The sequence below is a fragment of the Bradyrhizobium sp. PUT101 genome (assembly GCF_052043945.1).
Lineage (GTDB): Bacteria > Pseudomonadota > Alphaproteobacteria > Rhizobiales > Xanthobacteraceae > Bradyrhizobium.
This window is the reverse complement of sequence record NZ_CP197207.1, coordinates 5832291-5889783: the sequence shown is the minus strand read 5'-3', so window position 1 is coordinate 5889783 and position 57493 is coordinate 5832291. Positions and strand designations below refer to the sequence as shown.

The following is a 57493-nucleotide window of genomic DNA, read 5'->3' as shown; positions in this document are numbered from 1 at the left end:
GATCCGGCACCGCTCGCCACCGAAGCCCTGCGTGGCGAAGGCGCTACGCTGATCAACGGCAGCGGCGAGCGATTCATGAGGGCGCGCCACCCGCTTGCCGAGCTCGCACCACGCGACATCGTGGCCCGCGGCGTGTTCACCGAGATCGCGGCCGGGCGCGGCGCCTTCCTCGATGCGCGGCAGGCGCTGGGCGCGCGCTTTGCCGAGAAGTTTCCGACCGTGCATGCGAGCTGCATCGCCGCCGGCATCGATCCCGCAGCGCAGCCGATTCCGATTGCGCCGGCCGCACACTACCACATGGGCGGCATCGCGGTGGACACGCGCGGCCGCAGCTCGATCGACGGGCTCTGGGCCGGCGGCGAGGTGTCCTCGACCGGCGCGCATGGCGCCAATCGGCTCGCCTCCAACTCGCTACTCGAAGCCGTGGTCTATGCCGCGCGCATCGCTGACGACATCGCCGGCCATGCGATCCCCGCGCGCGCCCGCCTGCCCGATGCGGTGACGGCGCGAGGCGGCGCGGCGGATAGCGCAGCCGTGAAGCGGCTGCGCACGATGATGAGCGCGCATGTCGGCGTGATCCGCGACGGTGACGGGCTTGCGGACGCCGTGCGCCACTTCGCCATGCTCGAACGCGAAGCCGGAAACATGGTCATTCGCAACATGGCGATTTCGGCCCTGCTCGTCGCCGCTGCGGCCTGGACGCGGCGCGAGAGCCGCGGTGCGCATTTCCGTTCCGACCATCCGGCTGACGCTCCCGGGCGGGCTCAGAGAACGATGACGACGCTCGTCGCGATGCGCGAGGTCGCGGAGAGCCTCAACGAGCGTGCGCTGCCACGCATTGCGCAATCCATGATCGGCTGAAGGAGGCCCCATGATCACCCCGACCTCACTGCTCTATCCCGACGCCTTTCTCTCTCCGCTCGCGATCGACGCGGCCGTGCAGCGCGCGCTCGACGAGGACCTCGGCCGCGCCGGCGACATCACCTCGCTTGCGACGATCCCGGAAGCAACGAGGGCGCAAGCGGTCCTCGTCGCGCGCCAGTCCGGCGTGATCGCCGGATTGCCGCTGGCGCTCGCGACCCTGCAGAAGCTGTCGCCCGACATCGAGCTGCGTGCACATGTCCGCGACGCCGCGCGGGTTGCGCGCGGCCAGCATGTGCTGACGATCTCGGGCCCCGCGCGCGTCATTCTTACGGCCGAGCGAACCGCGCTGAACTTCGTCGGCCGCTTGTCGGGCGTCGCCACGCTCACGGCGGACTATGTCGCGCGCACCGAAGGCACGAAGATGCGCATCTGCTGCACGCGAAAAACCACGCCGGGATTGCGCGCACTGGAGAAATACGCGGTGCGCTGCGGCGGCGGCTTCAACCATCGCTTCGGGCTCGACGACGCCATCCTGATCAAGGACAATCACATCGCGGTGGCCGGCGGCATCCGTCCGGTGCTGGAGCGCGCCCGTGCCCACGCGGGCCATCTCGTCAAGATCGAGATCGAGGTCGACACGCTGGTGCAACTGCGCGAAGTGCTCGACAGCGGGATGGCCGACGCGGTGCTGCTCGACAACATGGACCTTGCGATGCTGCGCGAGGCCGTAGGAATCAACGAGGGCCGTCTCAAGCTGGAGGCGTCCGGCGGCGTCACGCTGGACTCGATCGCCGCGATCGCGGCGACCGGTGTCGATTATGCGTCGGCGGGCGCACTGACGCATTCGGCGCCCAATTTCGATTGTGCGCTGGATATCGAGGCGTAGTTCAAGCGCCTGAGCTTCCACAACGTCTTGGCCGGGCTTGTCCCGGCCATCCACGTCTTGCCATGTGGAACGAAGAACGTGGATGCCCGGAACAAGCCCGGGCATGACGACCATCTCCAGATCCTACCGCCGCTCGCCCATCTCGGCGGAGCTCTTGGCTTCCTGCGCGAGTTCAGCGGACAGCGCGGCGGTCTGGGCCGGGGTGCCCCAGCTCGGCTCCTCGCTGCCGTCGCCCCAGTTGCGCGGCCGATAGAAGGTGTGCACGCCGGTCTTGTACATCTTCTTCATCTCGGCGACCCAGGACGGGCGGACCCAATAGGCGTGGTAGTGCGTCGACTTGCCGACCTCGGGCAGCCAGATCTGGCCGTCGAGCATCGCCTTGGAGATCTTCCTGGCCCGCTCCCACATTTCGGGCTCGCGGATCACGTCCGGATTGTTGTCGCAGGCAAAGGTGAACTGGCAGGCGAAATGGCGGTACTTGTTCTGGTAGACCACGCCGCACACGGTCTCGGGATATTTGCCGGAGAACACGCGGTTCATCACCACCTGCGCCACCGCGATCTGGCCGCGCACGGCCTCGCCGCGGGATTCGAAATAGACGGCTTCGGCGAGGCACTTCTCCGATTTCGCGCGCGACTTGTCGTCGAGCGCGAGCCGCTCCGCCGGCGATCTGGAACGCTGGCTGTCGGCGTTGACCTCGCCCTTCGGCGCAACGCTCTCGCCGCCTTCGATCTCCTTGTCAATCTCCGCCGATGAAGGCGACAGCGAAGCCGTCACCTTCATGTCGGGATCGGGCATCACGATCAGCGGCTCGGCGCCCGGCTGCCAGCTCTCGATGGGCTCGAGATTGCCGCCGAGCGAGGAGCTGCCGAAGAACAGGCTCGAGGTCTTGACTGCGAAGGGATCGCGTGCCGGCGCGGCGGGAGCCTGCTTCAACGCCTCCAGCGGCGCGGTCGCGAGCGCGCGCGCAGCGTCGCTGGCCTGCGGCGGATTGGAATATTGCGGCAGCGGCGGCGCGCGCAGCGCTTCCTGGAGCTCGGGATCGAGCACGGCTGCGGATTCCGGCGACATCGCCTGCGGCAACGCGACGGTCTTGGCGCCGAACACCGAGCGGTTCGACGTCGCGGGATCTTCCTGTGCCGGTTCTGCAGCCGGAGCGACCGTCTCGGGAGCCTGCGTCGGCGCGACGGTTGCGAGGCGATCACCCTTCAGGGAGCGATCGACCTTGGGAAAGTCGGAAGCCTGGTAGCGCGGCGGCGCCTGAAGCGCGGGATTGCGGCTGATCGCGCCGGTGACGTCGCGGCCGTCGAGGCTCGCGAGCCGAACCATCGCGCTCTGCGGAACGGAGGTGCCGATCGGCCGCGAAAAGCTGTAGGTCGCAAGCTGGATCGAGGACGCCGCGGAGAACACCTGCTTCTGCCAACGCTCGGCGACGCCGGGTTGGCGCGCCAGCAGCGAGGCAATGTCCTGATAGCCGGTCTCTCTCGGCATCAATGCGAAGATGCAGAGACCGATGCCGAAGGACGCGAAACGCGCGCCCTTCGGATGGTTACGCAACACTGACATCGATACGCTCACGCTACGCTTACGCTCGTCCGATCGAACTCAGTACATCCGTGCAATTCGATCCTTATCGTAAGTATCCAATTTAGGTTGCCGGGGCGTTAATCCGCGTTGCGCATGCGGCACACTCAAGCGAACACGGGTGTTTCCACAGGACGACGTTGCGCATTGGTAAATGCGGCCTCACGTGAAGCGGTAAACATCCGGTCAACGCGCATGGTGAAGGAACTCTTGCGCATGCGTATCATTACGGGACGTGTGATGAGATGCCGGTGTTGGGGTTCGCGCAAAGCGCCTTCCTCATCACCGGTGTCATTCGCCGCGAAGGCGGGGAATCCAGTACGCCGCAGCGTCTCGATTCAATCACTACCGTCTCGGCGTACTGGATCGCCCGGTCAAGCCGGGCGATGACAGCGGAGTGTGTGGCGAGCACGTCCCACGAACTCGTCATTGCGACCGCAGCGAAGCAATCCAGAATCCCTCCGCGGAAAGACTCTGGATTGCTTCGCTGCGCTCGCAATGACGACGTGGCGAGAACGGCGTCAAAAATGAAAGAGGCGGGGTCTTGGCCCCGCCTCTCTCATTCCAGCATCCTAGTCCTGCTTACGCCTGGCTGGCGATGGCCTTGCCGAGTGCGGCTTGCGCCGCTGCGAGCCGCGCGATCGGCACGCGGTAGGGCGAGCAGGAGACGTAGTTGAGGCCGATATGGTGACAGAAGGCAACGGACGCGGGATCGCCGCCGTGCTCGCCGCAGATGCCGACCTTGAGCTTCGGACGCGTCTTGCGGCCGCGTGCGACGCCGATCTTGACGAGCTCGCCGACGCCTTCCTGGTCGAGCGCGACGAAGGGATCGATCGGGAGGATGCCCTTGGCCACGTAGGTCCCGAGAAAGCTCGCCGCGTCGTCGCGGCTGATGCCGTAGGTGGTCTGCGTCAGGTCGTTGGTACCGAACGAGAAGAACTCGGCAGACTGTGCGATCTCGGCCGCGAGCAGGCAGGCGCGCGGCAGCTCGATCATGGTGCCGACCTGATAGGCCAGCTTGGTGTTGGTGTCGCGCATCACCGCCTGGGCGGTCGCATCGATCCGCGCCTTGACGAGATCGAGCTCGGCCTTGGTCGCGATCAGCGGCACCATCACCTCGAGGCCGACGGCCTTGCCGGTGCGCTTCTCGGCCTCGACCGCCGCCTCGAAGATCGCGCGGGCCTGCATCTCGGCGATCTCGGGGTACGCGATCGCGATGCGGCAGCCGCGGAAGCCCAGCATCGGATTGAACTCCGAGAGCTCGCGTGCGCGGTCGGCGAGGCGCCGCGGGTCGGTGTTCATGGCGCGCGCCACTTCCTCGACCTCGGCATGGGTGTGCGGCAGGAACTCGTGCAGCGGCGGGTCGAGCAGGCGAATCGTGACGGGCAGGCCCTTCATGATCTCGAACAGCTCGACGAAGTCGGCGCGCTGCATCGGCAGCAGCTTTGCGAGCGCGGCGCGGCGCGACTGCTCGTCCTCGGAGAGGATCATCTCGCGCACCGTGCGGATGCGCGTCTCCTCGAAGAACATGTGCTCGGTGCGGCAGAGGCCGATGCCTTCCGCGCCGAACTTGATGGCGGTGCGCGCGTCGTCGGGCGTGTCGGCATTGACGCGCACGCCGATCTTGCGGACCTGGTCGGCCCAGTTCATCAGCGTGCCGAACTCGCCGGACAGCTCCGGCTCGATCATCGGCATGCGGCCGGCGAGCACCTGGCCGAGCGAGCCGTCGATGGTGATGACGTCGCCGGTCTTGAAGGTGCGCGAACCGATGCTCATGGTGCCGCGGCCGTAATCGACGCGGATGGTGCCGCAGCCGGAGACGCAGGGCTTGCCCATGCCGCGCGCGACCACCGCCGCGTGCGAGGTCATACCGCCGCGGGTGGTCAGGATGCCTTCGGCAGCGTGCATGCCGTGGATGTCTTCCGGGCTGGTCTCGATGCGGACCAGGATCACCTTGCGCCCGTCGGCCTGAAGCTTGGCCGCTTCATCCGAGGAGAACACGATCTCGCCGGAGGCAGCACCAGGCGAGGCCGGCAGGCCGGTCGCGATCACGTCGCGCTTGGCGTCGGGATCGATGGCCGGGTGCAACAGCTGGTCGAGCGAGGCCGGATCGATCCGCGTCACCGCTTCCTTCTTCGAGATCAGGCCCTCATTGGCGAGCTCGACCGCGATGCGCAGCGCCGCTTTGGCGGTACGCTTGCCGCCGCGGGTCTGGAGCATCCAGAGCTTGCCCTGCTCGACCGTGAACTCCATGTCCTGCATGTCGCGGTAGTGCTTCTCGAGCAGCGTGTAGATCCGCGTCAGCTCCTTGAAGGCCTCCGGCATCGCCGATTCCATCGACGCCTTGTCGGAGCCCGACTCTCTCCGCGCCTCCTCGGTGATGTCCTGCGGCGTGCGGATGCCCGCCACCACGTCCTCGCCTTGCGCGTTGATCAGGAACTCGCCGTAGAGCTTGCTCTCGCCGGTCGAGGGATTGCGGGTGAAGGCAACGCCGGTCGCCGAGGTCTCGCCCATGTTGCCGAACACCATGGCCTGCACGTTGACCGCGGTGCCCCAGGATTCCGGAATGTCGTGCAGCTTGCGATAGGTCACCGCGCGCGCGTTCATCCAGGAGGAAAACACCGCACCGATCGCGCCCCAGAGCTGGTCGTGCGGATCCTGCGGAAACTCCTTGCCGGTCTCGCGCGCGACCGCGTCCTTGTACTTGCCGACCAATTCGACCCAGTCGTCGGCGGACAGGTCCGTGTCGAGCGTGTAGCCCTGGACGTCCTTGAAGGTGTCGAGGATTTCCTCGAAGTGATGGTGCTCGAAGCCGAGCACCACGTCCGAATACATGGTGATGAAGCGCCGATAGCTGTCATAGGCGAAGCGGCGGTCGCCCGACAATTCGGACAGCGCTTCCACGGTCTGGTCGTTCAGGCCGAGATTGAGCACGGTGTCCATCATGCCCGGCATCGAGGCGCGCGCGCCGGAGCGCACGGAGACGAGCAGCGGGTTCCTGGCATCGCCGAACACCTTGCCGGTCAACTTGCCGACATAGTCGAGCGCCTTCTCAACCTGCGACTGCAATTCCTTCGGGTAGGTCTTGTCGTGTGCGTAGAAGTAGGTGCAGACCGAGGTCGGGATGGTGAAGCCGGGAGGCACCGGCAGGCCGAGATTGGCCATCTCGGCGAGGTTGGCGCCCTTGCCGCCGAGCAGGTCGCGCATCTCCGAGCGGCCCTCGGCCTTGCCGTCACCGAATGTGAACACCCATTTGCCGGCCTTGGCCGTGGCTGGCGCCGCCTTGGCGGGCGCAGCCTTCTTCGGTGCAGGCTTCGCGGCGACCTTCGGCAGAGCCGCCTTGGTCGCAGCTTTTGCCGCCGGCTTGGCTGCGGACTTTGCAGCGGGCTTGGCGACCGGCTTCGGCGCGCTTTTAGCCAGCGTCTTGCGGGCCGGAGGCGCGGCTTTCGCGACGGCAGAGGACTTTGATTTCGCTGGCATTTTCTTAGGCTTCGAGGCGGCTTTGGCCATAGCTTGCACACAACCTGCGAGAGGAATGGGAAATCGCGGGCCTTACACCATTTTGGGCGGGCCCGCGCAAGTCGGACGGTTCCTAAAAGTGAACGCCTAGAAGCGGAGCCACTTCAGGAGCCCGAGCCCGATCGCGCCGTTGACGATGAGGAAGATCGCGACGATGAGGTTGAGAAGCCGCGGCATGATCAGGATGAGCACGCCCGCAATCAACGACAGGATCGGCGAAATGTGGGCGACGGTGATGTGCATGAACTATCTTTCTGTGGAGGTGAGGCGAATCGCGCGCGGATCATAGCCGGCCCGGTTCCGGGAGTAGAGATGCGCAAGACGCACTTAGAGTTCCCCGCTTCGCGAAAACTGCCCGAAATTGCCGCGTATGCGGCAGGCCTTTTCCCGGAACATTGCCATTAGGCACGCATTGGCAACCGGTCGCGCCAGTCGCGCGTCCGAAAAAAACGTCGAAGGAGTTGTCCATGCGGAACAGGATTCTTGCTCTTGCAGCGCTCGCGGCCGCGGTCGGCTCGCCTCTGGCGGCGCAGGCGCAAAGCGGTGTCACGGTGGGACGCGCGCCGGCCGTGGTCGACAGCGCCCCGACCATCGCGGTCGACCAGCGGCCGGCCTTCCGCGAATATGTCGTCGAACAGCGTGTGCCGCCCTTCCGGATTCCGGATCGCGTCGTGGTCGGCACCACGTTACCCGAGGCCGGCGTCACTTATTATGACGTGCCGCAACGCTTCGGCGCCACCACCTATCGCTACACCGTCGTGAACGGCGAGACCGTGCTGGTCGAGCCGCGCTCGCGCCGCATCGTCGAGGTGCTGGACTAAATTCGCGTTTGGACGCGTTTTCTTACGCGAAGCGACATCCACTTCGCTAGAGAACGCTGCCGTCCAATTCGATGTCCGGCGCGTCACATCAGGCTGGCGCGAGCAGTACTAAATCGGACATCGGCCCTGCCCGGTCCTCCCCCCGCCGGGCGGGGCTTTTTTTTACGCTCCGTCATTCCGGGGCGCGCCACCTGGCGCGAGCCCGGAATCCATTTCACTACATCACGCGCGGCATGATGGATTCCGGGTTCGCGCTTCGCGCGCCCCGGAATGACGGCGATGTTTGCTGCACGATCGCGCCTCAATCCTGGATCTTCGAGAAATCCGCCACCGCGCGCGTGGCGCTGCGGATCTCGTTCAGAAGCTTCAGGCGGTTCTCGCGCACCTTCGCGTCGTTGTCGTTGACGCGTACCTTGTCGAAGAAGGCGTCGACCGGCGGACGCAGCTTCGCCATAGCGCTCATCGCTGCCGCAAAATCCTCCTTGGCGACGGCCGCGCTTGCTTCCGCCTTCACCTCGCCGATCGCCCTGGCCAGCGCCTTCTCCTCGTCGAGGCCGTAAAGCGCAGCATCCGGCGCGCCGTCGAAGCTGCGCTTGTCCTTCTTCTCCTCGATCGAGAGGATGTTGCTGGCGCGCTTGGTGCCGGCGAGCAGGTTCTTGCCGTCGTCGGTATCGAGGAATTTACCGAGCGCCTCGACGCGGCGGACGATCATGACGAGATCATCCTGGCCGCCGAGCGCGAATACGGCGTCAACGAGATCGTGCCGCGCGCCCTGCTCGCGGAGCTGAGCTTTCAGCCGATCAGCAAAGAATGGTATCAACGTCGCCTCGACAAAGCTTGCGGCGCCATTCCAGAGGCGCGCATCGTACTTTCGAGCAGAGTAGAACTGAGTAAGTCCTTCCGACCACAGCTCATCGCTATCCAACGCAAATACGTTTGGAATAGCGTCCATACGACTAACCCTCTCTCTCAGTTCAGCAAAGGCTTTGTGGGCAGCCGCTTCCTCTTCATCTTCTACGGCCACTCCCAACTCGCCGACTCCGGCGAGTCCGCCGAATTCGTCAACAAAGCCATCGAAGTTTAAATAGGCCCTGTATGGCAACTCATGCCAAGGCCCACCCGTTACAGCTACTCGCCCGCTCTCATCCTCACGTTCTCCAATAATTTCCATGTAGCCAGCATGCGGGTGGCCGATGGGAGGACAAAAGCCCCAAATCAGGTATGCGAGGCTAGCAGTCGGCAGCAGCGAAGTAATTTTGATCCTCAACGAATTCTGAAGGATCAATCGGATCACACCAAGTGCGGCTCGCCGAAGTGCATAAGGGTCTTTGCTTCCCGTTGGCTTTTCATCAATGATCCAAAAGCCAACTAAGGTATCGATCTTGTCAGCGAGAGCAACCGCCACGCTGACCGGATCAGTCGGCACCCAGTCCGCAGGGCCCTGCGGTTTATAGTGTTCCTCACACGCCGCAGCGACTGAGGGGTCTTCGCCCTGAGCAAGCGCGTAGTACTTGCCCATAAGGCCTTGCACTTCCGGAAATTCCCCAACGACCTCGGTCAACAAATCGGCCTTAGCAAGCCGAGCCGCCCGCCGTGACTTCGCGACATCGGCGCCGACCAGCGGCGCTATTTCGGCTGCCAGACGCTCGATACGCTCGATACGCTCAGCCTGGGACCCGAGTGCCTTGTGGAACACGATCTGATCGAACTTCGGCAGCCGTTCCTCGAGCTTGGTCTTGAGATCGGTCTCGTAGAAGAACTTCGCATCGCTCAACCGCGCGCGGATGACGCGCTCATTGCCGGCGATGATGGTCTTGCCGCCATCGCTCGCCTCGATGTTGGCGACCAGAATGAACTTGTTGGCGAGCTTGCCCGTCTTGGCGTCGCTCACGACAAAGCACTTCTGGTTGTTGCGGATGGTGGCGCGGATCACCTCCGCCGGCGTCGCCAGGAACTCCGGCTCGAACGAGCCCATCAGCACGATCGGCCATTCGACGAGGCCGGCGACCTCGTCGAGCAGGTTCTGGTCCTCGACGAGCTCGAAGCCTTGCGCGAAGGCCAACTGCTTGGCGTCGGTGAGGATCGCGTCCTTGCGGCGCTCGGGGTCGAGCACGACCTTGGCGTCGAGCAGTTTTGCTTCATAGTCCTCGAACCGGCGCACGGAAATGGCCGCGGGCGCAAGGAAGCGATGGCCGTAAGTGGTCTGGCCGGCCTCGACGCCGTCCACCGAGAAATTCACGACATCAGGCTCTTCGGTCTCGAGCCCGAACGTCGCGGTGATCGCGTGCAGCGGGCGCACCCAGTTCAGCGAGCCGGGCTTTCCGGAACGCGCGCCCCAGCGCATCGATTTCGGCCAAGGGAAGGTGCGGATGATGACGGGTATGATTTCCGCGAGCACGTCGATCGCGTCGCGACCGGGCTTCTCGATCAATCCGATGTAGAAATCACCCTTGGGGTCGCGCTGGATCTTGGCCTCGTCCAGCGACTTCAGACCAGTCGCTTTCAGGAAGCCCTGCACAGCCGCATCGGGCGCGCCGATCTTGGGGCCGCGGCGTTCGGTCTTGAGGTCGGGCTGGCGCGCAGGGATGCCGTGCACGGTGAGCGCGAGGCGGCGCGGCGTCGCGAAGGCCTTCGCGCCCTCATAGACGAGGCCTTCGGCGACGAGCTTGTCGGTGACCATGCGGCGCAGATCGTCGGCCGCCTTGGCCTGCATGCGCGCGGGAATCTCTTCCGAGAACAGTTCAAGCAAAAGATCGGGCATCAGGCCGCTCCGCCCGCTTCAGTGTGGATCCAGGCCTCGCCGCAGGCCTTGGCCAGCTCGCGCACGCGAAGTATGTAGCTCTGCCGCTCGGTCACGGAGATCACGCCGCGCGCGTCGAGCAGATTGAAGACATGGCTTGCCTTGATGCACTGGTCGTAGGCCGGCAGCGCCATCAGATGCTGCTTCCGATTTCCGCCTTCGCGCCAGCCGGCGTCGAGATATTTCCGGCAGGCCGCTTCCGCCATCTTGAACTGCTCGAACAGCATCGCGGTGTCGGCATGTTCGAAATTGTGCCGCGAATATTCCTGCTCGGCCTGCAGGAAGACATCGCCATAGGTGACCTTGGCGTCACCCTCGCGGCCGTTGAAGTTGAGGTCGTAGACGCGGTCGACGCCCTGCACATACATCGCGAGGCGCTCGAGGCCATAGGTGAGCTCACCCGCGACCGGCGCGCATTCGAAGCCCGCGACCTGCTGGAAATAGGTGAACTGGCTGACCTCCATGCCGTCGCACCAGCATTCCCACCCCAAACCCCAGGCACCGAGCGTCGGGCTCTCCCAATCGTCCTCGACGAAGCGGATGTCGTGCACGGCGGAATCGATGCCGATCGCGGCGAGCGACTTCAGGTACAGCTCCTGAAGGTTCGGCGGCGACGGCTTCATGATCACCTGGAACTGGTAGTAGTGCTGCAGCCGGTTCGGGTTCTCGCCGTAACGGCCGTCCTTGGGCCGGCGCGAGGGCTGCACATAGGCCGCGTTCCAGGGCTTTGGCCCGAGCGCGCGCAGGGTGGTCGCCGGATGGAAGGTGCCCGCGCCCATCTCCATGTCGTAGGGCTGCAGGATCACGCAGCCCTGCTCGGCCCAGAATCGCTGGAGCGCGAGGATGAAGCCCTGGAACGAGCGTTCCGGGCGCATATGGGCGGGCAATGAGGCGTCCATCGTCAGATCGGGCTCTCGCGGGGGGTTTTGAATCGCGCGGGACCGTATCGACGGCGGAGTTGGGAATCAAGGCGAAGGGGGCGGAAAGCGGCGCTGTTCTCCGTCATGGCCGGGCTTGTCCCGGCCATCCACGCCTTGTGTAACCAAACGAAGAACGTGGATGTCCGGGACAAGCCCGGGCATGACGACTGTGGCAGCTAACCCGGTCGGTAAGCTCCGGTCACGGGGTCACGCTTCAGCGTCTGGATATCCCCCATATGGGCGGCTTCAGCGACGCGCGACAGACGCATCTCCTCCAGCTCCTGGTTGATCCGGACAGCGGTCTTGTAGGCCCAGCGGACCACGGCAAGCCCGCCCAGGACGCCCGCAAAAGCGACGAACGGCGGCATCGGTCGATCCTTGTCTAGTGCTCAGCCCCCACGCGTATTGTTGCGCAGATGGGCCTGCGCCGCAATCGGCGGGTCGAGGGGCCAAATGGCGCGGCAGGGCCCGGCCTAGAACCCGAATTTCGCCCAGATCGCCCGCGTCTCGACCGCCGAGATCAGCTCGTCCGGCAAGCCGGCCATCGATTCCACGGCCGAAAGCTGCCCCGCGCCGGGCGATTTCCGCCCCAAAAGGCCGGAGAGCAGCCCGGTCGGCTGCGCGATCACGGGGGTGAGAACCTTCTCGCCGAAGCGGGCACGAAGAGTTGAGCGAAGATCGCCGATGCCGTCGGCGAGCCCCAGCGCGATGGCGCTCTCGCCGGCCCAGTATTCCCCCGTGAACAGGGTATCGTCCGCTCCCTTCAGCCGTGCGCCGCGGCTTTCCTTGACCAGCGAGATGAAGATCTGGTGGATCTCGCGCTGGATCGCCTTCAGCTTGGCGACGTCACTAGGGTCTTCCGGGAGGAACGGGTCGAGCATCGCCTTGTGTTCGCCCGCTGTGTAGAGGCGCCGCTCGATGCCGAGCCGCCTGATCGCCTCCTGGAAACCAAAACTGCCGCCGACCACGCCGATCGAGCCGAGGATCGAGGACGGATCGCAGATGATCTCGTCGCCGGCGCAGGCGATCATGTAGCCACCGGACGCAGCGACATCCTCGACGAACACGAGCACCGGCAGCTTCTTCTCCGCCGCGAGTTGCTTGATGCGCAAGTAGATCTGACGCGACTGCACCGGCGAGCCGCCGGGAGAATTGATCACCAGCGCGACCGCCTTGGCGTGCCGATACGAGAACGCGCGCTCGAGCACCCGCGCGACGCCAGCAAGCGTCAAGCCGGGGCGCAGCGGCGTCACCGCACCGATCACCCCTGACAACCGCACCACCGGCACCACCGGGGTACCCGGCCGAAAGCGCGCCGGCAGATATTGCATGAGCTTGTCGGCCAAGCCGGAACTCTCACGATCGTTCAATTGTTCGGCCATGCCGTTACCTCTGATTAACCATTTCTTATCACGCGACTGTCATTGGAAGTGCCCGGAACGTGCTTTGCAGTTTTCCCGTTGGGAGGCTGCAATGAGGCAGCGGAGAACACCATGAAAATCTATCTGCTGATGCTGCTGATCGGCGCGCTGTTTATGGCGATCCGCCTCACGGCGCCGCAAGAGCAGCAGTCGGAATCGCTTCCCCGGTAAGCCCTCACGGTTCCACCAGCGGCAAGGCCGCTCTCCCTTCCAGAATCTCCGTCACCTTGCTCTTGGACAAGCGTGACTCGTCGTTGAGCATGAGGCCCGGCAGCAATCGCGTCGGGGCCCGGCCGCCTTTCACCGCACGCACCAGCACGCGGATCGCGGGCCGCCCCGCCTCGCCGTGAACCGGCAGGATCGAGAGGCTGCCGAACCCGCGTGACAGCGCTGCCAGGACATCGGCGATTCCATCTGCACGCCAGATCAAGGTCAGCACGCCATTGGATCGGAGGATACGCCGCGCTGCATGCACCCACGCATGCAGGGTCTCCTCCGTCGCCACATGCGCGGTGTGCCGCGCCCGATCCGGCGAGCCGCGATGCCGGGCCGGATCGTTGAAGGGCGGATTCATCAACACCACGTCGACGCTGTCGGGCGACAGCCCGTTTGACGCAAAGGCCTGCGCCTCGGCCGTGACGTCGAGCACGATCGTCTCGGCGGCAATCGCATTCGCCGCCGCATTGCCCCGCGCGAGCTCGGCCAGCTCCGGATCGATCTCGACCAGGCTGAGCCTGATGCCCGCGACGCGGCGGGCCAGCGCCAGTCCGGCCGTACCGACACCAGCGCCGAAATCGACCACGCGGTCCCCCGCCAGGGCGTCGGTCGCCGCTGCAAGCAGGATGGCGTCATGCCCGGCGCGATGGCCGGATCGCTTCTGCTTCAGCCGCAATTGCCCGCCGAGAAAGGCGTCCTCGGTAATATCTGCGGCCTCAATCATCGCCGCGCAGTTCGTGGCTGAGGCCGGCTTCGGTGAGGAGCGCCCTCGCCTCCTGGGCATCGTCCTCATGGACCAGGATCCGCCGCGGCAAAATGCCGAGCGAGCCCTCGATGATGCTCATGTTCTGGTCCAGCACCAGATGATGGATGTGGGCACCGTCGAGCAGCGCGCCGATCGCCGACACCAGCACCATGTCGTTGGTCCGAACCAGTTCGCGCAAAACGCAGATCTCCTGTCTGAAAGAGGGGTAAGCGGCAAATGTCAATGGTTCCGAGGTCTTGCCGCGTCCGCCGCCAGTTTCTATTGTCTTTCCATCAGAATAGCCCTTCCGGGGCAAATATTGGAGACCGGCGTGGCCGTCATCGTACCTTTCGAAACTCCCGGCGCGTCGATCGAAGAGCTGGTTGCCCTTGTCGCCCCCGATATGGAGCGCGTCAACGCCACGATTCTGTCGCGGACCGGCTCGGACGTGACCATGATCCCCGAGGTCGCCAACCATCTGATCTCCTCCGGGGGCAAACGCCTGCGCCCGATGCTGACGCTCGCCATGGCCAATCTCGCCGGCTACACCGGCGATGGCCACATCAAGCTCGCTGCCTCCGTCGAGTTCATGCATACCGCCACCCTGCTCCACGACGACGTCGTCGACGAGAGCGAGATGCGCCGCGGCAAGCTGTCGGCGCGCATGCTCTGGGGCAACGAGGCGAGCGTGCTGGTCGGTGACTTCCTGCTCGGCCAGGCCTTCCGCATGATGGTCGAGGTCGGCTCGCTGCGCGCGCTCGACATCCTCTCCGCGGCCGCCGCGACCATCGCCGAGGGCGAGGTGATGCAGCTGGCCGCCGCCAAGAACACCGCGACCACCGAGGACGAATATCTCGCCGTGATCCGCGGCAAGACCGCCGAATTGTTCGCGGCCGCCTGCGAGGTCGGTCCTGTCATCGCCAACCGGCCGAAGGCGGAGCAGACCGCCTGCCGCTCGGTCGGCATGAATCTCGGCATTGCCTTCCAGCTCGTCGACGACGTGCTCGACTATGGCGGCAAGAGCGCCAAGCTCGGCAAGAACACCGGCGACGATTTCCGCGAGGGCAAGATCACCCTGCCGGTCGTGCTTGCCTTCCGCAGGGGCAACGACACCGAGCGCGCGTTCTGGATCCGCGCACTGGAGCGCGGCGAGATCGGCGACGGCGATCTCGACCACGCCATCGGCCTGATGAACAAGCATCGCGCGCTCGAAGATACGCTGAGCCGTGCCCAGCACTACGGCGCCATGGCGGTGGACGCGCTGGCGCTGTTCCCGCCCTCGCCGATGAAGAGCGCGCTGGAGCAGGTCGTGGCGTTCTGCCTGGCACGGTCGCACTAGGGCTGCGGCCAACCGGTCTCTATCGAATCCGCACACGCTATCAGCCCCGTCATCCTGAGGCGCGCGTGGCGCGATGCCTGGCATCGCCCGGGAGCCTCAGGGTAGCGGTCATACATATGTGCTCGCTGCATCAACATCGTCATTGCGAGCGGAGCGAAGCAAGCCAGTCTGTCCCCGCGGCAAGACTCTGGATTGCTTGGCTGCGCTCGCAATGACGGAGTAGGGCGCAGGCCCATCGTTCGCAAATTCGCATCTTACATCGGAGCGATGGCTCGCTGCTCACCACCTCCTTCACCCGCTGCATTAGTTACTTGCATTTTGCAAGCTACTACCCTACCCTTCCCCCATGCAGCCCAAATTTCCCTCCATCCACGAGTGCCCCGTCGGCCGCGCCGTGGAGACCGTTGGCGAATGGTGGAGCATCCTGATCCTGCGCGATGCGTTTCAGGGCGCGACGAAATTCGACGAGTTCGCGCAAAGCCTCGGGATCGCGCCGAACATCCTGTCGCGGCGCCTCGCTCATCTCACCGAGAGCGGCATGTTCGTCCGACGCCGCTACAACGAACGCCCGCCGCGCTACGAATATGTGCTGACGGACAAGGCGCGAGATTTTTTCTCCGTCATCGTCGCGCTGCTCGCCTGGGGCAACAAGCATCTCGCGCCGAAGGGCGAATCCATCCTTTTGGCGAACCGGAGCGACGCTCGCCCGTTCGATCCGATCGTGGTCGACGCCGCCGACATGCAGCCGATCACGCTCGCCAACACCATCGCCGTTCCCGGTCCCCGCGCCAGCCGCGGAATGCGCGCGCGGCTCGCTTCGCTCAAGGCCATGAACCCGGCCGTTGCGCCGGCTGGAGACTGACATGCGTCGTATCGTCGTGACTGGCATGGGCGCAGTGTCGCCGCTCGGCTGTGGTGTCGAATTATCGTGGCGGCGGCTGCTCGCCGGCCAAAGCGGGCTGCGCCCTCTGCCCGAATGGGCGCAGGTGCTGCCGGCGCGCATCGCCGGTCTCGTGCCCGACAAGGCCGATGACGCCGATGGCGGCTTCGATCCGGCGCAGGCGGCCGCGCCAAAAGACCAGCGCAAGATGGACCGCTTCATCCTGTTCGCGCTGCTTGCCACCGCAGAAGCGGTCGCGCAGGCCGGATGGACGCCGCAGGATGCTGCGGCGCTGGAGCGGACCGCGACGATCATCGCTTCCGGCGTCGGCGGCTTCCCGGCGATCGCGGAAGCGGTGCGCATCACCGAACAGCGCGGCGCGCGCCGGCTCTCGCCGTTCACGATCCCCTCGTTCCTTGCCAATCTCGCCGCCGGCCAGGTCTCGATCAAATACGGCTACAAGGGAGCGCTGGGCACGCCGGTCACCGCGTGCGCCGCCGGCGTGCAGGCGATCGGCGATGCCGCGCGCATGATCCGCGCCGGCGAGGCCGATGTCGCGATCTGCGGCGGCGCGGAGGCCTGCATCGACATCGTCAGCCTCGGCGGCTTCGCGGCGGCGCGCGCGCTGTCGAGCGGCTCCAACGGCGAACCCGCGCGCGCCTCGCGCCCATTCGATCGCGATCGCGACGGCTTCGTGATGGGCGAAGGCGCCGGCATCCTGGTGATCGAGGCGCTGGAGCATGCGCTGGCGCGCGGCGCGACGCCGATCGCGGAGATCGTCGGCTACGGCACGACGGCGGACGCCTATCACATGACCTCGGGTCCGCCCGATGGCGACGGGGCTCGCCGCGCCATGGAGATCGCGCTTCGGCAGGCGAAGCTCGAGCCTGCGGATCTGCAGCACCTGAACGCACATGCGACCTCGACGCCGGCCGGCGACGAGAGCGAGCTTGGTGCGATCGCCGCGCTGTTCGGCCGCAACCGCGGCATTGCCGTGAGCGCCACCAAATCGGCCACCGGGCACCTGCTCGGCGCTGCCGGCGGGCTGGAGGCGATCTTCACCGTGCTCGCTTTGCGCGACCAGATCGCGCCGCCGACACTCAATCTCGAAAATCCGGATCCCGGCGCCGAAGGCATCGACATCGTTGCCGGCGCAGCAAGAGCGATGCCGATGCAGAGCGCGATCTCCAACGGGTTCGGCTTCGGCGGAGTGAATGCCAGCGTGATCTTCCGCCGGATGGGCTAGGCGAGGGCCTTGCAATCGCCGCTCGCTCCGCTACGAAAACAGGATGATCGAAACGAATTTCTGGCTGTTCCTCGCCGCAGCTTGTCTCATTGCCGCCATTCCGGGCCCCGGCATTTTCTACGTCGCGGCACGAACCCTGTCGGAGGGACGCGCCAGCGGCTTCGCATCGACCGCAGGCACGGCGCTCGGCGGGCTCGTTCATGTCGTCGCGGGCAGCCTCGGCATCTCCGCGATCATCCTGGCCAGCGCGGAACTGTTTGCCGTCGTGAAATTCGTCGGCGCGCTCTATTTGGTCTGGCTCGGGATCAAGACGTTTCGCAGCGCCGGTCGCGCGCTGTCGCTCGAGAGCGAGGCCGTCGGCGACAAGCGCGCCTTCCGCGACGGCGTGCTGGTCGAGGCCCTGAACCCGAAGACCGCGGCGTTCTTCCTTGCCTTCATTCCGCAATTCCTCGATCCCTCGGGATCGAACCCGACGCTGCAATTCATTGTGTTAGGTGCGATTTCGGTGACGCTGAACACGCTCGCCGATGTCGTGGTGGTGCTGATGGCCACCGCGACACGCACGCAGTTGATCGGACGGCCGCAGCTGATGCGGCGTCTCGCGCAGGGCTCCGGCGTCTTCATCGCCAGCCTCGGCCTCTCGCTCGCGCTGGCGCGGCGGCCGGTGAATGGATAGCGCCGCGATGCTCGCCCCGCAAAGCCGCTTCCATGAATCGCACGGCCTGCGGCTGCATTACGCCGACTGGGGCAATGAGAGCGCGCCACCTCTCATCCTGGTCCATGGCGGCCGCGATCATTGCCGGAGCTGGGATCACATTGCCCGATCGTTGCAGCCGCATTTTCACGTGCTCGCGCCGGACCTGCGCGGTCACGGCGATTCCGACTGGACCCGAGGCGGCAGCTACGCGCTGACGGAATATGTCTACGATCTCTCCCAGCTCGTCCGCAATATCGCAGCGCCTCAGGTCACTCTCATCGGCCATTCAATGGGCGGGATGGTGAGCCTGATCTTTTCGGGCTCATTCCCCGAGCGGGTCTCGAAGCTCGTGGTCCTCGACGGCGTGACCATGTTGCCGGATACACCAAAACCGCCGGCGCATGAGCGCATCGGCAAATGGGTCGGTCAGCTCGACAAGCTGCACGACCGCACCCCGCGCCGCTATGCCACGATCGAGGACGCCGCCGCGCAGATGATGCTTCACAACAAGCGCCTATCCCGCGACCTCGCCCTGCATCTCGCCACGCATGGCGCACGGCAGAACGAGGACGGCAGCACCTATAGCTGGAAGTTCGATCCCTATCAGCGCGCCTCTGCGCCGCACCGGCTCTGGCCCGACGACCACATCGAGCTCTGGTCACGCATCACGTGTCCGACGCTGCTGCTCAATGCCGGTGAAAGCTTTCTCGCCGGTGCCAGGGCGGCAGGCCTGGAGCGGTACTTCCCGCAGGCGCGCATCGAGACCATCGCCGGCGCGGGGCACTGGCTGCAGCACGACAAGCCGCAGGAGGTGCTGGGTGAGATCCGAAAGTTTCTCGGCCTCGACGGGGACGGCGCGGGTTAGCTCAACTGCATCCACGTCATTGCGAGCATAGCGAAGCAGTCCAGACTGTCACCGCAGATAGATTCTGGATTGCTTCGCTGCGCTCGCAATGACGAACAGACGTAGTTCAGCTCAACGTGCCCGCATGCACCCACCAGCCGTGGTGATCGCGCCGGATCTTCTCGGCGGCGGCATGGGCTTCGGCCAGCGCGCCATAGATCGCAAAGCACGTCGCGCCGGAGCCGGACATGCGGGCGAGCTTGACGCCGGCGGAGGTACGCAAGGCCTCCAGCACCTCGCCGATGACAGGCTCGATGCCCAGCGCGGGCGCTTCAAGGTCGTTGGCGACGGTTTCCAGAACCTCCACCCAATCGGAAACAGAGGCGCCCTCCCCAGGCCAGGCCGGAGCGCGGATGACGTCGGTGACGCCGACCAGAAGCTCGCCGTTACGCAGACCCAGTGCCTGGAACACGTCCTTTGTCGCGACCGGCACGCGCGGATTGACCATGACGCAGGGCATGCTCGGCAGCGCGAGCGGCAATAGCTGCTCGCCGACGCCGGTCATGTCGCAGGCGCGCGAGACGAGGCACACCGGCACGTCCGCGCCGGTCGCGAGCGCGACCTTCTGAACCCGGGGATCATCGAGCGACAGATCGTTCAGACGCGCCAGGAGCCGCAGCGCCGCCGCGGCATCGGCCGAACCGCCACCGATGCCCGCCGCGACGGGAAGCACCTTGTCGAGCGCGAAGGCGCCGAGCTTCAGGCCGGGCACTGCCTCGGCCAGAAGCCTGGCAGCCTTGAGCACGAGATTGTCGGACGTCTCGCCGCAGGCCGCCGCCAGCGGGCCGGTGGTGGTGAGCTTCAGCTCGCCGCCCGGCTCCAGCGTGAGCCGATCGGCGCAATCGGCGAACGCCACTACGCTTTCGAGATCATGATAGCCGTCGGCACGACGACCGACGACGCGAAGGCTCAAATTGACCTTCGCCCGTCCCTCTTCAATCAACGCCGACATCGGCGACACGCCCCCAAGCAAACCTCAGCCGCCCCTGCCGTCGTCCTTCTTCTTCTCGGCCTGCGCCGCAGAAGAGTTCGAATTGTCGTCGGCGAGCCCGTTGGCGATCTTGGCCTCGATCTTCGGAAGCTCTTCCGGCTCGGGCTTGAGATCGCGGGCATGCGACCACTGGAATTTTGCCTCCAGCGTGCGGCCGACGCGCCAATAGGCGTCGCCGAGATGGTCGTTGATGGTGGGATCCTCGGGCTTGAGATCGATCGCGCGCTCGAGGTTCTTCACCGCCTCTTCATAGTTGCCGATGCGGTAGTAGGCCCAGCCGAGGGAATCGACGATGTAGCCGTCGTCGGGACGCTGCTCGACGGCACGCTTGATCATCTTCATGCCTTCGTCGAGATTCACGCCCTGGTCGATCCAGGAATAGCCGAGATAGTTGAGGACGTGCGGCTGGTCGGGCTGGAGCTCCAGCGCCTTCTTCATGTCGGCCTCGGCCTTGGCCCACTGCTTGGAGCGCTCCTCGCAGATACCGCGATAATAGTACCAGACGCTGTTGGCCTTGTCGTTGCCGGGCGGCAGCACGTCGATTCCTTGCGAATAGGTCGCGCCGCAATCGCCGAACCGCTTGCGGCCGCGCTCGATATTGCCGAGCGCCATGATGGCTTCGAGGTCCTTGGCATCCTCCGACGTGACGCCCTTGAGGATCTTGATCGCCTCGTCGGTGCGGTCGGCGGAATCCAGGTCAATGGCGAGCTGGATCTGTGCATTGCGCTTGAGCGGCGAGGTCGCGGGCACGCGCTCATAGACCTTGATCGCCATCTTCGGCCGCTTCACCGATTCATAGAGATCGGCGAGCGAGAGCAGCGCCAGCGGATGAGTCGGCTGGAGGTAGAGCGCGAGCTGGAGATAGACCAGCGCCAGGTCCTCGCCGCCGCGGCGGGTCAGCGTGGCGCCGATGCCATAGAGCGCTTCGGCGGCGCCGGCCTGCGCGGAATCGACGAGTGGCGGCATCTTCTTGCCGGCCTTGGTCTCGCGCAGGCCTTCCTGGATCAGCGGATGGCGTGCGAGCTTCTTGTCGAAAGCCTGGTAGACGGTGGTCGCCGCGGCAGAATCCTTGTTGCGCGAGAGCCAGCGCGCATAGGCCTCGGTTACGCGCAGCATGGAATCGTCGAGCTTGTAGGCGCGCTCGAAGCGGGTGCCGGCGTCCTTCTCCTTGCCGGCGAGCTCCAGGATCATACCGGTGTGAAGGTCCTTGAACAGCGGATACCATTCCGGACCGGCCAGCTTGTCGATGGTGGCGACGCCACCCTTGGCATCGCCTGCACCATAGGCGGCCCAGCCCGACAGCAGCGTGGCGACGAGATCGGTGATCGGGCCGCGGACCGACTGGTTGATATTGGTCTGCGCGGCCGCGTATTTCTTCAGCTTGAGATCATGCACGCCGACGACGAGACGCGCGACGCGGTTGGTCTTGTCGATGGTGAGGATGCGCTCGGCGAGCTTGACCGCCTCCTCGAGGTCGCCGTCGGCGACCGACGAGATGAAGGCTCGGTCCAGCAGCTCGTTGTTCTTGGGATCGGTGCGGAGCGCCGAACGGTAGAATGCGGCGGCGGATGCCGCGTCACGCTCGACGCTGGCGTGGCGGGCGGCGAGATAGCTGCCGGCACCGGTGAGCGACTTCAGATCGTTTCGGGTCGGAAACTGCGCCGCCGTGTTCTCCGGGTGGTCCGGCGTCTGCGCCAGGACCGCACCCGGGACCGCCACGATCGCGGTGCCCATGAGAGCGATGGCGACAGCAGTCCAGCGGTTGAAACGATTTGAAAACATCAGGGCTCGCCTTGAGTTGGTAGTGCCTGGGTTTGCAGCAGGAGGCCGTATCGCACGCGAAAGCGGCCGGTGGCATCGGGACCCGGAACCGTCGGGCCGACAATGCCGCTTTTGGCGCTTCGCCGCAAGGATTCGGACCGGGCGACCCCCGCCGCATGCCCCAAATTGGCCAAGCGAATCCGCCAAGAGCGTCCCAAGACGCCGCCACTATGGCCTTATCGTGGCCGCGACGGCTGGCCGCAGCCGGGTCCTCACGCGAACGTGCGCCAGATCACCCGCGTGACCTGCCCTTACATCGCCTCGTAGTTCGGGCCGCCGCCGCCCTCGGGCGGAACCCAGGTGATGTTGCCGTTGGGGTCCTTCACATCGCAGGTTTTGCAATGGACGCAGTTCTGGGCGTTGATCTGGAAGCGCGGGCCAGAGCCCTCCTCGATCCATTCATAGACGCCGGCCGGGCAATAGCGGTTCGAAGGACCGGCGAAGACGTCATGTTCGGAGGTCTTCTGGAGGTTCATGTCGGTGACCTTCAGATGGACCGGCTGGTCCTCCTCATGGTTGGTGTTGGACAGGAACACCGAGGACAGCTTGTCGAACGAGATCTTGCCATCCGGCTTCGGGTAGTTCCTGGGCGTGTGCTGCCTGGCCGGATCGAGCGTGGCGCGATCATGCTTGACATGGGACTGCGTGCCGAAAAGCGAAGCGCCGAACAGCGTGTTGCACCACATGTCGAAGCCGCCTAGCGCGACGCCGAGCACGGTGCCGAACTTCGACCATAGCGGCTTGACGTTGCGGACCAGGAACAAATCCTTGCCGACCGACGAAGACCGCCAGGCGTTCTCGTATTCGATCAGTTCGTCATTGGCGCGATCGGCGGCAATCGCGGCTGCGACGTGCTCGGCCGCGAGCATGCCGGTGCCCATCGCATTGTGCACGCCCTTGATGCGCGGCACGTTGACGAAGCCCGCCGCGCAACCGATCAGCGCGCCGCCGGGGAAGCTGAGCTTCGGCACCGACTGATAGCCGCCCTCGGTGATGGCCCGCGCGCCGTAAGCGAGCCGCTTGGCGCCTTCGAAGGTGCCGCGGATCGAGGGATGGGTCTTGAAGCGCTGGAATTCGTCGAACGGCGACAGATAGGGATCGTCGTAGTTGAGATGTACGACGAAGCCGACGGCGACGAGATTGTCGTCGTAGTGATAGAGGAACGAGCCGCCGCCGGTCTTCATGTCGAGCGGCCAGCCGAACGAATGCTGGATCATTCCCTTCTGGTGCTTGGCGGGATCGATCTGCCACACTTCCTTGAGACCGATGCCGAACTTCGGCGGCTCGCGATTGGCATCGAGCGCGAACTTGTTGATGAGCTGCTTGGTCAAGCTGCCGCGCGCGCCTTCGGCGAACAGCGTGTACTTGCCGAGCAATTCCATGCCGCGGGTAAAGGAATCCTTCGGCTTGCCATCTCTGCCGACGCCCATGTCGCCGGTGGCGATGCCCTTGACCTTGCCGTCCTCGTCATAGAGCACTTCGGCGGCGGCGAAACCCGGATAGATCTCGACCCCGAGCGCCTCGGCCTTGCGCGCCAGCCAGCGACAGACATTGCCGAGCGAGCCGATGTAGCAGTGATGATTATTCATCAACGGCGGCATGGCGAAATTCGGCAGCTTGATCGCACTGGCGCCGGTCATCCAGAAGAAGCGATCGTCCTGCACCTGCGTCTTCAGCGGGCAGTCGGCATCCTCGCGCCAGTCGGGGATCAGCTTGTCGAGCCCGGCCGGGTCGATCACGGCGCCCGAGAGAATGTGCGCGCCGACCTCGGAGCCCTTCTCCACCACGACCACGTTGAGATCGGCGTTGAGCTGCTTCAGCCGGATCGCGGCCGACAGGCCTGAAGGGCCGGCGCCGACGATGACGACGTCGAATTCCATGGATTCGCGCGGGGGAAGTTCTTCGGTGCTCATCTGATCTCAGCCCTTGAGACGGTCTTTGGTCGATTGCGCCCCCTTGTTTCCGATTTTTCCGGGTAGGACAACCTCGGAAATGCATTCCGCTGGGATGCAAGGCCGTCCAAGGTGGTATAAAAGTCAAACGTTCCCATGATCCCCGAACCCGCACCCACCGTCCGCGAGCTGCTCGCCTTCTATCTGGAGGCCGGTGTCGACTGCGCGCTCGCGGAGGAACCAATCGACCGCCTGGCGGAATTGGATGCCCCGCCGCCAGCCCCGCCCGCGGCACCTCCGGTCGAGGCACCGCGGCCGCTCGCCGCACCCGCGGTGATGCGGGGCGAGGCCGCGCCGGCGCCTGATGTCGCGATCGCGTCCGCACGCGAGGCCGCACGCACCGCGCCGACACTCGAGGCGTTGCGCGAGCTGATGCAGGGCTTCGAGGGCTGCGCACTGAAGCACACTGCAACGCGGCTGGTGTTCGCCGACGGCAATCCGCAGGCGCGCATCATGTTCGTCGGCGAAGCGCCGGGCCGCGACGAGGACATTGAGGGGCTGCCTTTCGTCGGACGCAGCGGCAAGCTGCTCGACCTCATGATCGGGGCGATCGGGCTCAACCGCACCACCGCCTACATCGCCAACGTCATTCCCTGGCGACCGCCCGGCAACCGCACGCCGACGCCGCAGGAGACGCAAATCTGCCTGCCGTTCATCCAGCGCCATATCGAACTCGTGAACCCGGACGTGCTGGTGACGCTCGGCAATCCCTCGACGCAGACTCTGCTCGGAACGCGTGAAGGCATCATGCGTACCCGCGGACGCTGGTTCGATTACGATGCCGGCGGGCGCACCATCCGCGCGCTGCCGACGTTCCACCCGGCCTATCTCTTGCGCTCGCCATCCTACAAGCGGCTGGCCTGGCAGGACCTGCGGTCGATCGCGAAAGTGCTGGCGCAAGGCGCGACGTAACCACATACATTGCAGCATTCCGGGGCGCGCCCGGAATGACAATGACAACCTATGTGGGTTAAGTCCCCTTCGGCCGCACGATGGCCCAGCCGATGCGGAGCAGCTGCTGGCGGCCGGTCACCAGCCATTCGAACGCGCGCGGGACTTCCGGCACGATGCCGGGGAAGCGCTTGAGGATGTCCGGCGGCGGGGTGCCGGCGGTGTCGGATGCGCGCCAGACCACGACGCCCCCGGTCTCGCTGAATTTGGCCTGATTCATCCACGGCGTGCGCGCAGGATCGGCATCGATGAACAGATGCGGCCGGCCGGAGTGCAGCGCGATCAGGCTGGCGATTTGCGTCTCGCCGGCGACGGCACGCAGGCGATGGTTGGTGCGACGGGCAAAGCTCTCGTCGAAGAAGTCCGAGATCGCGCGCGCTGGCATCGAGGTCGCAATCTCGTTGGCGCCTGTCCAGGGCAGGAACAGGACGGCCAGCACCACGCCGGCGGCGGGCGCGATGATGGCAGCAGCCCATACCGTGCGCAGCATCCGCGTGCGGCGCATCGCGATGAGATCGCCGGCCGCAACGACCACGGCAAGCCCAGGCAAGACCAACACGACACCGGCGCCGCCGACGACGGAGTCGAGCCCGAGCAGGCCGGAGATCAGCACCGCGCCGAGCGGCGGAGCCAGCGCGAAGAAATAGACGAAGTTGCGCGCGAGCGGCTCGACCGGCGGTCGGTAGATGATCGGCGGTTCCTCGCCCTTGCCGTCGAACAGCCCGGTGTTGAGGAAGGTCAGCGCCGGGATCGCGGCAGCCCCGAGCACGAGTCCACCGAACAGCCAGGCCGCGTGCAGCGCGCGGGCGTTGAGCTCGGCGACTTGCGGCATGGCCGGCATGGTCAACGTCTCGGCCCGCATCAGCCAGACCGCATAGGGCAGCGCCAGCACGGCAACCACGATCAGCGCAAACAGCGGATCGAGCCCGCGCAGCGTCCGCCGGCCGCGGGCGGTCGAGACCGCGAAGACGACGATCAGCCCGAGCAGAAAGATCGCCGCGGGCGTCGTCAGCAGCAAGAGGCCCGCTTCGATCGACCAGGCGAACCATGCATTGCCGCGGCGCTGGCCGATGATCTGCCAGGAATGCAGCAGCAATAGCGCCCAGAGCGGCCGCGCCAGCACCAGCGGGCCGAAGTCGAGCGCAGGCGAGGAGAAGGCCAGCACCGTCATCGTCAGCAGCACGGCGAGCACCGCCTGCTGCGAGCCGATCACCGCGCGAGAGAGATGGTAGAGTGCGATGAAGGTCGCGATCTCGCAGATCTCGGCAAGCACGTAGACGCCCAGCATGTGGCCGCCGGCGGCGCGATAGGCGATGTCGGCGAGCCAGACCGGCAGCGGCGGGCCGAGATCGGTGCCGACCTGGTATTCCCTGCCGAAGGCCAGGAGGGTCGCAAGGTTGCCGGGTGGGCTGCGGTAGAACGCCAGCGCCACGAGCAGCCACATCGCGGCCTGAAGCAGCACGGCGATCCAGACGATCAGCCGCGGCCGGGCGCGAATGAGCTCGATGACCAGGGAGGTAAACCGCATGCAACGTCCGAATGATGCAGCCAGTCCAGCCGGCCCTATTCGCTCACGCGTGCTTTGATAGAGGGCGCTGCGCGTGGTGGCAACTTCGGTTTGCTCCCTCTCCCCGTTCTTGCAGGCTGAAGCACAAGCACATCTGCGCTATCGGTCGTCATGCCCGGGCTTGTCCCGCCTGCGCGGCCGAAGCCGCTTCGGCGAGGCGAAGGCCCGGGCATCCACGTTCTTCGGACGGTGCGTAAGGCGTGGATGGCCGGGTCAAGCCCGGCCATGACGGATGGTAGAGCTGTGGGGTCGATTTAGAGATTTGCCGAGACGTCGATCTCGACGGCCGCGTCCACTTGCACCTCGACCTCTGTCACCGCGAACAGGTCCAGCACCGGCTCGACGGTCCACGGCATGTGCTTGGCGCGGGCGGCGGCGACGGGGGCAAAGAACCTGCGGTGGTGGACGGAGGGGCCGAGGCGGTCAAGCGCCGCGAGATGTTCGGGGACGGCATAGCCCTTGTGCTGCTCGAATCCGTAGCCGGGGCAGTCCTGCGCCAGCGCACACATCAGCCGGTCGCGCGTGACCTTGGCCACGATGGACGCCGCGGCGATCGACAGCACGATGCCATCGCCGCCGATCACGGCCTCGCAGTCGCATTCGGTGTCGAGCCGATCGCGGCCGTCGACGAAGACGTGCCTGGGCGCCTCGGGCAGTGCCACCACGGCGCGCTTCAGCGCCCACAGCGAGGCGCGCAGGATGTTGTCGCGGTCGATCCGCGAGGGCGAGGCGACGGCAACGGAGACCTGCGCGGTGGCGCAGATCTTGTCGAACAGCTTCTCGCGCTCCTCGGCAGTCAACCGTTTGGAATCATCGATGCCGCGCGGAATGCGGTCGGGATCGAGAATCACCGCGGCCGCAACGACGGGGCCCGCCAGCGGGCCGCGGCCGGCCTCGTCGCACCCGGCAACCGGCCAGACGCCGCGCTTTATCAGCGCACGCTCGCGGCGGAAGCTGGGGGGAGCGATGGCAATGATACCCTTCTTGCCACCAGGAACCTTCGGAGCCTTGACTGCAGATGCCTTGGCCGCAGATGCCTTGGCCGCAGGCAGCTTGGCCTCGTTGGCAGGCGCAGCCTTCTTCGCAGCCTCCTTTTTTGGCGCGTCTTTGGCTGGGTTCTTGGCGGACTTGTCCCGAATCATGGCCGGGATCGTGCGCAAGGGGCTTCGCCAGCGCAACCGGGAACCCAGGATAATTCCCGCTATTCAGGCCGGCCGCCCTACTCCGCCAGATGCACCCGGCGGTCCTCACCCACTTCGATACCGGGCGCGACCACGACCTCCCAAGGATGGCCGTCGGGGTCGGTGAAGTAGCCGGAATAGCCGCCGTAGTCGGTCTCGTGCGCCGCCTTCAGCAAGCCGGCCCCCTTCCCGATCGCGAAAGCCAGCACCGCATCGACCTCCTCGCGCGTCCGGCAGTTCCAGGCGAGCGTCATGCCGCGAAAGGTCGATGGCCTCGGCGCGTCCTGCAAGGTCGCATCCGCCGCGAGCTGGTCCCACGGATACAGGGCGAGCACCGGACCGCCGGTATCGTAGAAGGCGACGGCCTCGCCGGTTGCCTTCAGCCGGCGCGAGAAGCCGAGTGCATCGTAAAAGGCGATGCTGGCGCGGATGTCGCTCACGCCAAGCGTCACGACGGTGAGTCTCGGCACCGGGCCCGGCAATTCCTGACTCATGCCATGCCTCTTTCACCTTCCCCGTCAGAACAGGCTGAGCTGATCGCCGTTCCGCTTCGGCCGCGCGAAATGGTCCGTGGTCAGCTTGGAGCGCCGCTTGTTGAGGCCGAGCCTGTCGCAGGCGATCTCGAAGCGGCGGCCGATGGTCCAGGCGATCGGGCCGGTTCCCTTCATCCGCTCGCCCCATTTCGCATCGTAATCGCGCCCGCCGCGCATGTCGCGAATCAGGGTGAAGACGTGGCGATAGCGGTCCGGATAGTTCGCCATCAGCCATTCGCGGAAGAGATCGCGAACCTCCAACGGCAGCCGCAGCAGCACATAGGAGGCTTCCTTGACGCCGGCATGTGCGGCGGCATCGAGGATGCGCTCGATCTCGGAATCGTTCAGCGCGGGGATCACGGGCGCGACCATCACGGTGGTCGGAATGCCGGCATCCGAGAGCTGCTTCAACGCCTCCAGCCGCTTCGGCGGCGTCGAGGCCCGCGGCTCCATGGTGCGCGCCAGCTTCGGATCGAGCGAGGTGACCGAGATCGCGACCTTGGCGAGGTTGCGCTTGGCCATCCGGGCCAGAATGTCGATGTCGCGCACCACCAGCGCCGATTTGGTGACGATGCCGACCGGATGGCTGGCGCGTTCCAGCACCTCGAGGATGCCACGCATGATCTTTCGCTCGCGCTCGATCGGCTGGTAGGGATCGGTGTTGGTGCCGATCGCGATCATCCTGGGCTCGTAGCCGGTGGCGGCGAGCTCCTTCTCGAGCAGCGCCGGCGCCTCGGGCTTCACGAACAGCTTGGACTCGAAATCCAGCCCCGGCGAGAGGCCGAGATAGGCATGCGTCGGTCGCGCGAAGCAGTAGACGCAGCCGTGCTCGCAGCCGCGATAGGGATTGATCGAGCGGTCGAAGCCGATGTCCGGGGAATCGTTGCGGGTGATCACCTTGCGCGAGGTGTCGACACCGACACTGGTCTTGAACGGCGGCAGCTCTTCCAGGCTCTGCCAGCCATCGTCGAAAGCGACGCGCGCCTCGGCCTCGTAACGGCCGCTGGCATTGGATTGCGCGCCCCGCCCTCGCCTTCGCGCGCGATCGATGGCGACGCCAAGCTCGGGGAAATCTGAAGGCGCACCCGCCGGCTCGGAGGGCGCCGTGACCGGCGGGTGCTTGAGAGCATGAGAGGATGCTGGACTCATGCAATCAAGATAGCACGCACACGGAACAAATCAAGAACACAAACGAAAAACGTGAAAACAACCCCATGCAAAGTAGCCGCCCAAATTTCGGGCGCGCGCCTTTGACCTCACGCAACACGCCCGTCACAAGGATTTCGTTTGATCCCGCACAGGGATCGATCGTGCCTGAACAAAGTTGGTGACGATCGCTGGGTGAAAGCCGACGGGAACATGACAATTCAACAAAAAACGGCCGCCGCGATCGGCGACCTCGGTCTGCTCGACCGCTATTGGCGCGCCGCCAACTACCTCTCGGTCGGGCAAATCTACCTGCTCGACAATCCGTTGCTGCGCGAGCCGTTGCGGCCTGAGCACATCAAGCCGCGCTTGCTCGGCCATTGGGGCACCACGCCCGGCCTGAACTTCATTTATGCCCATCTCAATCGCGTGATCCGCGCGCTGGACCTCAACATCATCTATGTCTGCGGACCCGGCCACGGCGGCCCGGGCATGGTCGCCAACACCTATCTCGAAGGCAGCTACAGCGAGATCTATCCCGACATTGCGCGCGATGCGGACGGATTGCGCAAGCTATTCAGGCAGTTCTCCTTCCCCGGGGGCATCCCGAGCCACGCGGCGCCGGAAACGCCGGGCTCGATCCACGAAGGCGGTGAGCTCGGCTACGCGCTGGTGCACGCCTATGGTGCGGCATTCGACAATCCTGATTTGATCGTCGCCTGCGTCGTCGGCGACGGCGAGGCCGAAACCGGCCCTCTCGCCGCGTCCTGGCACTCGAACAAGTTCCTGAACCCGGCGCATGACGGCGCGGTGCTGCCGATCCTGCATCTCAATGGCTACAAGATCGCAAATCCCACCGTGCTCGGACGGATGGCAGATGCGGAGATCCGCGATCTCTTCCGTGGGTTCGGCCATGAGCCGCTGTTCGTCGCAGGCGATGATCCCAAATTGATGCACCATGCCATGGCGGATGCGCTCGATGTCGCACTCGCCAGCATCCGCTCGATCCAGCAGCATGCCCGCGACGGGCGCAAAAGCGTCGAGCGGCCGCGCTGGCCGATGATCGTGCTGCGCAGCCCGAAGGGCTGGACCGGCCCGAAGGAAGTCGACGGCAAGAAGGTCGAGGGCTTTTGGCGCGCGCATCAGGTCCCCGTCGCCGGTTGCCGCGAAAACCCGGCGCATCTGAAGGTGCTCGAAGACTGGATGCGCAGCTACGAGCCGGAAAAGCTGTTCGACGCGAACGGCGCGCTTGCTCCCGAGCTTCAGGCGCTCGCACCCGAAGGCGTCAGGCGCATGGGCGCCAATCCTCACGCCAATGGCGGCCTGTTGAAGAAGGAGCTGAAGCTGCCCGACTTCCGCAGCTTCGCAATCGAGGTGCCGCAGCCCGGCGACGCCATCGCCGAAGCGACGCGCGAGCTCGGCAAATTCCTGCGCGACGTCATCCGCCTCAACGCGCAACAGCGCAATTTCCGCATCATGGGGCCGGACGAGACCGCGTCGAACCGGCTAGATGCCGTGTTCGACGCCACCGAGCGCGTCTGGATGGAGCCGATCGAACCTTACGACGTCCATCTCGCCCAGGACGGCCGGGTGATGGAGGTGTTGAGCGAGCATCTCTGCCAGGGCTGGCTCGAGGGTTATCTGCTCACGGGACGGCACGGCTTCTTCTCCTGCTATGAGGCCTTCATCCACATCGTGGATTCCATGTTCAACCAGCACGCCAAATGGCTGAAGGTCGCGCGCGACCTGCCGTGGCGGCGCCCGATCGCCTCGCTCAACTATCTCCTGACCTCGCATGTCTGGCGTCAGGACCATAACGGCTTCAGCCATCAGGACCCCGGATTCGTCGATCTCGTCGCCAACAAGAAAGCGGACATCGTCCGCATCTATTTCCCGCCGGATGCCAACACCCTGTTGTGGATCGCCGATCACTGCCTGCGTACCTACAACCGCATCAACGTGATCGTCGCCGGCAAGCAGCCGGCGCCGCAATGGCTCTCGATGCGGGACGCGGCGACGCATTGCGATGCCGGGATCGGCATCTGGACCTGGGCCGGAACGGAGGATGGAAAGGGCGAGCCCGACGTGGTGATGGCCTGCGCCGGCGACGTGCCGACGCTGGAGACGCTCGCCGCCGTCGACCTATTGCGCAAGACGCTGCCTGACTTGAAGATCCGCGTCGTCAACGTCGTCGACCTCATGACGCTGCAACCCAGGGAGCAGCACCCCCACGGTCTCTCCGACCGCGACTTCGACGGGCTGTTCACGTCAGACAAACCCGTGATCTTCGCCTATCACGGCTATCCCTATCTCATTCACCGGCTGACCTATAGCCGCACCAACCATGCCGGCATGCATGTGCGCGGCTTTGCCGAGGAAGGCACCACGACGACGCCGTTCGACATGGTCGTGCTCAATGGGCTCGACCGCTACCATCTCGCGATCGAGGCGATCGAACGCGTGCCGGGTCTGGCGACCAAGGCCGCCCACGTGAAGCAGCGGTTCCGCGACAGACTGATCGAACACTCCCGCTATATCCGCGAGCATGGCGAGGACATGCCCGAGATCCGCGACTGGGTCTGGCCGAACAGCGCCGGCGGCAACACGCCGGCCGAAGCCGGCGACTAGCCATGCCGGACACGGTCCTCGTCCTCAACTCGGGATCGTCGAGCATCAAGTTCGGCCTGTTCGACGTCTCGGCGGCTGAGCCCACTCTGCTATGCAAGGGCCTGCTCGACGAACACGAGGCAAGACCCCGGCTCGTGGTGAAAGGCCCCGCGGGCGAAGACCTGTTCGAGACACGAAGGGAGGCGCCGGACGCCGACGGCAGCCATCTGTTCGCCGACGTGCTCGCCTTCATCGAGGACCGGTTCGCAGACAGCGTGCGGGCCGTCGGCCACCGCATCGTTCACGGCGGGTCGGATTATTCGGGCCCGGTCGTCCTGACGGACGACATCACCGCGAAGCTGGAGGCATTGACGCCTTTGGCGCCGTTGCACCAGCCGCGCTGCCTTGCGCCAGTCCGCGCGTTCGCGGCGATCCGGCCCGGGCTGACGCAGATCGCGTGTTTTGACACCGCCTTCCATCACGGCCTCGCGCCGCCGGCGAGCCGCTTCGCCATTCCCAGGCGATTCGAGGCGCGTGGCGTCAGGCGCTATGGCTTTCACGGCCTCTCTTTCGAATATGTCGCGGGACGCCTTTCCGAGATCGCGCCGGAGCTTGCGACCAGACGCACCGTCATCGCGCATCTCGGCAACGGCGCCAGCCTCTGCGCATTGCGCGATGGCCGCAGCATCGACACCACGATGGGACTGACGCCGCTCGACGGCCTCGTGATGGGCACACGCTGCGGCACGATCGATCCCGGCGTGCTGCTCTATCTGCAGCAGCACGAGAGCATGTCGGTCGAGGAGGTCCAGCACCTGCTCTATCACGAGTCAGGCCTGCGCGGCGTCTCCGGCACCTCCGCGGACATGCGCACGCTGCTGGCGAGCGGCGAGAGTGCTGCGCGAGAGGCGGTCGATCTCTTCACCTTCCGTGCGGCGCAGGCTGTCGCAATGATGGCGACCACGCTCGGCGGCCTGGACTGTCTGGTCTTCACCGGCGGCATCGGCGAGCATGCCAAGGAGATCCGCGGCGCGATCGGCGAGCGTCTCGCATGGATGGGCGTGCGCATCGATGCCGCCAGCAACGACGCGGCGCGCGGGCGCATCAACGGCAGCGACAGCGCCGTCGAAATCTTCGTCATTCCAACCAATGAAGAGATGACGATCGCGCGCCATTGCGCCGCTCTGATCCGTGGGCGCCACGTCACGTGACACATTTATGAATGATCTGCCGCAATGCTGCCGCCGCGGTTTCGCGGCACAGATACCGCATCAATCCTGGTTGCGGACCGATCATGAAAACCCAGATCATCGAAGAGCTCGGACAAGGCAGCATCCTGTTGCCCGCGCTGGTGGCGGAAGGCCTCGCCGCCAACGACCGGATCAAGGTGCGGATGAGCGCACTGCAGGCGGCGGCCCGGCATGCGCAGGAGCCCGACCGGCCCGCGAATGACCTTGCTGTCGAAAGCCAGACTGCAGGCATCGCCCCCGCGGGGATCGCGGCGCTGATCGGCGGCGCCCATCTGATCGGGCAGGGCCGGCTCGCGGCCCCCGATCTTGCGAAGCTGATGCAGGAGATTGCGGACGATGCAGCGACCATGATCCGCGCCGTCGGCGCCGGCGCGGTGAACGAAGGCGAGAGGGCGCAGGCGCGGCTCGACGCGATCCGCACAGCCGGCCTGCTCGATGCCACCGGCGAGATCGAGATGTCCCGCATCTCGCGCCTGACCGGCGTCGCCGACGCAGGCAGCGACAGCCTGCATCGTCTCGTCATGGATCTGCACAAGCAGCTCAACAAGCTTGCGACGAGCTGCTCGGAGGAAGCGCTCGACGGCGCCCATGTCTTCGGCCTGCACAGCGAGGACCGGCCGGCCGTCGCCGCCTTCATGAAGGGCCTGAACGCGACGCGGGGTCTCAAGTTCAACCATCCGGGCCTCGACACCATGGCCACACGCGCCGGCGGCCGGCTGCTGATTCAGAACGACATCGGCACCACGGACGCCCATGTCGTCGTGATCGCAGTGAAGAAGAACGCGGTCACGGTGACCTACACCGACGTGCATCTGGCGCGGGCGAAGTTCTTCATCTCGCTGTTCGACGAGTTCGAGGTGACGTGGAGCGGGCTTGATCGTCACACCGCAGCCGGCCTCGGCGACGACAATTCCTTCTATCTCGTCACCGGTCAGTTTCAGGCCGACCACGCCGCCGATCGCAACGAATTCCTCGCGGCGCTCGGTGCCGCACTGGTTTTTCTGATCGACTGGAACAAGGCGCGCAAGCTGCTCAGGACCTGGGTCGCCAAGGATGACGCGGCTCGCATCCTCGAATGGGCTGCGCGTCAGCGGATCGGCCATCGCGGCTTCCTCGAGCTCGGCGGCAACGATCTGCTCGGCTCCGCTGTCCGGAATGCCGCCCCCGCGCGGATCGGCTTCGGCGAGCGGCTCGACCAGGCGCTCGGCCGCAACGCTGCAATCGATTTTCTGAAGACATCTCTGCGCGCCTCCACCGAGGCACTGCTGGCGGGCCGCTCGGTCAGGACGGTGCGCGACCAGATCGAGGCCGATCTGATGCGGCACCTCGATCGCGTCGACGGGACTCTGCTGGCGGCCGTGCTGCGTCAGATCGGCCTCTCCCACGATCTCGTCGCGGCGATCTCGCGCCATATTGCCGCGCTCCGCGCGGACCAGCCCGCCGACGGCAAGCTGTTGACGCAACGCTGCAGCGCGATCGAGCAGAAGGCCGACAGAATCGCGATCGAGAGCCGCAACGAGGTCGACCGCCTCAATGCCCGCCCGCTGATCGGACAATTGATCGATCGCGCCGAGGAAGCCGTCGACGAGCTGGAGCAGGCCGCATTCATCGCCGCGCTGATGCCGGAAAGGACCGATCCATCCCTGCTGGCATCGCTGGCCGAGCTTTGCACGGTGGCAGAGACCGCGACCGAAGTGGCCGCGAGCGGCGTCGCGGCAGCGATCGACGTGCCGGAAGGACGGCGCGCCGATTCCGAGGACGCGCTCTCCGCCGTGACCCGCCTGATCGACGCCGAACACGCCGCCGACAGCCGCGAGCGCGCGATCACTGCACTGGTCTTCTGCGGCGGCTTCGACGTCGCGACCTCGCTGTCGGTGATCGAGCTCGCCCGCGCCGTCGAGCGCGCCACCGACCGCTTCGCCGCGTTCGGCCATCTGCTCCGCCGTCACATCATGATCGATCTCGCAGCTTGAGGAAGCCACCATGCATATCGTGCGTATCGGCGCTGAAGCCGCCGAATTGCGGCCCGCCGAGGAGATCGGCGCCAAGGCCGCCAATCTCGCCCGCATGGCGGCGCTGGGCCTGCCGGTGCCGCCTGCCTTCGTGCTCCCGGTCAAGCTCTGCGCCGACATCATTGCCGGCCAAGCGCAGGCCACGCGACACTTGCGCGATGGCTTGAAGGAGGGAATCTCGTTCCTGGAGGGCGCCACCGGAAAGCGCTTCGGAGACCGCCGGCAGCCGCTCCTGGTGTCGGTGCGCTCGGGGGCGGCGCGATCGATGCCGGGCATGCTCGACACCGTTCTCAATGTCGGCTGCACGCCCGATGCCGTGCACGGCCTGATCCGTGCGACCGGCCGGCCGCGGCTCGCCTGGGATTGCCGCCGCCGTTTCCTGGAGAGCTTTGGCGAGACCGTGCTCGAGCTCGACCCGGCCGCCTTTGCCGCCTGCATCTCGGAACTCGTCGCAGCCGAAGACGCCGGCAGCGACCGTGAGCTCGACAGCGAAGCGCTCGAGCGGCTCGCCGGCCGCGAGCAGGCGCTGATCGAGAATCGCGCCGATGCTCCGCTGGAGGACGCGTTCGCGCAGCTGGAGGCGGCGGCCCAGGCGGTCTATCGTTCCTGGATGAGCGAGCGTGCGCTGACCTATCGAAGCCTGCAGCACCTCGAAGCGCTCGAGGGTACCGCCGTGACCGTGCAGGCGATGGTCTTCGGCAATGGCGGTCTTGCCTCCGGCGCGGGTGTGGCATTTTCGCGCGATCCGTCGACGGGCGCGCGGCGCCCGATGATCGACCTCGTACTCGATGCACAGGGTGAAGACGTGGTTTCCGGAAGACGCACACCTGACACGGCCGAGGCGATCGCCCGCGAGCTGCCGAAGCTCGAATCGGAACTCGGCGATATCCTGAGGCGACTCGAGCACGCGTTCGCCGACGTCCAGGACGTCGAGTTCACGGTCGAGAACGGCAGGCTCTGGATCCTCCAGACCCGCACAGCCAAGCGCACGCCGCGGGCCGCCGCCAGGATCGCGATCGACCTCGTGCATGAAGGCCTAATCTCGAAGGACGAGGCGTTGGAGCGGATTGGGGAGATCGACCTCGCCTCGCTCACCGAAACCAGGCTGGTTTCCTCCCGCAAGCCCGCGACGACCGGCATCGGCGCCTCCGGCGGCATCGGGATCGGACGGGCGGCGTTCTCGTCCGAAAGCGCCCAGCGCCTCTCGGCGGCGGGCGAGCCAGTCATCCTGCTGCGCCCCGACACCAGCACCGCCGATGTCGCGGGCTTCGCGCTGGCTGCCGGCATCGTCACGTCGGTCGGCGCCCGCACCTCGCACGCGGCCCTGGTGGCACGCCAGATGGGCAAGCCTTGCGTGGTCGGCTGCCGCGAGTTGAAGATCGATCCTGCCGCGAAGCAGGCCCAGCTCGGCAATCTCACACTTGCCGAAGGCGAGTGGATGACGATCGAGGGCGACGCCGGAGAGCTCTATCTCGGACGCTGCGAGACGATCCGGACACGGCCCGAAGCGGAGCTCGCCGAGATCGCGGCGTGGCAGGCGCAATCCAGCCAACACGACACGCCCGCCGCCGCGCCTTGAAGCGCCATGAGATTCGGATGAATCGTCGTCGCGCTTCAGGTCTTTTGGTTACGCATGATCTTTCCGGACAACCGCTTCGCACTTTTCCGGATCATGCTTTAGTGACCGCGGCCGGCCAGGAGCTGAAAACTCCCCATCGCGACCTCGATCAGGATCAGCACCACGACGGCGATCTCCAGGCGGAGCGAGCGCTGGGTGTCGATGATGTCTGTCAACGCGTTGGCAGTCTCCGACACCGCGGCAAGCTTGCGCTCGAGCGTGTCGAGGCGCTCCTTCAACTCGTACTCGTCCTCCAGACGCGAATAGAGCCGATCGAGCTCGGGCTTCTCCCAGAGCACGTCGGGCTTCTCGGCGATGGCGACGCGGCCGGCGACACGCTGCTGCACCAGCAGCGCATTGCCGATCAATTGCAGGATGCCCTTGCGCCGTCGCGGCGTGCGGCCGTGTTCGGCGAGCTCCCGTGCAAACGGCTCGATCACGTCGAACACAGCGGCGACGCGGCGCTCGTCGCGCGCCAGCGACGTGCTCTTGGCGAGCGCATCCGCGACCAGCAGCAGCCGGTCGTCTGAGAATTTGGCAAGGCAGATCGGCCCGCCCGGCTGGATCGCCTCGGCGGCTTCGTCGCTGCAGAGCTGCGCGTGCGCGATCTCCTCCTCGAACGGGCTGAGCTCTCCGGTGACACGTGACTTCAGGTTGTCGATGAGGACCTTCTCCTCGGACGGAAGCAGCCCGATCAGCACGACGACGCCGTAGCGAAAGATCACGGCAAGTCCGGCATGGACGCGGAAGGCGGCCGGGGCCGAGGACACCAGCGTGCCGATCTCCAGCCCCGACGCATTGATGCGGTCGCCCAGCATCAGCGCCCGGATCCGCAAGGTCGGCGCAGCCTCCTGCTTCGGCGGCGATGGCGCCATGCCGGCGGCGAGTTGATCGGCGTTCATGCGAGGCTTCCCCCGGCACCAGGATCACACATTTTCCGTTCGACCTTATCTGGCAAGCTGCGTCCCCGTCTGAGAGAGGCCGACTGCCCGCGCGCAGCGAAGCGTCGCCATGAAACTTCGGGTTAATACCGTCGGGATGAACTCGTGCCGAAACATTCGGCAATATCGCCAGCCCGCGCCTGGCCCATTTGGCTGCGATGACCGGCTGCAGTTTACCATCGCACGCCGAAGCGCCGCCGGAAAGTTGCACTCGGCAACGCTACGGGTTTATGACAGCATCATACCAGCTACGCTTCTCCCGAAGTGCAGACACTGAAGCCTCAATCATGCTGAGCGTCATCATTCCGACCGAAGGTGTCGAGCAGACGGCGGTCGCAACCCTGGCCGCGCTGGTCCCTGGCGCCGCCGCCGGCGTCGTCCGGGAGGTGCTCCTGGTCGACCGCACTCGCAACGGCGTCATCGAGCGCGTTGCCGACGTCGCAGGCTGCCGTTTCATCGCGTTCGAGGGACCCTCGCAGGGCGCGGCGCTCGCCGCCGGCGCGCTCCAGGCCCGATCGCCCTGGCTGATGTTCCTGCCCGCAGGCGCCGTACTGGAAACCGGCTGGATCGAGGAAACCACCCAGTTCATCCAGGCCGTCGCCAGCAGCGGCCGGGATCGCGCGGCGGTGTTCCGCTATGCGCGCTCGCCTTACGTAAATACCGCATTCCGCGACGTCGCCTGGGCCGTGGCGCGCAAGCTCGTGGGTCCGCTCGGCGATCAGGGGCTATTGATTGCGCGTGATCACTACGACCGGATCGGCGGCTACCCGCCCCAGGCCCGCCATTCCGAGGCGCGGCTGCTCCGGCGTCTCGGCCGGTCGTCCCGGACCATGCTGCGCAGCCGGATCGTCATGGTCGGCTGAGCCGCCCAGATACTTGCCAAAGTCAAATACTTAATTGACAATAGCAAATATCGAGGTAATCCCATGCCGTCCCAATCTTCGCCATCAGGTCCAGCGACCGAACGGCTCGCCGACGACCAGATCGCAGCAGTCCGCGCCTTCAACCGCTTCTATACCCGCAGGCTTGGCGTGCTCGACCAGCACCTTGGCAAGAGCCCGTTTTCGCTCAGCGAGGCCCGGGTGCTCTATGAACTCGCGCATCGCGACGTACTGGCGGCAAAGGAGATCGGAAACGAGCTTGGTCTCGACCCCGGCTATCTCAGCCGCATCATCCAGAGCTTCGACGAAAAGGGGCTGATCACGCGAAAGCCCCTCCCCGCAGATCGCAGGCAATACCAGCTCAGCCTCACCGCCAAGGGCCGCCAGGCTTTCGCCAAGCTGAACCTGAACTCGCAAAACGAGGTCGCCGCAATGCTGGCCCAGCTTTCGGCCAGCGATGCAGCGCGGCTCACCCACGCCATGGCGACCATCGAATCGGTGCTGGAGCAACGTCGAAGCCAGCCCACGGCTTTCATGCTGCGCAGCCATCGCGTCGGCGACATGGGCTGGGTCATCTCCCGACAGGCCGTCGCCTATGCCGCGGAGTACAACTGGGATATCAGTTACGAGGCGCTGGTCGCCGAGATCTGCGCGCAGTTCATCAAGAACTACGACGCAGCGCGCGAGCACTGCTGGATCGCGGAAGCGGGCGGCGAGCCGGTCGGCTCGATCTTTCTGGTCAAGGCCACGGACGAGATCGCCAAGCTGCGCCTGTTGCTGGTGGAGAAGAAAGCGCGGGGGCTCGGTGTCGGCCGCGCGCTGGTCGAGCAATGTATCCAGGGCGCACGCGAGCGGGGCTACAGCAAGATGACGCTGTGGACGCAGAGCATCCTGCTCGCCGCACGCGGCATCTATCAAGATGCCGGCTTCAAGCTCGTGAAGGAAGAGAGGCACCACAGCTTCGGTGCCGATCTGGTCGGGGAGACGTGGGAGCTAGATCTGTAGCTGCGCGATGCGCATTGCTGCGCCCCCTTGCGGGAGAGGTTCTGAGCAACGCGCTTCACACCGTCGCGCCTTGCGCCTTCGGCCGGCGCAGGTGCTCGTCCAGCCGCGGCATGATCTCGACGAAATTGCAGGGGCGCGTGCGGTAGTCGAGCTGGGCTGCAAGGATGCCGTCCCAGCCATCGCGGCAGGCGCCCGGTGAACCAGGGAGACAGAAGATGTAGGTCGCGCCAGCGACGCCCGCGGTGGCGCGGCTCTGGATCGTCGATGTGCCGATCTTGGCGTGGCTCAGCATGTGGAACGCGATCGAGAAACCGTCCATGCGCTTCTCGAACAGCGGCTCGATCGCCTCCGGCGTGACGTCACGCCCGGTGAAGCCGGTGCCGCCGGTGGTGATGACGACGTCGACGTCGCTATCTGCAATCCAGCGGCGGATGACGGCGCGGATCGCCTCGACATCGTCGGTGACGATCTCGCGCGCGGCGAGATGATGACCCGCCGCAGTGAGGCGATCGACCAACGTCTGGCCGGACTTGTCATCCGCAAGCGCGCGCGTGTCGGAAACCGTGAGCACCGCGATGTTGAGCGGGATGAATTGTTTGGATTCGTCGATGGCCATGTTGCGTCTTTCGTGTCCCGGACAAGGTGCGGCGCATCAGCGCCGCGCCGCAGAGCCGGGACCCACTTGAGAGATTTGTGGGACCGGCATTGTGGGCCCCGGCTCTGCAGCGCACCGCTGAGGAAGCGCTGCGCTGCGTCCGGGGCACGAGCCTTCCTTACAACGCCCCCGCGCCGAACGTGTTGCAGGCCTGGACCGTGCCCTGCTGGTAGCCGGTCATGAACCACTTTTTGCGTTGCGCCGCCGAGCCGTGGGTGAAGGAATCGGGGACGACGCGGCCCGTCGACTGGCGCTGCAGCGTATCGTCGCCGATCGCGCTCGCCGTGGTCAGCGCGGCGTCGATGTCGCCGGGCTCCAGGAAGTTCGGACGTTTCTTCGCCTCGCGATTGACCCAGACGCCGGACAGGCAGTCGGCCTGCAATTCGACCTTCACCTGGAGCGCATTCGCCTCGGCCTTCGAGCCGACCTGCTGCTGCATCCGCGTCACGCGCGGAATGATGCCGAGCAGGTTCTGGATGTGATGGCCGGCCTCATGCGCAATGATGTAGGCGGTGGTGAAATTGCACGCCGACTTGCCGGAACAGCCGCGAAAGCGCGTCTCGACTTCGCGGAAGAAGGCGGTGTCGAGGAAGATGGTGCGGTCGGGCGGACAATAGAACGGCCCCATTGCCGACTGTGCCATGCCGCAGCGGCCGCCATTGGTGGCGTTGCGGAACAGCACGATCTTCGGACCGGTGTAGGATTGGCCGCTGGCCTGGAAGATCTCGCTCCAGCGATCGTCGATCTCGCCGAGGATGCCGGAGATCATGCTGCCCATCTCGTCGGTCGGCGCGCCGCGCTTGCCCGAGGAGGCCTGGCGATCGGTCTGGTAGGTCGGCGCATGGCCGCCGCCGGTCAGAATCTCGGCGCCGCCGATCAGGATGCGTGGATCGATGCCGAAGGCGTAGCCGACCAGGCCGAGCACGATGATGGTGCCGATGCCGAGCCCGCCACCTCCCATCGGCAGGCCGAACCCGCCTCCTCCGCCGCCCAAGCCACCACCTTCCTCGCGACGATCCTCGATGTCGTCGCTCCGGCGGAAGTCATCGTAACGCATGGCGGCCTTTCCTTTTGGGTCCCTGATTCAGTTTCGACGGCGCACGACGGCGCCAAAGCTCAACGCGCCACACAGGTAAAATTTCCGTTGCTCTTATCAATATCGTGGCCGGCAAAAATTGCCTAGTGCGACAGCGTGTCGATGCCAGCAATTTTTTCCGAGGGTCGAGCAATTTTTTCCGAGAGAAATTTGCAGCCTTTTTGCAGCCACGATTGAACCTGCAGCGCAAGCAAGCGCGAAATACACTGTAAAATACGGCGAATGCGCACAACAACGTGCGCACAAACGGCAAAGCGAGGGCTGCTCACGAAAGCGGCGGGTTAAGTCGTTTTTTACTTTGCGCCTTCAATGTAACGGCCAGTCGGTTGTTTGGTCCCGCGTCGCCGACAGCGTCGCCTGAGTCAGAGTTCTTGAGTCATGGTAGAGTCGCGTCGCGGGGCGTCTGCAAGGGCGCCCCGCACAAATTTTGAGTCTCCTTCGCATCGCATCATTCTCGGCGATTGCGTCGCCGAGATGTCGAAGCTTCAGGCTGGTTCGGTCGACCTGGTGTTCGCCGACCCGCCCTACAATCTCCAGCTCAAGGGCGATCTCAAGCGCCCCGACGAATCCCATGTCGATGCCGTCAACGACGACTGGGACAAGTTCGATTCGTTCTCCGCCTATGACGATTTCACCCGCGCCTGGCTGCTTGCCGCCCGCCGTGCGATGAAGCCATCGGCGACGATCTGGGTGATCGGCTCCTATCACAACATCTTCCGCGTCGGCGCGATCATGCAGGACCTCGGCTTCTGGCTCCTGAACGACATCGTCTGGCGCAAGACCAACCCGATGCCGAACTTCCGCGGCCGCCGCTTCACCAACGCGCATGAGACCATGATCTGGGCCGCGCGCGACGAGAAGGCCAAGGGCTATACGTTCAACTACGAGGCGCTGAAGGCCGCCAACGAGGACGTGCAGGCGCGGTCCGACTGGCTGATCCCGCTCTGCACCGGCGAAGAGCGCCTCAAGGGCGCCGACGGCAAGAAGGTGCATCCGACGCAGAAGCCGGAAGGCCTGCTCGCGCGCGTGCTACTGTCGTCATCCAAGCCCGGCGATCTCGTGATCGATCCCTTCAACGGCACCGGCACCACCGGCGCGGTCGCAAAGCGCCTCGGCCGCGCCTATATCGGCTTCGAGCGCGACAAGACCTACGCCAAGGCGGCAGAGGCGCGCATCGCCGCGGTCGAGCCGCTGCCGGAAGAGAGCCTCGCCCCGTTCATGACCGCACGCGAAGCGCCGCGGGTGGCGTTCTCCGAGCTGGTCGAGCGCGGCATGATCATGCCCGGCACGAAACTGTTCGACGCCAAGAAGAAGCTGGGCGCGCTGGTCCGTGCCGACGGCGCCATCATGCTGGGCGACAAGGTCGGCTCGATCCACCGCATCGGCGCGGTGGCGCAAGGCGCGCAGGCCTGCAACGGCTGGACCTTCTGGCACGTCGAGACCAAGAAGGGTCTCAAGCTGATCGACGAACTGCGCGCCGAGATCCGCGCCGGCATGGCGGCCGAGTAGCCGCTGCCGCACGTCGTAGCCTCGTAAGGCGGGCAAAAGGCGCTCTTGCGCCGTGCCCACCCCATAGCTGCCTGAATGACGCCGCCGCTCGCGCATCGCGCGCCCGGGAATGACGCGCTTGGTTGAACGCGGCCGCCAGCAGGACTAGGATCAGCGCATTGCACCGTCCTGACCTGGCCGGCTCCGATGCGACGACAGTCCGAGACATTGCTGCTGGTACCGCTACTGCCGATCTTCCTGGCCGGCATGTTTCCGATGTTCCTGATCGCGCTGCTGGGATTCTTCGGCCTTGCGCTGTTCGGCATGCTCGTGATCTGCGTCGGGCTCGCCAGCAGCAACGAGGCGCACGACAATTTCAACCACGACGTCATCGTCCACGGCTACGCGCGCGGACCGGAACGCGCGGCGCGGGCTTCCGACATGCATCTGGCCGCACGGCTCGGGCTGCGGCTGGAGGCCGTGGGCGCGGCCATGGTCATTACGGCGGCAATCGGCCTCTGTTACGCCGCTTGATCTGCGTACCGCGCAGACACCGCCCGGCAAACTCGCCGGTTGCTCTCCCATAACGGGTTCAGGCAAGACAAGGTCCGCCCAACCACGCCGCGTCCGCGCGCGCAACAGACACCGGGGAGATGCTCGATGCTCAGATTCTTTTTCAACGGATCGCCAAATCCGACCAAGGTTGCGCTGTTTCTGGAGGAGTCCGGGCTGGCCTTCGAGCCGGTCAAGATCGACACCCGCAAGGGCGAGCAATTCGCGCCTGAATTTCTGAAGATCAATCCGAACGGCAAGGTTCCCGCCATCGACGACAACGGCACGATCGTGTTCGACTCGAACGCCATCCTGCTCTATCTCGCCGAGAAGACCGGCAAATTCCTGCCCTCGAACCGCGCCGAATTGCTGTCCTGGCTGATGTTCGTGGCGACCGGCGTCGGGCCCTATTCGGGGCAGGCCGTCCACTTCAAGCATTTTGCGCCGAAGGACCAGAACCACGACTACGCCCATAATCGCTACCAGTACGAGACCGATCGCCACTACAAGATTCTCGACGATCACCTCCAGGGCCGCCGCTACATGGTCGGCGACAGCTATTCGATCGTCGACATGGCACTGTGGGGCTGGGCGCGGATGGTACCTTTCAAGCTCGGCGACGACGCCTTTGCACGATACCCGAACGTGAAGCGGCTCGTCGACGAGATCTCGGCGCGGCCCGCGGCAGGGCGCGCCATCGCCCTGAAGGACAAATTCACCTTCAAGGCCGAGATGGACGACGAAGCGCGCAGCAACATGTTCAAGCACCTGAAGATCAACGCGGCCTGATCGCTGTAGCAGTCATTCCGGGGCGCCGCAGGGCGGCGAACCCGGAATCTCGAGATTCCGGGTTCGATGCTTCGCATCGCCCCGGAATGACGATGCAGCAGGATACGTCCGCTTTTGGTTAGGCCGCGTGGACCGAGCTCAGGAACTTGGCCACTTCGAGCTTGAGGCGGCTGCTATCGGCCGAGAGCGAGCGCGCCGCCGACAGCACCTGCGAGGAGGCCGATCCGGTCTCGGAGGCGCCGCGCTGCACGTCGCCGATGTTGGACGACACCAGCTGGGTGCCATGGGCCGCCTGCTGGACATTGCGGGAGATCTCCTGCGTCGCCGCGCCCTGTTGCTCCACGGCGGCGGCGACCGTCGACGAAATCTCCGACAGCCGCTCGATGGTGCCGCTGATCTCCCTGATCGAGCCGACCGACTCCTCCGTCGCGGCCTGTATGCCGGAGACCTGCTGGGCGATCTCGCCGGTGGCCTTAGCGGTCTGCTCGGCGAGCGCCTTGACCTCGGAGGCGACCACCGCAAAGCCGCGGCCGGCTTCGCCCGCACGCGCCGCCTCGATGGTGGCGTTGAGCGCGAGGAGATTGGTCTGGCCGGCGATGGTGCTGATCAGTTCGACCACGTCACCGATCCGCGCGGCGGCCTTGGAGAGCGCGCCGACGCGCTCGTTGGTCCTGCTCGCCTGACCGACGGCCTCGGTGGCGATGCGGGCGGATTCCTGCACCTGGCGGGCAATCTCGGATACCGAGGAGGAGAGCTCCTCGGTCGCCGAGGCGACCGCCTGCACATTGGCCGAGGCCTCCTGCGACGCGCTGGCGACCTCCGTCGAAAGGTCCTGGGCCCGCGCCGCGGTCGTGGTCAAGGTGCCTGCGGAGGCTTCGAGCTCGCTCGACGCCGACGACACCGTGTCGACGATCTCACCGACCGCCTGCTCGAACTGATCGGCAAGCCTGGCCATGTCTTTCTTGCGGCTCTCGGCCTGCCGCGCCTCGATCTCGGCCTGCTCGGCACGCATGCGCTCGGTCTCGATCATGTTGTCCTTGAACACCTGGATCGCCTTGGCCATGTCGCCGATCTCGTCGGCCCTGCCGCGGCCGGGAATCTCGACCTCGAGATTGCCGCCGGCAAGCCGCCCCATCGCACCTGTCATCGAGGTCAGGGGACCGACGATGCTGCGGGCGATCAGGAAGGCGACGATGCCGCCGAACAAAATGGCGAGGCCGCCGGCGATCTCCTGAACGGTCGTCGTTCCCGCGATCACGGCTTCGGCGGTGGTGCGCGATTGCTGGTAGTCCTGCTTCAGGGCCGTTTCCAGGGTCTTGAGCTTGCCGATGCTGCCGACGATGAGGGGCGCGAGATTCTTGTGGTAGATCTCGTCGGCCTGAAGCATGGCGGCGGACGTCGTCTCGAACGCCGATTTGTAGATTCCGAGCGAGGTCTTCACCGGCGAAAGCGTGGTTCGCAGTTCCGTCGCTTGCGGGCTCCTCTCGAGAGCTACGAGCCGCTGCATCGCGCGGTCCACATTGGCCCTGAAGTTGGCGGGTCCCTTGGTGTCGCGCAGCGCCAGGAAACGCCAGTTTGCGATTTGAACCTGCAGCAGCCTGGATTCGAGATCCGCGACCAGAGCCGCGGTGTCTTCGTCGACGGCCGCGCGCGCCACGTCGGTCAGTTTGCCCATCTCGACGGTCAGCTCGTCGCCGCTCGGCAGCAGCGTCGCCTTGCCCGTTCTCGCCTCGTTGACGGCGTCCCCGAGATTGTCACGCAGACGTCGCATCTTGGCGATGTCGTCGATGAGGCCGTTGTAGAGCGTTCTCCGCTCCTCCGAGAGCGTGCCCTTCGCCCCGACCTGCAACAGCTCGATCGCCGCAGTTTCCCGCTCCTGGGCCTCCTTCATCGCAGACTCGTTCGCATCGTAGACGTAGCGAAGATTGGCGCGCTGGATCGCCTGAAGATGGGTGGAAATCTCCAGCACCCGCGCCGTGCTGTCCGAGAGCGCGGATTGTCTCGCGACCTGATCCTGTACGTCCCGCAAATTCCAGACGGCAACCACCGCCATCACGAGACCGACTGCCACAAGGGCCATGAAGCCCGCATACAGGCGACCCCTGATCCGCAAACGAAATTTCGGCATTCCCATTGTCCATCCAGATGCAAGTGGATTCGAGGGGCCGAACAACTCCGGCGATCGTTACGGCCACTCCGGCAGCCGCACGTCGCGCCCTGGCGACCTACGCTGCACCGCGACACCATGGGGGACACTCCTTAATTGAACCTTCAAATTGTTCGCGCGCCCGGGTTCGGCCCGCACCAAATCTGCTGATTTTATCGGCAGCTATGCCAAAGCCGCATGCGAATCCGCCGGGGGCATGCAGAGCTCCGCGAGCAGTTCGCAACGGATGCTCATCGGGCGCCCGCCTGCTGCAATTTGCCGAGCGCGTTCTCGACCACTTCCAGCGTGTAGGGCTTCTGGACCACCGGCGCTGACGCCAGTTGCTCCGGGAGCGGCGCGCGCTCGCCATAGCCGGTCGCGAAGATGAAGGGCACCCCGATCTCCTTCAGCTTCTGCGCCACCTTGATGCTGCTCTCGCCGCCGAGGTTGAGATCGAGCAGGGCAAAGCTCGGCCGGGTGCGCTCGATCGAGCGCAGCGCCTGATCGACGGTGGCGGCGGTGTCGACGTGGCGGGCGCCGAGATCCAAGCCGTTAGCCCGCGGCCCTCGCGGCCGTTTGTGGAAACGGACCGAGCGCCTTCTCGGTCAGGACCGAGTCGCAATATTCCCGGATCTCCTTGATCTTGCCGTCCTCGAGGCGGAACACGAGACAGTAGTCGTTGTCGTAACGGACCCCGTCTGGCGTGACGTTGTTGCCCTTGGCTTCCACCACGACGATGTCGCCCTCGGCAATGAAGCGGTGGGCGATTGTGCGCGTGCGATCGCGCAGGCGCGTGCGGACATAGCCGTGCAGGTCATTGAGGATCGCCTCCTTGCCCGAAAAGGTGCGGGACCAGGAATATTGTCCGGTCACGACCCATTTGGCATCCTCGGCAAGGCTGGCGGTAAACAAGGCTCGGTCCCGCGCGGCCGGATCGGGATTAGCCGCGGCGGCAAAGATATCCTGCATCAGTTTCTTGTTGGCTGTCGTGCTCATGGCGACATCTCCGTGTGGTGAGAACAGGAGGATCATCGACTCAGTATCTAAATTCTTCAAATCGATAGCTGATATGATATCTATTCATCTCATGAATTTGACTGCGCTCGACCTCAACCTGCTGACCGCGCTCGACGCCTTGCTGCGCGAAGCCAATGTCAGCCGCGCCGCACTCAGGATCGGACTCTCGCAGCCGGCGACGAGCCATGCGCTCCAGCGCCTGCGCGACATCTTCGGCGATCCGCTCTTGGTGCGCACCGGTGCGCGGATGGAGTTGACGCCACGGGCTCAGGCGCTGCGCGCCCCGCTGGCGCAGGCGCTCGACCAGGTGCGCGGGCTGTTCGTGCCGGACGAATTCGATGCCGCGCGCAGCGAGCGGCAATTCCGCCTGATGATGCCCGATCTCGCGGTCGAGCTGTTGATGCCGCCGTTGATGGAGAAGGTCACGCAGGCCGCGCCCAATGTCCGCATCGACGTCGTGCCGTGGCGGGGACCTGCGATCTTCCACGCCGAGTTCGCCCGCACGATCGATCTCGTGATCTCGATCGGCAACGCCTTCAAGGGCTTTCACCGCCAGTTGCTCTACACCGACAGCGACGCGCTGGCGGTGCGGCGCGGCCATCCCATGGGGGCGAAGCTGAAGCGGCGCGAGACGTTCCTCGCCGCGCGCCATGTCGGCGTGATCATCCGCGGGAACAGCGAGGACCTGATCGACACCTGGCTGCGAGCCAAGGGCATCGAGCGGCACATTGCGCTGGTGGTGTCAGGCTATCTCGAAGCGCTGCACGTCGCCGCCCGCACCGACCTCGTCGCCTTCGTGCCGCGCCGGCTGATTGCGGCGCTGTCGAAGCAGCTCGGCCTCGTCACGGTGACGCCGCCGCTCGATCCCGGGATCGACGAGCAGTTCATGTTCCATCCGACGCGGGCGCAGATGGACCCAGGCTCGATCTGGCTGCGGCGGCTGATGCTGGAAACAGGGCGGGGGCTGGAGAAGCGGCGTGCTGGTTAGGATGCCCCTCACCAAAGATGGTGTCGTCCCGGATCAGCGTTCGCTGGTCCGGGACGACGGCGGAATATGACGCCGAACCTCACGCCTTCTGCGCCGCCATCACCTTGCTCACCGCGGGGCGGTCGGACATGCGCTTGAAGTGATCGGCGATCTTCGGCGTGGCATTGATGTCGACGCTGTCGCCTTCCAGCCAGGTCGAGAGCGTGTAGAGATAGGGATCGCAGATCGTGTACTGATCGCCCATCACCCAGGGTCCCCGAAACATCTTCTGCTCGATCAGCTTGAAGCAGGCGGCCATGGTCTTCGGGACCATCGCCTTCATGTCGGCGAACGAGCTCTCCTCCGTCGCCCAGCGCGCGCCGCGCATCTTGTGGGCGTGGTTGATGTGCACGGTCGAGCAGAGATAGGAGTTGAACGACTGCACCTCGGCGAAGTCGAAGGGATCGTCGAGCGGCGCGAGCTTCGCCTTGGGGAAGGTCTGCGCGATGTAGGCCAGCATGGCCGGCGTCTCGGTCAGGACGCCGCGGTCGGTGACCAGCGCCGGCACCCGCCCCTTCGGGTTGATCGCGAGATAGTCCGGGCTGTTCTGCTGGTTGTCCTTGAAGCTCAGCCGTTCGGCCGAGTAGTCGGCTCCGGCCTCTTCCAGGGTGATGTAGGTGGCGAGCGCGCAGGTGCCGGTGGCGTAGTAGAGCTTGAGCATGTCGGACCTCATGGGAAAGCCGAAAATTAACGACTGTCGGGCCCGACGTCCATAGCACAACATCCTCTTCGCAGTTGCCCACCGCCATGCGGCTGTGCCAAGACGCCTGCAATCGGAGGGGTCTTCTCATGACGGTACTTATCGCCGGTGGCGGCATCGGCGGGTTGACACTTGCGCTCAGCCTGCACGGAATCGGCGTTCCCGTAAAAGTGTTCGAGAGCGTCGCGGAACTGAAGCCGCTCGGCGTCGGCATCAACGTGCTGCCGCATGCGGTGCGCGAGCTGATCGAGCTCGGCTTGATGGAGAAGCTGGACGCCAGCGGCGTGCGGACCCGCGAGCTCGCCTATTTCTCCAAGCACGGCAAGCCGATCTGGAGCGAGCCCCGCGGGCTGGAGGCGGGGTACAAATGGCCGCAATTCTCGATCCATCGCGGCACGCTGCAGCAGCTCCTGCTCGACGCCGCGATCGAGCGGCTCGGCCGCGAGAACATCCTCACCAGCCACCATCTGACCGGCTGGACCGAGACTGCGGATGGCGTGCGCGCCGATTTCATCGACAAGGCGACCGGCAAAGCCGCGGGGACTTACGACGGCGCGATCCTGATCGCCGCCGACGGCATCCATTCCGCCGTGCGCGAAAAGCTCTATCCGGGCGAGGGCCCGCCGATCTGGAACGGCCGCATCCTCTGGCGCGGCGTGACGCCCGCAAAGGCTTTCCTCAGTGGCCGCACCATGATCATGGCGGGGCACGAGATCCTGAAATTCGTCTGCTATCCGATCAGCAAGGCGCCGGATGCGGCGGGCAATTATCAGATCAACTGGGTCGCCGAGCGGCACATGCCCCCGACCTATCAGTGGCGGCGCGAGGACTATAACCGCACCGCGCGGCTGGAAGAGTTCTTGCCCTGGTTCGAAAGCTGGAAGTTCGACTGGCTCGACGTGCCCGGGCTGATCAAGAACTGCCCGCACGCCTATGAATACCCGCTGGTCGACCGTGATCCGGTGTCGCAGTGGACCTTCGGCCGCGTCACGCTGATGGGCGATGCCGCGCATCCGATGTACCCGATCGGCTCGAACGGCGCCTCGCAGGCGATCCTCGATGCCCGCGTCATCACCCGCGAGATCCTCGCGCATGGCCCGACGAGCGCCGCCCTGCTCGCCTATGAAGCCGAGCGAAGGCCCGCGACCACCGACCTCGTCCTGCTCAACCGCAAGAACGGCCCCGAGCAGGTGATGCAGCTCGTCGAGGAGCGCGCGCCCGACGGCTTCAAGGTCGTCACCGACGTCTTGTCCCAGCAGGAGCTGGAAGGCATCGCCGCGAACTACAAGCGCGTGGCGGGCTTCCAGGTCGACGCGCTGAATGCGAAGCCGCCGATCGTGAGCAAGGACGCGCGCCCGAGTGCGTGAGGCGCTCGCTCAAGGCGAGATGCGCATGAATGCGCCCTCTCCCCTTGCGGGAGAGGGCAGCATATGCACCACCCGAATCCAGAAAGCGTTTTTGGGGCACGCGCCAACGCTTACCGTGTGCTAGCACTCTGTGCTTCGTGAGCGAACTCGAGCTTATCGAACTCCTGAATGCGTACCGTCGGCGAGAGACACTAGCTAAATTACCTTTCACCTGCGCTCTCCTCTGATAACGAGACCCAGGCTGCCGACCGCGCCAGCTTGCTCCTCTTGGCGCTCGCGCCGGATCACAACGTCAATAGCAGTGAATTCGTGAGGCTCAAGATGCTGCCCCAGTTCGACGGTTAATCGGAACAGGCGCCGTTCATCTGCAGCGAGCTTTAATCTTATCGCCGTTGTTCTGCGATCCTCCCGCAATAAGCGGGTCCCGTGATCCTGAAGCTTGAGTAGCATTTCGGTAATTGCGGGCGTCGCCTTTAAGCGTAACCCAAGGACTGCTAGGCGGCGCTCGTCTAGCGGCTGCGCCGAAAGCATAAATTCCGCTTCCTCACGGAGGGGATTGGCCGCCGTGAACACGAATTGTAACGGCTGGCTGATTGAGGCGGTCACCGCAGACAAGTTGCGTTGTGCCCAATGGCGGTCCCCGAGCGGACTGGCGACAGGCCCCGCGACATCAAGGGGATGGGTGACCACAGCGAGCAAGCAGATGTGATCTGGTGCCCAACTTGGGATCTCAGCCGAGATTGTCGAGGTAATTGCGAAGCCGCCGCGAGGCGGCACGGCCACCATGGTTGCACCGAAGAAGGTAGGCTTGGCGAAGCCCACGGTGGGATCCGCCCAGTAGACAATCACAGTCGCAAGACTCGTGCTGTTGCCGCCTCCCGCATTACCGATATCGACGGTCACATCGAGAGTTTGGCCGGGAAAATAGGGCCCGGCGTGAAGGCCGTCGCACAACCAGGAGATGATCGAACCTGGCAATGGCCTTTTGGTGCCGTCGTCAGCGGATAGGCTCGGCGACAGCGGCTTTTTCCAATAGGGTATGAACAGGAAAGGCCGGTGATCGATGGGCTTGCCTTCGTCGCGCTCGCGATCTGCATTCGACACGGCTGCCCCCTATTGTTCGTCGTACGCGAGATTCTCGACATCGACAGGGTTGTCGTTAATTGATCCCCTTGTCGCCCAACAGGCATGGGCAAACCCTCGGTCGGCATCGAGGTCGAGGTTGCTCGAATCCTCGACCCCTTGGACGATTTGTTCCCAGACTCCCATCGCAACACTGGTTGAAGTGGGCAATGAGAGGCCGGGCAGGCCGTCCGTCACGACAAAGGGTGGCAGCGTTGGTGGGTATGGAGAGGGGTCCTTTGGTGGATCCTCGACCGGAGAGTTCGGCCGAATATGGTAAGTCTCGTCCGGGCTTGGCTCGGCCCGTCGTGGCCAGGACTTGTCGAGCGGCGGAAGCTTAAGAAATTGCGCAAAGCGCGGCTGGTGTAGAAGGCGGTCAGGATAAATCAAGCCAGTGATTGCCAGATAGTTGTAGGCGCTATCGAGCGCCTCCCAGACTTGGCTTTGAAGATCGAAGAAGTAGCCGACGAGCAATGTCGATTGCTCGGTGCTTGCGAAGGCGGCGAGCCCGGCCGCAGTCATGTCTGGATTTTCCGTCGCAGGCGGATCCCGTGGATCGGGTGGGTCCTGTTCGAAAAGATCCTTAATTCGGTCGCCGAGCGTCTCGAAGAAGTTGCACTTGTTTCCTTTGGCCCATTCCACGACGCAACTGATGAAGGATACGATAACCAGGATAGCGAACAGGATGATGAGCGCCACGATTGCGGCACAAACGCTTCCGCTACTCTTCTTGCTGTCATCTTGACCAGGTTGAGCGGATCCGGGCGTGTTGGTGCCCGGGGACGTGCCAAGCCCGATACCGCTGCTGCCGTCCTGCTGAGTCATTCCGACATCCTGCGGCCGTATGGAGGGGGGCGGTTTCGACGGATTACCAAAAAGCTTCTGAGTGAACCCGGCAGTGGGCATCGCTGGCGGTAGCGGCATCGCGAAGCAATCCAGAAGCTCGAGATGGCGCAATAGGCGGCGATAACCGACATCGAGATCTGGGATTGGAGGGGTCCGCGACAGGTCAAAAGTGTCAGTGAGCGTCGACACCAAGAGTTGCGCGATGTCGGGCGGTAGCGAAGGCGCCGCCGGAGATCCGAATTGCAACGCCTTCGACAGCTTCGCCAGAGAAGCAATCGACGGGTTCTGCACCGCCACGTAGCTGCCGAACGTGTTACGCGCGAGGCGGTCGCGATATCGGTGTGATCGGCGTGGGCCGCCAGTCACATGACCGAGGTAGCCCGACCCGGCGGCATTGGTGCCGTAAGAGGCCAGGACGCCGAAAGCGAAGGCGCGAGTTGCTGTATCATTCGAACGTCGAAACGCTTGCCGCACAAACGCCTCGGTCCGCCGGCCCAAGAAGCGATTGCCCCAGTCCCAATCATCTGCCTTGATATCTAATTGCCGAGGATGTGGCGGCAGATGCTTCATGGGGTCAATATCGTTTCGCAGGGCGTTCATAGTACCCTCAATGTCGCAGAGGCGAGCAGCGAATCCCTGTGACTCCATAGCCGCGGCATTGAACGTATCAGCCGCGCCCGGTGCTGTAGGATCTCCAAGTGCCGTCTCGAGCTTTGTGCGAATCGTGCCGAGCGTGTCGTAAAGCTGCACGCCCTGCCTCCAGAGGGCTGCGGCGCGTTCGAGCAATGCGATTTCGCTTCCGTCGGAGACGGCGTGCGCAATCATTTGGTCGAGCAGAGAGCCAAGTTGTGCATGCTCTGGCGCCAGCGCCACATCAATTAGGATTTGATCGCGCTCCGCGCCAAGATCAGGCGGTAGTGGGGCGTTTGCGAGTCCCTCACGAAATCGATCCAAGCCGACGATATGAGTCCGATAGTCCAGCATGAATCGCGACCTCCAAGGAGTGAGCGGCCGATTTCCTGACGTGAATTCGCGAAACGAACTAAAGCCTTAGGTTGAGCTATGGGCTGATACTGCCAAGAGTCTTGGCGCTCCGCATCGGGCGATCGCTAGAATGTTTCTGGGGGAAGTGCTCGAAATTGAGCAAGTTCCTCGTGCGTCGTCTAGCCGGCTGCCTCCGACATGGTGTGGCAAAGCAACGCGCCAACTGAAGGGATTGCACAAAATTGTTCTTCGTCTCTTCAAAGTCCGTAGAGCTAAGTTTTGGCATTTCCTCCACGATATCTCCGGTGTGTTGGAGCGAGCATATTGTGCCCGCGCCGAATTGCAGACCGTGCTAGACTAGGGGCGATCCACAATAAGCACCACATCAACAAAACCACTGTACGCGTCATCGAAAGTCCCGGAACTATCGCGCAGCGAGAAATTGACTCCTATCCTCACCTCGGGGCCTTGGGTACCATTCTGTATTTGCGTCCCAACATCGATCTCTTCTCGAAGCAAATGGTGGTCGCTGTTCGTGTACCCAATACTGAAACCATTTATCGCGGCCACTGCACTCCGCGGGAGTGTAGAGAATCCGACGGTTAGGGTTTGGTTTTGTGGACCGCCTGATTTCGAGGGGAACGTAAATCGCGGAAGAGCCCGTAACTCGATAGCCATGGTTCCCTCCCTATAGCCGGAAGTTCCGTCCTGCGGGTGCCGCTTCTCTTAGATACCGCAGTCGCGTGTTGCGATCGGTGAAGCAGTTCACACGTTGTGAAAAATCGGTCTCTTGGCTGAGCTTGAAGATCTCCTGCCGCCAAGCCTGCAGGAAAGCCGCCGGCCGCGGTCCGACTGGCGGTATCGCGGCGGGAGGCGCTGAAGATTTAGCTTTATCGACGTAGGTTGTCGCGTCCTTGGCAATCCGTTCCTGAGCCTTTTTCCAAGCCCATGGCGGAATCTGCCGACAGTCCTGATTGAGCTTGTTCTTGCGATCGACCAGATCAAACAGCTTCGAGGTCGAAGCCTCCTCGATAGCATTCGCGCTCCAACACTCGATCGTCCCGAACATCCGTGCGTTGTTATTGGGACGGTCATAGGCGTGAGCGGCTGCAATATGAGGGCTTTCCTGCTCGTTGGGATTGAGAACGTGCTGAGGGTAGTGAGAATCATCACGAGGATAGAAAAGCTGATGGCAAGACAACCAACCCACCAAATATCCTTCGGCTTGGACGAACACCGCTAAGCTCGTGACAGCGGAAATGATTGCCGTGGGTAGCCCCAGCCGAAACGCTCGCTGTTTCCACCCATCGGCGGCGCAGTGGTGGCCTCTGCTGGGAATCTCTCGTCCGTTCCTCCAAGCGCTGGGCTTCAAGGATTATCTCGTCACGGATTTTCGACGGAGCGCCGCGACGCCAGTAGATGCAGACTCGCTTGGGTGAGGGTTTGTCTCCGCGAGCCCAATCGGCAATAGAATCCGTCGAGAGGTACCCCTCATCCGGCGCTTCGCGCCACCTTCTCCCACAAGGGGAGAAGGAAGAGCAGTGCGCAACACTAAACTATTTGCCCACGACCCTCGCCGCCTCCAGCAGCCGCTCGCTCGCGCTGGCCGTCGCCAGCACGGTGCCGTCCTCCGCCATCAGCTTCGCCTCGACAAACGCAATCGTCTTGCCGAGCTGCGTCACCTTCGCTTCACCGATGATCGGACCAGGTCTGGCCGGGGCCAGAAAGTTCACGGTCATGCTGATGGTGGTGGTGTAGAGCCGGCCCTCGCTCATCACGAGCACTGCCGGGCCCATCGTGTCGTCGAGCATGGCCGAGAGCATGCCGCCCTGGATGAAACCCGCGGGGTTGCAGAACTCCGGCTTGCCTTCGAAACCGAGCTTGATCCAGCCCTCCTGCGGGCGGGCATCGAGCAGATGCCATCCCAGCAACTCGGCACAGGGTGGCCTTCGGAAATTGTCGAGCGCAGTCTTGACCATGAGAGATCTCCTGTGCCCGCTCTTAACGCAAGGCTGCTGACAGCCTGGTGTCAGCAGGATCGACCCTAAAGCGCGATGCGATTAGGTTATTGTTTGAGCATGATCATTTCGGAAAGCCGCTGCACACTTTTCCGGATCCGCTCTAGAGACCCAATCCATGCGCGATGACCTTGCGCATGACGTTGGGCAGCGCTTCGCCGGCCAGGGTTGCGATCGGCACCCAGCGCATGCCCTCGGGCGCGCGGGTGCGGGCTTGCACCTTCGCCGTGTAGACCACCAGCTCCAGCGGAAAATGCGTGAAGACGTGGGTGACGACGCCTACCTTGCGCTGCCAGCGCGTCAGCCCCTTCAGCTCCGGCGCCTGCTGCTTCGCCGCCGTATCGTCCTGGCCGGCGAGCCAGTCCGAGCCCGGCACTTCCGTCATGCCGCCGAGCAGCCCCTTGTCGGGCCTTGAGCGGACGAGCAACTCGTCGCCGCGCGTGACCACGAAAGCCGCCCCCCGCCGCAACGTCCCGCTCTTCTTCGGCGCCTTGCGCGGGAACGTTTCCTGGGTGCCGAGCGCGCGCGCCATGCAATCCTCGTTCAGCGGGCACAGCGAGCAGGCCGGCTTCTTCGGCGTGCAGATCGAGGCGCCCAGATCCATCAGCGCCTGCGCACTGTCGCCGGCGCGAGACGTCTCGTCGCCGGCACGCGTGTCCGCGAGCAGCGTCGCCGCCAATTGCTGCATCCGGGGTTTGGCTTGCGGCAGCTCCTCCTCGACCGCGAACAGGCGCGACACCACCCGCTCGATATTGCCATCGACCGGCATGGTGCGGCGGTCGAAGGCGATCGCGGCGATCGCCGCCGCCGTGTAGGGCCCGATCCCCGGCAGCGCGCGCAAGCCCTCCTCCGTATCGGGAAAGACGCCACCATGCTCGCGCGTCACCGCGACCGCGCAAGCATGGAGGTTTCGTGCGCGCGAGTAATAGCCGAGCCCCGCCCACATCCGCAGCACGTCGTCCAGCGACGCCCGCCCCAGCGCCGTGACATCCGGCCAGCGCGCGACGAATTTCTCGAAATAGGGGCCGACCGCCTTCACGGTGGTCTGCTGGAGCATGATCTCCGACAGCCAGACCCGGTAGGGGTCCGATGTCTCACCCGGGGCCGCGCGCCAGGGCAGACGGCGGCGGTGGCGGTCGTACCATTGGAGGAGCGCCAGCGGTCGAGCCAAACGTTCCGGTTGCACTGGTTCCGATTTTGCCCTGCGGGCCGATTTGAGGGGCATACTCGCACTGTAACGACGTCGGGCGGATCTCTCCACGGCATGCCCGCGCTTGTCGCAGGCATCCACGTCTTTCTTCGCGGCAAGACGTGGATGGCCGGGACAAGCCAGGCCATGACGTCAGCAGTTCCTGAGATGCCGCGCACGGTGCTATAAGGTCGCCATGTCCAAATTCCCCCCCAAGCCCGGTCCCATCAGCGCCAAGCCGCTCGGCATCCTCGTCGACGACGTCTTTGCCGAGGCCTATGCCAAGCAGGGTTTTGCCGCGCGCGAGCTGGTGACGCGGTGGGCGCTGATCGCGGGGCCGGAGATCGCGGCCCATGCCGAGCCGCTCAAGATGCAATGGCCGCGCCCGGTGGAGGGCCAGCCGCAGGAGCCGGCGACCCTGGTGCTGAGGGTCGAGGGACCGATGGCGCTGGAGATCCAGCACTCCGCCGATGTCATCCTGGAGCGGGTCAACCGCTTCTTCGGCTGGAACGCGGTCGGCAAGCTCGCCTTCCGCCAGGCCCCTCTGTCGCGCGCCCGGCGCCGGGTGCGGCCCGGCCCGCCGGACGCCAAGAGCGTCGCCAAGGTGGCGGAGAGCCTGGGCGGCATTGAAGATGACGAGCTCAAGTCGGCGCTGGCCCGGCTCGGGGCCGCCATCAAGCGAAATTGAGCCTCATTCCGCCGCCAAACTGGACCCGTCCCGGCGGCTCGCCATTGCCTCAATCGACGTTTCAAGCTAGCGACAGGCCGTCCGGGCGGGAACCTCGGACGAACCTTGCCAATCCCGGGAGCCGACCTTGATCATCACCCGCCGCGCCTTCACCACGATGCTGTCGCTGACCGGGCTTGCCGCGTTCACCGGGCTCTCGCCGCTGCGGTTGATCTCCGAGGCCATGATCCCTGAAGCCATGGCGCAGTCCGCCGCCGACGTCGCCAAGCCGGTGTCCCTGCCCGACATGGCGCTCGGGCCGAACGATGCCGCCGTCACCATCACCGAATACGCCTCGTTGACCTGCCCGCACTGCGCCGCCTTCAACGAGCAGGTGTTCCCGAAGATCAAGAAGGAATACATCGACACCGGCAAGGTGCGTTACATCTTCCGCGAGTTCCCGCTCGACATCAAAGCCGCCGCCGGATCGATGCTGTCGCGCTGCATCGCCAATGGCGACGCGCCGAAATAT

49 protein-coding genes and 1 pseudogene (2 of these 50 only partly in view) are annotated in these 57493 nt (G+C 65.0%); 22 read left to right on the top strand and 28 right to left on the bottom strand.

Going from position 1 to position 57493, the window contains the following annotated elements; genetic code table 11:
* Positions 1-861, top strand: partial view of an L-aspartate oxidase gene (locus ACSHT2_RS28225; RefSeq protein ID WP_440637965.1) — the 3' portion only. The gene continues 744 nt to the left of window position 1, outside the view; the window shows 861 of its 1605 coding nt (coding positions 745-1605); the start codon falls outside the window, past its left edge; the stop codon is at positions 859-861.
* Positions 862-871: 10 nt separating this feature from the next.
* A complete protein-coding gene (nadC, locus tag ACSHT2_RS28220) occupies positions 872-1750 on the top strand; it encodes a carboxylating nicotinate-nucleotide diphosphorylase (protein ID WP_440637963.1) in 879 nt (292 codons plus the stop codon).
* A gap of 123 nt (positions 1751-1873) precedes the next feature.
* On the opposite strand, the gene ACSHT2_RS28215 is transcribed toward nadC, so the two are convergent.
* From ACSHT2_RS28215 to ACSHT2_RS28205, 3 genes are all read right to left on the bottom strand, one after another.
* On the bottom strand, positions 1874-3316 hold the full coding sequence (locus ACSHT2_RS28215; RefSeq protein ID WP_440637961.1) for a cell wall hydrolase: 1443 nt from the start codon (positions 3314-3316) through the stop codon (positions 1874-1876).
* A gap of 600 nt (positions 3317-3916) precedes the next feature.
* Positions 3917-6844, bottom strand: a complete 2928-nt coding sequence (gene ppdK / locus ACSHT2_RS28210) for a pyruvate, phosphate dikinase (RefSeq protein ID WP_440637959.1) — start codon at positions 6842-6844, stop codon at positions 3917-3919.
* Between the two features lie 96 nt (positions 6845-6940).
* Entirely contained in the window at positions 6941-7096 is a 156-nt protein-coding gene (locus ACSHT2_RS28205; RefSeq protein ID WP_008562090.1) for a DUF3096 domain-containing protein, read from the bottom strand.
* Between the two features lie 224 nt (positions 7097-7320).
* Here ACSHT2_RS28205 and ACSHT2_RS28200 point away from each other — a divergent pair, with 224 nt between their 5' ends.
* Entirely contained in the window at positions 7321-7674 is a 354-nt protein-coding gene (locus tag ACSHT2_RS28200) for a DUF1236 domain-containing protein (RefSeq protein WP_440637957.1), read from the top strand.
* Between the two features lie 301 nt (positions 7675-7975).
* Here ACSHT2_RS28200 and glyS read toward each other — a convergent pair whose 3' ends face one another.
* The 6 genes from glyS to ACSHT2_RS28170 form a co-directional block, all read right to left on the bottom strand.
* Positions 7976-10435, bottom strand: coding sequence for a glycine--tRNA ligase subunit beta (glyS, locus tag ACSHT2_RS28195; RefSeq protein WP_440637955.1), 2460 nt, complete (start codon positions 10433-10435; stop codon positions 7976-7978).
* Positions 10435-11373 (bottom strand): glycine--tRNA ligase subunit alpha, encoded by a 939-nt coding sequence (locus tag ACSHT2_RS28190; RefSeq protein ID WP_124159781.1) that lies wholly within the window; start codon positions 11371-11373, stop codon positions 10435-10437. The genes glyS and ACSHT2_RS28190 overlap by 1 nt, the downstream gene beginning before the upstream one ends.
* A gap of 197 nt (positions 11374-11570) precedes the next feature.
* Positions 11571-11762, bottom strand: coding sequence for a hypothetical protein (locus tag ACSHT2_RS28185; protein ID WP_027558178.1), 192 nt, complete (start codon positions 11760-11762; stop codon positions 11571-11573).
* A gap of 105 nt (positions 11763-11867) precedes the next feature.
* Complete coding sequence (locus ACSHT2_RS28180; RefSeq protein ID WP_440637952.1) at positions 11868-12776, bottom strand: S49 family peptidase; 909 nt, start codon at positions 12774-12776, stop codon at positions 11868-11870.
* Between the two features lie 214 nt (positions 12777-12990).
* The gene (locus tag ACSHT2_RS28175; protein ID WP_440637950.1) at positions 12991-13755 is read right to left on the bottom strand and encodes a tRNA1(Val) (adenine(37)-N6)-methyltransferase; all 765 of its coding nucleotides are present in this window, start codon (positions 13753-13755) and stop codon (positions 12991-12993) included.
* On the bottom strand, positions 13748-13975 hold the full coding sequence (locus ACSHT2_RS28170; protein WP_440637948.1) for a putative signal transducing protein: 228 nt from the start codon (positions 13973-13975) through the stop codon (positions 13748-13750). The genes ACSHT2_RS28175 and ACSHT2_RS28170 overlap by 8 nt, the downstream gene beginning before the upstream one ends.
* A 132-nt stretch (positions 13976-14107) precedes the next feature.
* Here ACSHT2_RS28170 and ACSHT2_RS28165 point away from each other — a divergent pair, with 132 nt between their 5' ends.
* The 5 genes from ACSHT2_RS28165 (at position 14108) to ACSHT2_RS28145 (ending at position 18803) form a co-directional block, all read left to right on the top strand.
* Positions 14108-15115, top strand: a complete 1008-nt coding sequence (locus tag ACSHT2_RS28165) for a polyprenyl synthetase family protein (protein ID WP_440637946.1) — start codon at positions 14108-14110, stop codon at positions 15113-15115.
* Positions 15116-15461: 346 nt separating this feature from the next.
* Positions 15462-15977 (top strand): winged helix-turn-helix transcriptional regulator, encoded by a 516-nt coding sequence (locus ACSHT2_RS28160; RefSeq protein WP_440637944.1) that lies wholly within the window; start codon positions 15462-15464, stop codon positions 15975-15977.
* A 1-nt stretch (position 15978) separates the two neighbouring features.
* Entirely contained in the window at positions 15979-17241 is a 1263-nt protein-coding gene (gene fabF, locus ACSHT2_RS28155; RefSeq protein WP_440637943.1) for a beta-ketoacyl-ACP synthase II, read from the top strand.
* Positions 17242-17284: 43 nt separating this feature from the next.
* Positions 17285-17917 carry a LysE family translocator gene (locus tag ACSHT2_RS28150; RefSeq protein WP_440637941.1) on the top strand — a complete coding sequence of 211 codons (633 nt, stop codon included), beginning with the start codon at positions 17285-17287 and terminating at the stop codon, positions 17915-17917.
* 7 nt (positions 17918-17924) lie between these two features.
* Entirely contained in the window at positions 17925-18803 is an 879-nt protein-coding gene (locus ACSHT2_RS28145) for an alpha/beta fold hydrolase (protein WP_440637939.1), read from the top strand.
* 106 nt (positions 18804-18909) lie between these two features.
* Here the strand turns inward: ACSHT2_RS28145 and ACSHT2_RS28140 are convergent, their stop codons facing one another.
* The 3 genes from ACSHT2_RS28140 to ACSHT2_RS28130 all read right to left on the bottom strand — a co-directional run bounded on the left by ACSHT2_RS28140 (position 18910) and on the right by ACSHT2_RS28130 (position 23567).
* Entirely contained in the window at positions 18910-19794 is an 885-nt protein-coding gene (locus ACSHT2_RS28140) for a 4-(cytidine 5'-diphospho)-2-C-methyl-D-erythritol kinase (RefSeq protein ID WP_440637938.1), read from the bottom strand.
* A 24-nt stretch (positions 19795-19818) separates the two neighbouring features.
* Positions 19819-21615, bottom strand: a complete 1797-nt coding sequence (locus tag ACSHT2_RS28135; RefSeq protein WP_440637936.1) for a tetratricopeptide repeat protein — start codon at positions 21613-21615, stop codon at positions 19819-19821.
* A gap of 290 nt (positions 21616-21905) precedes the next feature.
* A complete protein-coding gene (locus ACSHT2_RS28130) occupies positions 21906-23567 on the bottom strand; it encodes an electron transfer flavoprotein-ubiquinone oxidoreductase (protein WP_440637934.1) in 1662 nt (553 codons plus the stop codon).
* Between the two features lie 135 nt (positions 23568-23702).
* Here ACSHT2_RS28130 and ACSHT2_RS28125 point away from each other — a divergent pair, with 135 nt between their 5' ends.
* Positions 23703-24518: a uracil-DNA glycosylase gene (locus ACSHT2_RS28125; RefSeq protein ID WP_440637932.1), complete on the top strand. Its 816-nt coding sequence runs from the start codon at positions 23703-23705 to the stop codon at positions 24516-24518.
* 58 nt (positions 24519-24576) lie between these two features.
* On the opposite strand, the gene ACSHT2_RS28120 is transcribed toward ACSHT2_RS28125, so the two are convergent.
* From ACSHT2_RS28120 to ACSHT2_RS28105, 4 genes are all read right to left on the bottom strand, one after another.
* Complete coding sequence (locus ACSHT2_RS28120; RefSeq protein WP_440637930.1) at positions 24577-26085, bottom strand: glycosyltransferase family 39 protein; 1509 nt, start codon at positions 26083-26085, stop codon at positions 24577-24579.
* 293 nt (positions 26086-26378) lie between these two features.
* Positions 26379-27266, bottom strand: a complete 888-nt coding sequence (locus tag ACSHT2_RS28115; protein ID WP_440637928.1) for a ribonuclease HII — start codon at positions 27264-27266, stop codon at positions 26379-26381.
* A gap of 77 nt (positions 27267-27343) precedes the next feature.
* Positions 27344-27799 carry a VOC family protein gene (locus ACSHT2_RS28110; RefSeq protein ID WP_440637927.1) on the bottom strand — a complete coding sequence of 152 codons (456 nt, stop codon included), beginning with the start codon at positions 27797-27799 and terminating at the stop codon, positions 27344-27346.
* 24 nt (positions 27800-27823) lie between these two features.
* Complete coding sequence (locus tag ACSHT2_RS28105) at positions 27824-28987, bottom strand: PA0069 family radical SAM protein (RefSeq protein ID WP_440637926.1); 1164 nt, start codon at positions 28985-28987, stop codon at positions 27824-27826.
* A gap of 210 nt (positions 28988-29197) precedes the next feature.
* On the opposite strand from ACSHT2_RS28105, the gene ACSHT2_RS28100 reads away from it, so the two are divergent.
* The 4 genes from ACSHT2_RS28100 (at position 29198) to ACSHT2_RS28085 (ending at position 36432) form a co-directional block, all read left to right on the top strand.
* Entirely contained in the window at positions 29198-31612 is a 2415-nt protein-coding gene (locus ACSHT2_RS28100; RefSeq protein ID WP_440637924.1) for a phosphoketolase family protein, read from the top strand.
* Between the two features lie 2 nt (positions 31613-31614).
* A complete protein-coding gene (locus tag ACSHT2_RS28095) occupies positions 31615-32802 on the top strand; it encodes an acetate/propionate family kinase (RefSeq protein WP_440637922.1) in 1188 nt (395 codons plus the stop codon).
* A gap of 83 nt (positions 32803-32885) precedes the next feature.
* Positions 32886-34814: a hypothetical protein gene (locus ACSHT2_RS28090; RefSeq protein ID WP_440637920.1), complete on the top strand. Its 1929-nt coding sequence runs from the start codon at positions 32886-32888 to the stop codon at positions 34812-34814.
* Between the two features lie 10 nt (positions 34815-34824).
* Positions 34825-36432 carry a PEP/pyruvate-binding domain-containing protein gene (locus ACSHT2_RS28085; RefSeq protein WP_440637919.1) on the top strand — a complete coding sequence of 536 codons (1608 nt, stop codon included), beginning with the start codon at positions 34825-34827 and terminating at the stop codon, positions 36430-36432.
* A gap of 98 nt (positions 36433-36530) precedes the next feature.
* Here the strand turns inward: ACSHT2_RS28085 and ACSHT2_RS28080 are convergent, their stop codons facing one another.
* On the bottom strand, positions 36531-37373 hold the full coding sequence (locus tag ACSHT2_RS28080) for an RMD1 family protein (RefSeq protein WP_440637918.1): 843 nt from the start codon (positions 37371-37373) through the stop codon (positions 36531-36533).
* Between the two features lie 326 nt (positions 37374-37699).
* Between ACSHT2_RS28080 and ACSHT2_RS28075 the strand changes: the two genes are divergently transcribed.
* Both ACSHT2_RS28075 and ACSHT2_RS28070 read left to right on the top strand, forming a co-directional pair.
* A complete protein-coding gene (locus ACSHT2_RS28075) occupies positions 37700-38275 on the top strand; it encodes a glycosyl transferase (RefSeq protein ID WP_440637916.1) in 576 nt (191 codons plus the stop codon).
* A gap of 63 nt (positions 38276-38338) precedes the next feature.
* The gene (locus tag ACSHT2_RS28070; RefSeq protein WP_440637915.1) at positions 38339-39298 is read left to right on the top strand and encodes a bifunctional helix-turn-helix transcriptional regulator/GNAT family N-acetyltransferase; all 960 of its coding nucleotides are present in this window, start codon (positions 38339-38341) and stop codon (positions 39296-39298) included.
* Between the two features lie 55 nt (positions 39299-39353).
* On the opposite strand, the gene moaB is transcribed toward ACSHT2_RS28070, so the two are convergent.
* Together moaB and ypfJ are read right to left on the bottom strand one after the other, a co-directional pair.
* Positions 39354-39914 carry a molybdenum cofactor biosynthesis protein B gene (gene moaB / locus ACSHT2_RS28065; RefSeq protein WP_440637913.1) on the bottom strand — a complete coding sequence of 187 codons (561 nt, stop codon included), beginning with the start codon at positions 39912-39914 and terminating at the stop codon, positions 39354-39356.
* Between the two features lie 157 nt (positions 39915-40071).
* Positions 40072-41010: a KPN_02809 family neutral zinc metallopeptidase gene (ypfJ, locus tag ACSHT2_RS28060; protein ID WP_440637911.1), complete on the bottom strand. Its 939-nt coding sequence runs from the start codon at positions 41008-41010 to the stop codon at positions 40072-40074.
* A gap of 417 nt (positions 41011-41427) precedes the next feature.
* Here ypfJ and ACSHT2_RS28055 point away from each other — a divergent pair, with 417 nt between their 5' ends.
* The 3 genes from ACSHT2_RS28055 (at position 41428) to ACSHT2_RS28045 (ending at position 43878) form a co-directional block, all read left to right on the top strand.
* Positions 41428-42558 carry a site-specific DNA-methyltransferase gene (locus tag ACSHT2_RS28055; RefSeq protein ID WP_440637910.1) on the top strand — a complete coding sequence of 377 codons (1131 nt, stop codon included), beginning with the start codon at positions 41428-41430 and terminating at the stop codon, positions 42556-42558.
* 186 nt (positions 42559-42744) lie between these two features.
* A complete protein-coding gene (locus ACSHT2_RS28050) occupies positions 42745-43071 on the top strand; it encodes a hypothetical protein (protein ID WP_440637908.1) in 327 nt (108 codons plus the stop codon).
* A gap of 126 nt (positions 43072-43197) precedes the next feature.
* Positions 43198-43878, top strand: a complete 681-nt coding sequence (locus ACSHT2_RS28045) for a glutathione S-transferase family protein (protein ID WP_440637907.1) — start codon at positions 43198-43200, stop codon at positions 43876-43878.
* A gap of 118 nt (positions 43879-43996) precedes the next feature.
* On the opposite strand, the gene ACSHT2_RS28040 is transcribed toward ACSHT2_RS28045, so the two are convergent.
* The 3 genes and pseudogenes from ACSHT2_RS28040 to ACSHT2_RS28030 all read right to left on the bottom strand — a co-directional run bounded on the left by ACSHT2_RS28040 (position 43997) and on the right by ACSHT2_RS28030 (position 47020).
* Positions 43997-46006, bottom strand: coding sequence for a HAMP domain-containing methyl-accepting chemotaxis protein (locus ACSHT2_RS28040; protein WP_440637905.1), 2010 nt, complete (start codon positions 46004-46006; stop codon positions 43997-43999).
* Between the two features lie 269 nt (positions 46007-46275).
* Positions 46276-46572, bottom strand: a pseudogene (locus ACSHT2_RS28035) (HWE histidine kinase domain-containing protein); the annotation flags it as partial.
* A 4-nt stretch (positions 46573-46576) separates the two neighbouring features.
* The gene (locus ACSHT2_RS28030) at positions 46577-47020 is read right to left on the bottom strand and encodes a nuclear transport factor 2 family protein (protein WP_440637903.1); all 444 of its coding nucleotides are present in this window, start codon (positions 47018-47020) and stop codon (positions 46577-46579) included.
* Between the two features lie 91 nt (positions 47021-47111).
* Between ACSHT2_RS28030 and ACSHT2_RS28025 the strand changes: the two genes are divergently transcribed.
* Complete coding sequence (locus ACSHT2_RS28025) at positions 47112-48029, top strand: LysR family transcriptional regulator (RefSeq protein WP_440637901.1); 918 nt, start codon at positions 47112-47114, stop codon at positions 48027-48029.
* A gap of 79 nt (positions 48030-48108) precedes the next feature.
* Here ACSHT2_RS28025 and ACSHT2_RS28020 read toward each other — a convergent pair whose 3' ends face one another.
* Positions 48109-48729: a glutathione S-transferase family protein gene (locus ACSHT2_RS28020; protein WP_440637900.1), complete on the bottom strand. Its 621-nt coding sequence runs from the start codon at positions 48727-48729 to the stop codon at positions 48109-48111.
* Positions 48730-48857: 128 nt separating this feature from the next.
* Here ACSHT2_RS28020 and ACSHT2_RS28015 point away from each other — a divergent pair, with 128 nt between their 5' ends.
* On the top strand, positions 48858-50135 hold the full coding sequence (locus ACSHT2_RS28015) for a flavin-dependent oxidoreductase (RefSeq protein ID WP_440637898.1): 1278 nt from the start codon (positions 48858-48860) through the stop codon (positions 50133-50135).
* A 207-nt stretch (positions 50136-50342) separates the two neighbouring features.
* Here ACSHT2_RS28015 and ACSHT2_RS28010 read toward each other — a convergent pair whose 3' ends face one another.
* The 5 genes from ACSHT2_RS28010 to mutY all read right to left on the bottom strand — a co-directional run bounded on the left by ACSHT2_RS28010 (position 50343) and on the right by mutY (position 56330).
* Positions 50343-51239, bottom strand: a complete 897-nt coding sequence (locus ACSHT2_RS28010) for a hypothetical protein (protein WP_440637896.1) — start codon at positions 51237-51239, stop codon at positions 50343-50345.
* Between the two features lie 9 nt (positions 51240-51248).
* Positions 51249-53087, bottom strand: a complete 1839-nt coding sequence (locus ACSHT2_RS28005) for a hypothetical protein (protein ID WP_440637894.1) — start codon at positions 53085-53087, stop codon at positions 51249-51251.
* Between the two features lie 688 nt (positions 53088-53775).
* On the bottom strand, positions 53776-54324 hold the full coding sequence (locus tag ACSHT2_RS28000) for a hypothetical protein (RefSeq protein ID WP_440637892.1): 549 nt from the start codon (positions 54322-54324) through the stop codon (positions 53776-53778).
* 319 nt (positions 54325-54643) lie between these two features.
* The gene (locus ACSHT2_RS27995; protein ID WP_440637891.1) at positions 54644-55066 is read right to left on the bottom strand and encodes a PaaI family thioesterase; all 423 of its coding nucleotides are present in this window, start codon (positions 55064-55066) and stop codon (positions 54644-54646) included.
* A 142-nt stretch (positions 55067-55208) separates the two neighbouring features.
* On the bottom strand, positions 55209-56330 hold the full coding sequence (gene mutY / locus ACSHT2_RS27990) for an A/G-specific adenine glycosylase (RefSeq protein WP_440637889.1): 1122 nt from the start codon (positions 56328-56330) through the stop codon (positions 55209-55211).
* A 160-nt stretch (positions 56331-56490) separates the two neighbouring features.
* Between mutY and ACSHT2_RS27985 the strand changes: the two genes are divergently transcribed.
* Positions 56491-56982, top strand: a complete 492-nt coding sequence (locus ACSHT2_RS27985; RefSeq protein ID WP_440637887.1) for a DUF721 domain-containing protein — start codon at positions 56491-56493, stop codon at positions 56980-56982.
* A 127-nt stretch (positions 56983-57109) separates the two neighbouring features.
* Positions 57110-57493: the 5' portion of a DsbA family protein gene (locus ACSHT2_RS27980; protein ID WP_440637886.1), read on the top strand. 288 nt of this gene lie beyond the right edge of the window; only the first 384 of its 672 coding nucleotides appear in the window; its start codon is at positions 57110-57112; its stop codon lies off the right edge, out of view.

Coding starts and splice junctions, on each gene's coding strand:
- ACSHT2_RS28075 (WP_440637916.1), top strand. CDS start 37,700: ATGCTGAGCGTCATCATTCCGACCGAAGGTGTCGAGCAGACGGCGGTC.
- fabF (WP_440637943.1), top strand. CDS start 15,979: ATGCGTCGTATCGTCGTGACTGGCATGGGCGCAGTGTCGCCGCTCGGC.
- ACSHT2_RS28215 (WP_440637961.1), bottom strand. CDS start 3,316: ATGTCAGTGTTGCGTAACCATCCGAAGGGCGCGCGTTTCGCGTCCTTC.
- ACSHT2_RS28180 (WP_440637952.1), bottom strand. CDS start 12,776: ATGGCCGAACAATTGAACGATCGTGAGAGTTCCGGCTTGGCCGACAAG.
- ACSHT2_RS28125 (WP_440637932.1), top strand. CDS start 23,703: ATGATCCCCGAACCCGCACCCACCGTCCGCGAGCTGCTCGCCTTCTAT.
- ACSHT2_RS28020 (WP_440637900.1), bottom strand. CDS start 48,729: ATGCTCAAGCTCTACTACGCCACCGGCACCTGCGCGCTCGCCACCTAC.
- glyS (WP_440637955.1), bottom strand. CDS start 10,435: ATGCCCGATCTTTTGCTTGAACTGTTCTCGGAAGAGATTCCCGCGCGC.
- ACSHT2_RS28095 (WP_440637922.1), top strand. CDS start 31,615: ATGCCGGACACGGTCCTCGTCCTCAACTCGGGATCGTCGAGCATCAAG.
- ACSHT2_RS28140 (WP_440637938.1), bottom strand. CDS start 19,794: ATGTCGGCGTTGATTGAAGAGGGACGGGCGAAGGTCAATTTGAGCCTT.
- ACSHT2_RS28130 (WP_440637934.1), bottom strand. CDS start 23,567: ATGAGCACCGAAGAACTTCCCCCGCGCGAATCCATGGAATTCGACGTC.
- ACSHT2_RS28085 (WP_440637919.1), top strand. CDS start 34,825: ATGCATATCGTGCGTATCGGCGCTGAAGCCGCCGAATTGCGGCCCGCC.
- nadC (WP_440637963.1), top strand. CDS start 872: ATGATCACCCCGACCTCACTGCTCTATCCCGACGCCTTTCTCTCTCCG.
- ACSHT2_RS28205 (WP_008562090.1), bottom strand. CDS start 7,096: ATGCACATCACCGTCGCCCACATTTCGCCGATCCTGTCGTTGATTGCG.
- ACSHT2_RS28015 (WP_440637898.1), top strand. CDS start 48,858: ATGACGGTACTTATCGCCGGTGGCGGCATCGGCGGGTTGACACTTGCG.
- ACSHT2_RS28100 (WP_440637924.1), top strand. CDS start 29,198: ATGACAATTCAACAAAAAACGGCCGCCGCGATCGGCGACCTCGGTCTG.
- ACSHT2_RS28070 (WP_440637915.1), top strand. CDS start 38,339: ATGCCGTCCCAATCTTCGCCATCAGGTCCAGCGACCGAACGGCTCGCC.
- ACSHT2_RS28110 (WP_440637927.1), bottom strand. CDS start 27,799: ATGAGTCAGGAATTGCCGGGCCCGGTGCCGAGACTCACCGTCGTGACG.
- ACSHT2_RS28135 (WP_440637936.1), bottom strand. CDS start 21,615: ATGTTTTCAAATCGTTTCAACCGCTGGACTGCTGTCGCCATCGCTCTC.
- ACSHT2_RS28030 (WP_440637903.1), bottom strand. CDS start 47,020: ATGAGCACGACAGCCAACAAGAAACTGATGCAGGATATCTTTGCCGCC.
- ACSHT2_RS28160 (WP_440637944.1), top strand. CDS start 15,462: ATGCAGCCCAAATTTCCCTCCATCCACGAGTGCCCCGTCGGCCGCGCC.
- ACSHT2_RS28115 (WP_440637928.1), bottom strand. CDS start 27,266: ATGATTCGGGACAAGTCCGCCAAGAACCCAGCCAAAGACGCGCCAAAA.
- ACSHT2_RS28200 (WP_440637957.1), top strand. CDS start 7,321: ATGCGGAACAGGATTCTTGCTCTTGCAGCGCTCGCGGCCGCGGTCGGC.
- ACSHT2_RS28175 (WP_440637950.1), bottom strand. CDS start 13,755: ATGATTGAGGCCGCAGATATTACCGAGGACGCCTTTCTCGGCGGGCAA.
- ACSHT2_RS28080 (WP_440637918.1), bottom strand. CDS start 37,373: ATGAACGCCGATCAACTCGCCGCCGGCATGGCGCCATCGCCGCCGAAG.
- ACSHT2_RS28005 (WP_440637894.1), bottom strand. CDS start 53,087: ATGCTGGACTATCGGACTCATATCGTCGGCTTGGATCGATTTCGTGAG.
- ACSHT2_RS27995 (WP_440637891.1), bottom strand. CDS start 55,066: ATGGTCAAGACTGCGCTCGACAATTTCCGAAGGCCACCCTGTGCCGAG.
- mutY (WP_440637889.1), bottom strand. CDS start 56,330: ATGCCCCTCAAATCGGCCCGCAGGGCAAAATCGGAACCAGTGCAACCG.
- ypfJ (WP_440637911.1), bottom strand. CDS start 41,010: ATGCGTTACGATGACTTCCGCCGGAGCGACGACATCGAGGATCGTCGC.
- ppdK (WP_440637959.1), bottom strand. CDS start 6,844: ATGGCCAAAGCCGCCTCGAAGCCTAAGAAAATGCCAGCGAAATCAAAG.
- ACSHT2_RS28120 (WP_440637930.1), bottom strand. CDS start 26,085: ATGCGGTTTACCTCCCTGGTCATCGAGCTCATTCGCGCCCGGCCGCGG.
- ACSHT2_RS28040 (WP_440637905.1), bottom strand. CDS start 46,006: ATGCCGAAATTTCGTTTGCGGATCAGGGGTCGCCTGTATGCGGGCTTC.
- ACSHT2_RS28050 (WP_440637908.1), top strand. CDS start 42,745: ATGCGACGACAGTCCGAGACATTGCTGCTGGTACCGCTACTGCCGATC.
- ACSHT2_RS28145 (WP_440637939.1), top strand. CDS start 17,925: ATGCTCGCCCCGCAAAGCCGCTTCCATGAATCGCACGGCCTGCGGCTG.
- moaB (WP_440637913.1), bottom strand. CDS start 39,914: ATGGCCATCGACGAATCCAAACAATTCATCCCGCTCAACATCGCGGTG.
- ACSHT2_RS28090 (WP_440637920.1), top strand. CDS start 32,886: ATGAAAACCCAGATCATCGAAGAGCTCGGACAAGGCAGCATCCTGTTG.
- ACSHT2_RS28045 (WP_440637907.1), top strand. CDS start 43,198: ATGCTCAGATTCTTTTTCAACGGATCGCCAAATCCGACCAAGGTTGCG.
- ACSHT2_RS28025 (WP_440637901.1), top strand. CDS start 47,112: ATGAATTTGACTGCGCTCGACCTCAACCTGCTGACCGCGCTCGACGCC.
- ACSHT2_RS28190 (WP_124159781.1), bottom strand. CDS start 11,373: ATGGACGCCTCATTGCCCGCCCATATGCGCCCGGAACGCTCGTTCCAG.
- ACSHT2_RS28150 (WP_440637941.1), top strand. CDS start 17,285: ATGATCGAAACGAATTTCTGGCTGTTCCTCGCCGCAGCTTGTCTCATT.
- ACSHT2_RS28185 (WP_027558178.1), bottom strand. CDS start 11,762: ATGCCGCCGTTCGTCGCTTTTGCGGGCGTCCTGGGCGGGCTTGCCGTG.
- ACSHT2_RS27985 (WP_440637887.1), top strand. CDS start 56,491: ATGTCCAAATTCCCCCCCAAGCCCGGTCCCATCAGCGCCAAGCCGCTC.
- ACSHT2_RS28055 (WP_440637910.1), top strand. CDS start 41,428: ATGGTAGAGTCGCGTCGCGGGGCGTCTGCAAGGGCGCCCCGCACAAAT.
- ACSHT2_RS28105 (WP_440637926.1), bottom strand. CDS start 28,987: ATGAGTCCAGCATCCTCTCATGCTCTCAAGCACCCGCCGGTCACGGCG.